This window comes from Pseudoalteromonas sp. S3260 (genome assembly GCF_005886925.1).
Lineage (GTDB): Bacteria > Pseudomonadota > Gammaproteobacteria > Enterobacterales > Alteromonadaceae > Pseudoalteromonas > Pseudoalteromonas tetraodonis.
In genome coordinates this window covers 1-53,982 of record NZ_PNCV01000012.1, presented here as the reverse complement: position 1 = coordinate 53,982, position 53,982 = coordinate 1, and the positions used below count along the sequence as shown (strand labels likewise).

General features: G+C 38.6%; 43 protein-coding genes and 4 pseudogenes. 16 read left to right on the top strand and 31 right to left on the bottom strand.

The window, feature by feature from the left end:
• The first annotated feature begins 38 nt into the window (after positions 1–38).
• Positions 39–386, top strand: coding sequence for a hypothetical protein (locus CWC14_RS02955; protein WP_249928681.1), 348 nt, complete (start codon positions 39–41; stop codon positions 384–386).
• Positions 387–505: 119 nt separating this feature from the next.
• Here the strand turns inward: CWC14_RS02955 and CWC14_RS02950 are convergent, their stop codons facing one another.
• Complete coding sequence (locus tag CWC14_RS02950) at positions 506–856, bottom strand: VOC family protein (RefSeq protein WP_138561190.1); 351 nt, start codon at positions 854–856, stop codon at positions 506–508.
• A 309-nt stretch (positions 857–1,165) separates the two neighbouring features.
• Between CWC14_RS02950 and CWC14_RS02945 the strand changes: the two genes are divergently transcribed.
• Entirely contained in the window at positions 1,166–2,248 is a 1,083-nt protein-coding gene (locus CWC14_RS02945) for a flavin monoamine oxidase family protein (RefSeq protein WP_138561188.1), read from the top strand.
• 39 nt (positions 2,249–2,287) lie between these two features.
• Here CWC14_RS02945 and CWC14_RS02940 read toward each other — a convergent pair whose 3' ends face one another.
• The gene (locus tag CWC14_RS02940; protein WP_138561186.1) at positions 2,288–3,331 is read right to left on the bottom strand and encodes an AI-2E family transporter; all 1,044 of its coding nucleotides are present in this window, start codon (positions 3,329–3,331) and stop codon (positions 2,288–2,290) included.
• Positions 3,332–3,499: 168 nt separating this feature from the next.
• Between CWC14_RS02940 and CWC14_RS02935 the strand changes: the two genes are divergently transcribed.
• Positions 3,500–4,390, top strand: a complete 891-nt coding sequence (locus tag CWC14_RS02935; RefSeq protein ID WP_138561184.1) for a TIGR01777 family oxidoreductase — start codon at positions 3,500–3,502, stop codon at positions 4,388–4,390.
• 405 nt (positions 4,391–4,795) lie between these two features.
• Positions 4,796–5,704 carry a GGDEF domain-containing protein gene (locus tag CWC14_RS02930; protein WP_249928680.1) on the top strand — a complete coding sequence of 303 codons (909 nt, stop codon included), beginning with the start codon at positions 4,796–4,798 and terminating at the stop codon, positions 5,702–5,704.
• Between the two features lie 62 nt (positions 5,705–5,766).
• Here CWC14_RS02930 and CWC14_RS02925 read toward each other — a convergent pair whose 3' ends face one another.
• Positions 5,767–6,435 carry a DUF2987 domain-containing protein gene (locus tag CWC14_RS02925; protein WP_138561182.1) on the bottom strand — a complete coding sequence of 223 codons (669 nt, stop codon included), beginning with the start codon at positions 6,433–6,435 and terminating at the stop codon, positions 5,767–5,769.
• A complete protein-coding gene (locus tag CWC14_RS02920) occupies positions 6,428–7,237 on the bottom strand; it encodes a glucosaminidase domain-containing protein (RefSeq protein ID WP_013465099.1) in 810 nt (269 codons plus the stop codon). Before CWC14_RS02920 ends, CWC14_RS02925 begins: the two co-directional genes overlap by 8 nt.
• 181 nt (positions 7,238–7,418) lie before the next feature.
• Between CWC14_RS02920 and CWC14_RS02915 the strand changes: the two genes are divergently transcribed.
• Positions 7,419–8,711, top strand: coding sequence for an anti-phage deoxyguanosine triphosphatase (locus CWC14_RS02915; RefSeq protein WP_138561180.1), 1,293 nt, complete (start codon positions 7,419–7,421; stop codon positions 8,709–8,711).
• Between the two features lie 87 nt (positions 8,712–8,798).
• Here the strand turns inward: CWC14_RS02915 and CWC14_RS02910 are convergent, their stop codons facing one another.
• Positions 8,799–10,955: a prolyl oligopeptidase family serine peptidase gene (locus CWC14_RS02910; protein ID WP_138561176.1), complete on the bottom strand. Its 2,157-nt coding sequence runs from the start codon at positions 10,953–10,955 to the stop codon at positions 8,799–8,801.
• Between the two features lie 157 nt (positions 10,956–11,112).
• Between CWC14_RS02910 and CWC14_RS02905 the strand changes: the two genes are divergently transcribed.
• Together CWC14_RS02905 and CWC14_RS02900 are read left to right on the top strand one after the other, a co-directional pair.
• The gene (locus tag CWC14_RS02905) at positions 11,113–11,424 is read left to right on the top strand and encodes an Mpo1-like protein (RefSeq protein ID WP_138561173.1); all 312 of its coding nucleotides are present in this window, start codon (positions 11,113–11,115) and stop codon (positions 11,422–11,424) included.
• 177 nt (positions 11,425–11,601) lie between these two features.
• Positions 11,602–14,157 carry a TonB-dependent receptor plug domain-containing protein gene (locus CWC14_RS02900; RefSeq protein WP_138561170.1) on the top strand — a complete coding sequence of 852 codons (2,556 nt, stop codon included), beginning with the start codon at positions 11,602–11,604 and terminating at the stop codon, positions 14,155–14,157.
• 62 nt (positions 14,158–14,219) lie between these two features.
• On the opposite strand, the gene CWC14_RS02895 is transcribed toward CWC14_RS02900, so the two are convergent.
• The 3 genes from CWC14_RS02895 to CWC14_RS02885 all read right to left on the bottom strand — a co-directional run bounded on the left by CWC14_RS02895 (position 14,220) and on the right by CWC14_RS02885 (position 17,539).
• Positions 14,220–15,221 carry a branched-chain amino acid aminotransferase gene (locus CWC14_RS02895; RefSeq protein ID WP_288369064.1) on the bottom strand — a complete coding sequence of 334 codons (1,002 nt, stop codon included), beginning with the start codon at positions 15,219–15,221 and terminating at the stop codon, positions 14,220–14,222.
• A 225-nt stretch (positions 15,222–15,446) separates the two neighbouring features.
• A complete protein-coding gene (locus CWC14_RS02890) occupies positions 15,447–16,499 on the bottom strand; it encodes a fatty acid desaturase family protein (RefSeq protein ID WP_033103332.1) in 1,053 nt (350 codons plus the stop codon).
• Positions 16,496–17,539, bottom strand: coding sequence for a flavin reductase family protein (locus CWC14_RS02885; RefSeq protein ID WP_138561167.1), 1,044 nt, complete (start codon positions 17,537–17,539; stop codon positions 16,496–16,498). Before CWC14_RS02885 ends, CWC14_RS02890 begins: the two co-directional genes overlap by 4 nt.
• Positions 17,540–17,904: 365 nt before the next feature.
• On the opposite strand from CWC14_RS02885, the gene CWC14_RS02880 reads away from it, so the two are divergent.
• From CWC14_RS02880 to CWC14_RS02870, 3 genes are all read left to right on the top strand, one after another.
• Positions 17,905–19,065, top strand: coding sequence for a PQQ-dependent sugar dehydrogenase (locus CWC14_RS02880; RefSeq protein WP_138561164.1), 1,161 nt, complete (start codon positions 17,905–17,907; stop codon positions 19,063–19,065).
• Positions 19,066–19,157: 92 nt separating this feature from the next.
• Positions 19,158–19,337, top strand: coding sequence for a DUF6435 family protein (locus CWC14_RS02875; RefSeq protein ID WP_024603117.1), 180 nt, complete (start codon positions 19,158–19,160; stop codon positions 19,335–19,337).
• Positions 19,338–19,592: 255 nt separating this feature from the next.
• A complete protein-coding gene (locus CWC14_RS02870; RefSeq protein ID WP_024603118.1) occupies positions 19,593–20,138 on the top strand; it encodes a DUF7010 family protein in 546 nt (181 codons plus the stop codon).
• 155 nt (positions 20,139–20,293) lie between these two features.
• On the opposite strand, the gene CWC14_RS02865 is transcribed toward CWC14_RS02870, so the two are convergent.
• Positions 20,294–21,085: an SDR family oxidoreductase gene (locus CWC14_RS02865; RefSeq protein WP_138561161.1), complete on the bottom strand. Its 792-nt coding sequence runs from the start codon at positions 21,083–21,085 to the stop codon at positions 20,294–20,296.
• Positions 21,086–21,110: 25 nt separating this feature from the next.
• The gene (locus tag CWC14_RS02860) at positions 21,111–21,614 is read right to left on the bottom strand and encodes an Mpo1 family 2-hydroxy fatty acid dioxygenase (RefSeq protein ID WP_013465113.1); all 504 of its coding nucleotides are present in this window, start codon (positions 21,612–21,614) and stop codon (positions 21,111–21,113) included.
• 181 nt (positions 21,615–21,795) lie between these two features.
• Here CWC14_RS02860 and CWC14_RS19630 point away from each other — a divergent pair, with 181 nt between their 5' ends.
• The gene (locus tag CWC14_RS19630; RefSeq protein ID WP_249928679.1) at positions 21,796–21,969 is read left to right on the top strand and encodes a hypothetical protein; all 174 of its coding nucleotides are present in this window, start codon (positions 21,796–21,798) and stop codon (positions 21,967–21,969) included.
• 564 nt (positions 21,970–22,533) lie between these two features.
• Here the strand turns inward: CWC14_RS19630 and CWC14_RS02850 are convergent.
• Both CWC14_RS02850 and CWC14_RS02845 read right to left on the bottom strand, forming a co-directional pair.
• Entirely contained in the window at positions 22,534–22,872 is a 339-nt protein-coding gene (locus CWC14_RS02850) for a hypothetical protein (RefSeq protein ID WP_249928678.1), read from the bottom strand.
• A gap of 200 nt (positions 22,873–23,072) precedes the next feature.
• A pseudogene (locus tag CWC14_RS02845) lies at positions 23,073–24,009 on the bottom strand (LysR family transcriptional regulator).
• 124 nt (positions 24,010–24,133) lie between these two features.
• Between CWC14_RS02845 and CWC14_RS02840 the strand changes: the two are divergent.
• Together CWC14_RS02840 and CWC14_RS02835 are read left to right on the top strand one after the other, a co-directional pair.
• A complete protein-coding gene (locus tag CWC14_RS02840; RefSeq protein ID WP_138561158.1) occupies positions 24,134–25,081 on the top strand; it encodes a sodium-dependent bicarbonate transport family permease in 948 nt (315 codons plus the stop codon).
• 317 nt (positions 25,082–25,398) lie between these two features.
• Positions 25,399–26,568, top strand: a complete 1,170-nt coding sequence (locus CWC14_RS02835) for an MFS transporter (protein WP_138561155.1) — start codon at positions 25,399–25,401, stop codon at positions 26,566–26,568.
• A gap of 46 nt (positions 26,569–26,614) precedes the next feature.
• On the opposite strand, the gene helD is transcribed toward CWC14_RS02835, so the two are convergent.
• From helD to CWC14_RS02815, 4 genes and pseudogenes are all read right to left on the bottom strand, one after another.
• The gene (helD, locus tag CWC14_RS02830) at positions 26,615–28,738 is read right to left on the bottom strand and encodes a DNA helicase IV (protein WP_138561152.1); all 2,124 of its coding nucleotides are present in this window, start codon (positions 28,736–28,738) and stop codon (positions 26,615–26,617) included.
• A gap of 207 nt (positions 28,739–28,945) precedes the next feature.
• Positions 28,946–29,636 (bottom strand): annotated as a pseudogene (locus CWC14_RS02825) (pirin family protein).
• Between the two features lie 29 nt (positions 29,637–29,665).
• A complete protein-coding gene (locus tag CWC14_RS02820) occupies positions 29,666–30,616 on the bottom strand; it encodes a glutathione S-transferase family protein (protein ID WP_024601612.1) in 951 nt (316 codons plus the stop codon).
• Between the two features lie 78 nt (positions 30,617–30,694).
• Positions 30,695–31,147 (bottom strand): DoxX family protein, encoded by a 453-nt coding sequence (locus CWC14_RS02815; RefSeq protein ID WP_076922293.1) that lies wholly within the window; start codon positions 31,145–31,147, stop codon positions 30,695–30,697.
• Between the two features lie 124 nt (positions 31,148–31,271).
• Between CWC14_RS02815 and CWC14_RS02810 the strand changes: the two genes are divergently transcribed.
• Positions 31,272–32,171: a LysR substrate-binding domain-containing protein gene (locus tag CWC14_RS02810; RefSeq protein WP_138561149.1), complete on the top strand. Its 900-nt coding sequence runs from the start codon at positions 31,272–31,274 to the stop codon at positions 32,169–32,171.
• A gap of 74 nt (positions 32,172–32,245) precedes the next feature.
• Here CWC14_RS02810 and CWC14_RS02805 read toward each other — a convergent pair whose 3' ends face one another.
• From CWC14_RS02805 to CWC14_RS02795, 3 genes are all read right to left on the bottom strand, one after another.
• Positions 32,246–32,656 carry a hypothetical protein gene (locus CWC14_RS02805; RefSeq protein ID WP_138561146.1) on the bottom strand — a complete coding sequence of 137 codons (411 nt, stop codon included), beginning with the start codon at positions 32,654–32,656 and terminating at the stop codon, positions 32,246–32,248.
• A 207-nt stretch (positions 32,657–32,863) separates the two neighbouring features.
• Positions 32,864–33,709, bottom strand: a complete 846-nt coding sequence (locus tag CWC14_RS02800) for an HDOD domain-containing protein (RefSeq protein WP_138561144.1) — start codon at positions 33,707–33,709, stop codon at positions 32,864–32,866.
• Positions 33,710–33,891: 182 nt separating this feature from the next.
• Positions 33,892–35,190, bottom strand: a complete 1,299-nt coding sequence (locus tag CWC14_RS02795) for a porin (protein WP_138561142.1) — start codon at positions 35,188–35,190, stop codon at positions 33,892–33,894.
• 346 nt (positions 35,191–35,536) lie between these two features.
• Here CWC14_RS02795 and CWC14_RS02790 point away from each other — a divergent pair, with 346 nt between their 5' ends.
• Positions 35,537–35,782, top strand: a complete 246-nt coding sequence (locus CWC14_RS02790; RefSeq protein ID WP_138561140.1) for a hypothetical protein — start codon at positions 35,537–35,539, stop codon at positions 35,780–35,782.
• Between the two features lie 76 nt (positions 35,783–35,858).
• Here CWC14_RS02790 and CWC14_RS20020 read toward each other — a convergent pair.
• Positions 35,859–36,011, bottom strand: a pseudogene (locus tag CWC14_RS20020) (SPFH domain-containing protein); the annotation flags it as partial.
• A gap of 50 nt (positions 36,012–36,061) precedes the next feature.
• On the bottom strand, positions 36,062–36,925 hold the full coding sequence (locus CWC14_RS02785; protein WP_138561138.1) for a hypothetical protein: 864 nt from the start codon (positions 36,923–36,925) through the stop codon (positions 36,062–36,064).
• 261 nt (positions 36,926–37,186) lie between these two features.
• On the opposite strand from CWC14_RS02785, the gene sbcB reads away from it, so the two are divergent.
• Complete coding sequence (gene sbcB, locus CWC14_RS02780) at positions 37,187–38,632, top strand: exodeoxyribonuclease I (RefSeq protein WP_138561136.1); 1,446 nt, start codon at positions 37,187–37,189, stop codon at positions 38,630–38,632.
• Positions 38,633–38,855: 223 nt separating this feature from the next.
• Here sbcB and CWC14_RS02775 read toward each other — a convergent pair.
• The 10 genes and pseudogenes from CWC14_RS02775 to CWC14_RS19625 form a co-directional block, all read right to left on the bottom strand.
• Positions 38,856–39,353: pseudogene (locus CWC14_RS02775) on the bottom strand (NAD(P)-dependent oxidoreductase); the annotation flags it as partial.
• Positions 39,354–39,549: 196 nt separating this feature from the next.
• On the bottom strand, positions 39,550–40,422 hold the full coding sequence (locus tag CWC14_RS02770) for an NAD(P)-dependent oxidoreductase (RefSeq protein WP_138561132.1): 873 nt from the start codon (positions 40,420–40,422) through the stop codon (positions 39,550–39,552).
• A 350-nt stretch (positions 40,423–40,772) separates the two neighbouring features.
• Positions 40,773–41,813, bottom strand: coding sequence for a hypothetical protein (locus tag CWC14_RS02765; protein ID WP_138561130.1), 1,041 nt, complete (start codon positions 41,811–41,813; stop codon positions 40,773–40,775).
• Positions 41,814–41,833: 20 nt separating this feature from the next.
• The gene (locus CWC14_RS02760) at positions 41,834–44,896 is read right to left on the bottom strand and encodes an AAA family ATPase (RefSeq protein ID WP_138561128.1); all 3,063 of its coding nucleotides are present in this window, start codon (positions 44,894–44,896) and stop codon (positions 41,834–41,836) included.
• A 10-nt stretch (positions 44,897–44,906) separates the two neighbouring features.
• A complete protein-coding gene (locus tag CWC14_RS02755; protein ID WP_138561126.1) occupies positions 44,907–46,034 on the bottom strand; it encodes an exonuclease SbcCD subunit D in 1,128 nt (375 codons plus the stop codon).
• A 36-nt stretch (positions 46,035–46,070) separates the two neighbouring features.
• Positions 46,071–47,681 (bottom strand): UvrD-helicase domain-containing protein, encoded by a 1,611-nt coding sequence (locus tag CWC14_RS02750; RefSeq protein WP_138561125.1) that lies wholly within the window; start codon positions 47,679–47,681, stop codon positions 46,071–46,073.
• 2 nt (positions 47,682–47,683) lie between these two features.
• Positions 47,684–49,381, bottom strand: a complete 1,698-nt coding sequence (locus CWC14_RS02745) for an ATP-dependent nuclease (protein WP_138561123.1) — start codon at positions 49,379–49,381, stop codon at positions 47,684–47,686.
• 63 nt (positions 49,382–49,444) lie between these two features.
• Entirely contained in the window at positions 49,445–50,719 is a 1,275-nt protein-coding gene (locus CWC14_RS02740; RefSeq protein WP_212746540.1) for a GIY-YIG nuclease family protein, read from the bottom strand.
• Entirely contained in the window at positions 50,719–52,647 is a 1,929-nt protein-coding gene (locus CWC14_RS02735) for a DEAD/DEAH box helicase (protein WP_138561121.1), read from the bottom strand. The genes CWC14_RS02740 and CWC14_RS02735 overlap by 1 nt, the downstream gene beginning before the upstream one ends.
• Positions 52,640–53,899: a type IIL restriction-modification enzyme MmeI gene (locus CWC14_RS19625; RefSeq protein WP_349654502.1), complete on the bottom strand. Its 1,260-nt coding sequence runs from the start codon at positions 53,897–53,899 to the stop codon at positions 52,640–52,642. The genes CWC14_RS02735 and CWC14_RS19625 overlap by 8 nt, the downstream gene beginning before the upstream one ends.
• Positions 53,900–53,982 lie beyond the last annotated feature (83 nt).

The window sequence follows — 53,982 nt, the reverse complement described above, 5'->3', positions numbered from 1 at the left end:
AACGCTAATAGAGCCTATTTTTATGGGCGCAGCAAAGTATGGCTGCAGCGCAAGAGTGTACATTGCAAAACAATGCCCTACCCGAGCAAATTAAAGATTACACACAATGTTTAGACGCCAAATTAAATAAAGTGCAACAGCAACAAGACAGCTGGATCCAAAAGCGTATCTTTGAACTGGCCGAATTAGAAAGCGAAACTGGTAACACCTACATTTTATCATTGTTTAAGCAAAGTCTTAACGCCAAAGACAAGTACATTCAAAAAAGTTGCCAGTGGCGTTATATGTTAAAACAGCCTAATTCACCAGAAGCTGTAGTAACTTATAAAGAGTGTGAAATAGCAATGATAGAGCAATTCATTCAGCAGCTTAAAATGGGGCTTTAACCAGCTCCTAATTAAACATTATGTGTTGAAGCTTGCTAATTTAGTGGTTAGTTTATTGGTATTTTAGGAAGTGCAGCCTTAAAGTCTGCATTTTTGTATTTATATAGTTTGCAGTGTGACTACTGTGACCATACCGCAAATTCATTTCCATTTGGGTCGCTAAAGTGAAATCGTCTACCACCTGGAAATGAAAATGTAGGCTTAATTATTTTGCCTCCAGCTTGCTCAATTTTATTTTGAGTCGCTTCAAGGTCATTACTGTATAACACAATTAACGGGCTTCCGTTTTTAGTAGCAACAACCAAGTCAGATTTAAAGAAACCACCATCAACCCCTTGTGCGGCAAAGCTACAGTATTCTGGGCCATAATCTACAAATGACCAGCCAAACACGTCACTAAAAAAGGCCTTAGTAGCTGCAATATTTTGTGCAGGAATTTCAATATAGTTAATTTTATTATTTTGAGTCATTTTAGTTTTTTGCCCTTATTCTTGTTTATATTATTTGCGATTTGAACTGGTAATAAATAAAGATAGCAGCAATGCTCAATAATCATAAGCAAACATCAGGTATTTGAAATAAGCGATACATAAACACTGTTGGTTGTCTTTCTTAAACAGCTTATTATCTGGATTTTTATATATCTAAGTTGATTTGCTCTGTAGTTAATATACGACTTTTTAAGCGATCTCGAATTTGTTGATTAAAACGTTTTGACAAAACCACATAAAGACCACAAACTACCTATCAGTAGATTGATTTAGCTAAAGTGATTTAAAATGCATAAACCTGTGGTTATTATTGGTGGTGGCTTAGCGGGCTTATATGCTGCTTACAACCTTAAAAAACGTGATATTCCGTTTTTATTATTAGAGGCCAAAGCCAGTTTAGGTGGCAGAATTGCGTCTCATTATTTACCGACCAACAACACCATTGGCCACGATTTAGGCCCAACATGGATATTTCCGCACCAGCTTAATATTCAACAGTTAGTTACTAATTTAAACATCCCTGTTTTTGAGCAATACACCCAAGGCGATGTGTTGTATCAAGCATCGCATACTGCCCCTGCTCAGCAAATTGCAGGGGCTGGCGAAATGCAGCTATTTAGAATTCAAAACGGTATGAACGAGCTTATTAATGCGCTTTATCAGCAGCTTGACCCAAACACCGTTAAATTAGAACACGCTGTTAGCGAAGTGAAAAAGCTCTCCAACGGCTGGCATATAAGCGCTAATTACCAAGGGAGTACGCAGCACTTTACTTGCGATCAGTTATTGTTGGCGTTACCGCCTAGAATGATCGGCCAGCATTTAACTCCGCATTTATGGGCTGATAATGTTTTAACACAGCGTTTAGCGTCAGTGCCTACGTGGATGGCAGGCCAAGCAAAGTTTGTTGCCACCTTTGAGCACGCTTTTTGGCGAGATAAAAACTTATCGGGGCAATGTTTTAGCCGTGTTGGCCCAATGGTAGAAATTCATGATGCCTCAGCAAGTGATCATGCTCACCCTGCTCTATTTGGCTTTATTGGTGTGTCTTACTTGCAGCGCAGTCAAGTAACTCGCGAGCAATTAACCCAAGCTTGCCTTGATCAGCTTGGCTATTTTTATGGTGAGCAGGCTTATACTGTCACTGATTGCACGATAAAAGATTGGGCTGAGGATGAATTTGTGGCCAACAAGGATGACCAACTAGGTGTATCGCAGCATCCTGAATTTAATTTTTCAGGGCTTGGCGAGCAGCTTAAACAGTTAAAAGTGCATTTTGTGGGCAGTGAGTTTGCAAAGCAGGAGGCTGGCTATTTAGAGGGGGCTATAAACGCCGTAGATAGCGCCTTAGCTAATTTAATAAATATTTAATAATGTTAAAGGCGTGCTTAGCCACGCCTTTGTAAGGTATTAGTCTTCTGATCTGATAACGGTTTCTTCACCTGTGCCAAGCATGGTTGCTAACCAACGCCCTTCGTCACTGGCTTCTAGCGCTATTTTTACAATCATGGTTAACGGCACCGATAACAACATACCCACAGAGCCTAATAGCCAGCCCCAAAATATTAACGATAAAAACACCACTAACGTAGAAAGCCCTAACCCTTTACCCATGTATTTAGGCTCAACAATATTACCCATTACGGTGTTTATAGTTAAATAACCCGCGCCAACAAGCCCTGCCACTAAGGGGCCTTGAGTAATAAGCGCCATTAACAGTGCTGGCACAGCCGCTATGATTGAACCAATGTTAGGAATGTAATTAAGCATAAATGCCAATACACCCCAAAGTACAAAGTAATCAACATCGAGTATCCACAAGTAAAAACCAGCAATTACACCGGTGGCTAAACTTACTAGGGTTTTAATAGCCAAATAAGAGTTGATAGAGTCTAAAAAGCGGTCAATTTGCTTAATTTTACTATCGGGGTCGTCTAGTGCTAAATGTATTTTTTTACCAAGTATGGGCCCTTCAAACAGCATAAAAACAACCGTTAAAATAATTAAAAACATATTGGCCATTACGCTACCTAAGCCGGTTAGCATATTGGTGGCAACATCAACCATTTTACCGGGGTCGAACATAGACAAAATTTGTTCTTTATTAATTAAAATATTGTATTGCGAGGCCATATCAACCAGCCATACAAATTCTTCTTTTAACTGTGCTTTGTATTCAGGTAACTGCTTTGAAAAATCGTTAACCGACTGCCCCACTAAACCGCCTAAGCTAACACCTAAGCCCATAATAATAAGCACTACAAGCACCACCGCTATGCCTTTTGGAATACGGTAGCGAGCAAAAAAATTAATGAGTGGGCTACAAATAATGGCGATGAATGCTGCCAAAATAAACGGAATAACAATAGCACTTGCGGCTTTAATGCCCGCTAATACAATGACCAACGCTGCAAAAATAATTAAGCTTTTATTTACCCCAGTTAAACTTGCCAATACTCTTATCCTATTGCTGTTATTTGGCTTCAGTGTAAGGCAAAACCCAATAGAATGAAATATTTATGGGTGATCATAATAATGATTAGTACGTATAAATTTGCAAATCGTTGAGCTGGGGAGTATAAATTTTAAACATCCCGCTTTATTTATAATTTTGGAGTTGCAATGCATATATTTTTTACAGGCGCCACGGGCTTAATTGGTAGGCACCTTTGCCCTTTCTTGTTGCACCACCACGACATTACGGTACTGAGTAGAAACCCAACCAAAGCTAAAGTGTTGTTAGGCCACAGAGTAAATGCTATTAGCAGCTTAGACGATGTCGATTTTAATACGGTCGATATTGTCATTAATTTAGCCGGCGAACCTATCGTTAATAAACGCTGGAGTGATAAACAAAAAGCAAAAATACGCGATAGCCGAATTATTATTACCCAAGCCATAAGTGATGCAATTAGTCAATGTCATACACCGCCACATACGTTTATTTCAGGCAGTGCAATAGGCTATTATGGTCGCCAAGGTAAAGCCCAAGTTGATGAAAACAACACAGAACCCCACGATGAATTTAGTCACCAACTTTGTAAAGATTGGGAGCTTGCTGCATTAAAAGCTGAGTCTGACGATACTCGTGTTTGCTTACTTCGCACAGGTATTGTACTGGCTAAAAAAGGCGGTGCACTTGGAAAAATGTTGCCTGCATTTAAGCTTTGTTTAGGCGGGCCAATTGGCAATGGCGAGCAAGGTATGTCATGGATCCACATTGATGACATGGTGCAGCTCATTTTATTTTTGATTCGTAATCAAGATATCTCTGGTGCTGTAAATGCCACTGCCCCGCATCCGGTGAGCAATAAACAATTTAGCCAATCATTGGGCAAAGCATTGTCACGCCCTGCTTTTATGCCCATGCCTGCAGCTGTGCTGAATGTTTTAATGGGAGAAATGGCAGATCTACTCACAACCGGCCAATTTGTGGTGCCTAAAAAAGCATTAGAAAATAATTACCGTTTTCACTTTTCTGAAATCGATGCCGCATTAAAAAGTTTAGTTTAACGAGAGGCCTTAAAGGGTTAAGTTTGTAGCGAGGGAGTATAAAGTTAATACTTTTTACTCCCTTGCTATTTTAGTGTTACTACCTAATAATGAGTTAAGCGTTATTTCTTATTCAGCTAAAAGAGCAACTAAAACATGCTTCATTTACCCACATTAATTAGCCTCTGTTTTATTCTTAACTTGTTTATTGCAGTGTTCTTTTTTTCAGTGTATTCATATAAAAAACAACCTAGCTTTTTATTTTTTGCTACTGCCTGCTGCTCGTTTATAACCGCTATTGCCCTGATTGGTTTGAGAGGATAGATTGACTATCCACTTTTAACTTACTTTTTTGCTTACCTATTTATTATTTTAACCCCACTCCTGCTTATTTTAGGGTTAATACCACAAAGTACGGTGCCTGCAGTGAAGCTAACGCCTTTATATTATGCTTGTGCTATATGTTGCACATTGCTACTTACTGTGTATCTCATTGATGCGGGGCAAATTATTACCAGTATCATTACTGCCGTACTATTTAGCTACGCGGCCTATTTAATGATCAAAACCCCCAGTGTTGCTAAAGTACAGCAACGACTACTAATTGCCTGCTTTTCACTACACAGTGTAGTAATGCTGTTGCAAGTTGTACTCCTTGTTTTACCCTACTTTAGCCAAATTAGTCAGGCGAACTTAGCCGCAGGGTTACAACTATTATTGGTCTCGCATTTATTTTTAACCACAGCCAGTGCGTTAATTCTGCCGTTTATTGCTTTTGCCAATGAAGAATCAAAACTAATAAACTTAGCTAATCACGATCCGCTCACACAATTATTAAACAGGCGAGGCTTTTTCCGCCTGTGTAAAAAAATAACCCACACTGCACCACTTAACAGCAGAGTGTCGTTAATTATGCTCGATATCGATCTTTTTAAACAAGTGAACGACCGATATGGTCATGAAACTGGCGACGAAGCAATAAAGTGGATTGCACAACATATTAACGAATTGTTTTTTGAAGCAGGCATTACCGCTCGAATTGGCGGAGAAGAGTTTGCTATTTTCCTTAACCAAAAAAATCTTACTCAAGCAAGGCAGTTAGCCCAAAAGCTATGCAGAAGTATTGATCAATATCCTTTTTATTTTAACGGTAATAGTATTGCACTGTCTGTTAGTGCTGGAGTAAGTAGCGCACTTATACGCGATTTAAATATGCAAGAGCTGCTATTACAAGCTGATAAATGCCTTTACCTTGCTAAAGAAACGGGCCGAAATAAAGTTGTTACTCATGATGAAAAAAGCTTATTAACCAAAGCTCCCACTGCCATCATTTAATTTAGCTATAAAAAAGCGGGGGCAAACATGACCCCGCTTTATAATCAAACCAATTAATTTTATTACTTACTGATCCAAGGCGTTACTTTAACTACCTCGTTTATATCAGCCAATACTTTGGTGTCGTTTTGCCAGCTGTCTGTTACTTCAAAATAACATACTGATTCTTCGCATGTTATGCGCTCATCATCAAATTGTTTAGGCGCGTTAAAAGTAACAACCACCCCTTTTTGCTCAGGCAGTAAATACCACATTAGTTTGCTAACAAAAAAGCCCGACAAGTCTGTTAAAAGCGCTTCAAGCTCATTATTAATGGTTAATAATGATTGCTTTGAAAAGGTTAGCCCTTCTAGCTCGTTGGCCTCTATTTGAAGCTTTAACTGACAATCATGAACCGGATTTTTAGGCTGAACCACAATCACCGCTTTGTCAGTATCGAGCTGCTTATCATACGGTAATAACAGTTGCGCTTTGTCAGTGTAATTAAGCGGGTACTCATTTTTTTCAGTTAAAATAGTCCCGCTTTTGATACTACATACTTCGTTAGTACCAATATCGCTAATATAAAAGTTTACGCGGGCATACTGAAAATCGCCTTTGTTTACTACTTTTAAACGGTCGTAAAAACCGTCATACGACATAACAAACTCTTTAGCATAGGTGTTATTTGCCGCTATTGCTAAAAAGCAGGTCGCTATAGTCGTAACTAATTTTAATACTGGTTTATTCATCAAAGTACGCTCGGTTTTGATTGATCATCGTATTTAGCTCTTCAATATACGCTTCACCACGCTCTGAGTAGGACATCAGCCCAAGGGTTAGCTTAGTCGCCTTAATTGGCTTTTGCTGTGCGCGTAAATCCTCACGTATACTGCGTAATTGTTTATAGGCATTATGCGTATTAATATTTCTAAAATATGACGTTACAGCAGCGCGAACCGATTTAAATGCAGCCACTTCATGCTCAGCTTCATTATTACGTCTTCTTGGCACCATGCCACAGCCTTTTTTGTAGCACCATTGGCCAAAAAAGTTTAAGCCTATTCGGGCAAAGCGTGAGGTACCCCATGCCGACTCATTAGCAGCTTGCATTAGGGCAAGTTCTTTAGGAATAATATCTACACGGCGCAGCGCTTGAGTTAGTGTAAGCGTATCTAAGGTTTCAGGTAAGCGGTATAATTTAAGTATTTTTTTAATATCGCTCGCTTGTTTTTTACTTAACGGCTCGTCGTGCTCTAGCATCATGCGCGCAATTTCAATGTTTGCACGTTGCTGTAAAATCTTTTTGTTTTCGGCTTCTACATGGGGCTTAATGAAGTTAAAAAACGCATGCTTTTTCTCTTTTACATCGGTGTATTCTGAGAATTTTGGCAACTTAACATTGTGCAATGGTTTTTCTTTCTTCTTTTCTTTTTTAATGTCGTCAGCACGTGTTTGTTCATCTGAAACAAACTCATCAGTTTGTATAAATGGATGAGTAAGTGCCCAAATAACAAGGGCGGCTAACAACAACTGAAAAATAGTTTTTAACATGTATTATCTCAATTAAACTCTAAGTTATGTATGGTGTAGTCACATACATACGAACGCTCATTATACCTAAGCCACTTTATAAACGCGAATACCGAACAACTGAATAAAATTCATACGCCTATTGTGAATTATTTATAATATACTAAGCGTTAAAGTCGTAGATATAGAGATAGGTTGTGACATGGATAAACAGTGGCAAAATAGAATAATTGAACAATATAAGCACCGCCCAAACGATAACCGCTCTCCTTGGCAAATAGACCGCTCTCGAATTATTCATGCTGCAGCATTTAGACGCCTTCAAGCAAAAACTCAAATAATGGGTATTGGTTTAAATGACTTTTATCGCACACGTCTTACCCATTCTTTAGAAGTATCGCAAATAGGCACGGGCATATTACGCCACTTAAAAGCCCAGCACCCTCGCTTTGAACATTTCCCATCAACCGGATTACTCGAAACCTTATGTTTAGCGCACGACATCGGCCATCCGCCCTTTGGGCACGGCGGAGAAATTGCACTTAACTATATGATGCGTGATCATGGTGGTTTTGAGGGTAACGCACAAACACTGCGCATTGTGGCAAAGCTAGAGCCCTATAGTAACGGCTACGGCATGAACTTAACTAGACGCACCTTGTTAGGATTTATTAAGTACCCAGCTTTTATTGATAACCTTTGGCATAACATCCCACAAGAAAATAAACAGCGTGCGTTTATAAAAGCCGATGACTGGCGACCAGCCAAAGGTATTTACAATGACGATGCCGCGATATTTAATTGGATTATTGAGCCTCTTAGCGCAAGTGATAAAGCGTTATTATCTAGCCAAGAACACGCAGATGCTTACCGCGCTAAAACCCGTTATAAATCACTCGACAGTGCCATTATGGAACTGGCTGATGACATTGCTTATGCCGTTCACGATCTTGAAGATGCAATTGCTACCGATGTTCTTAGTTTAGACGATTGGCTAACCCATGCATTGCCGCATTTACAAGCTCTTGACTATGACTGGTTAAACACTTTGCTGGAGTCACTCTCCAAGCGGTTATTTTCAAAGTATGAACATGAGCGAAAAGACGCCATAGGCGAACTGGTGAATACCTTTATTATTCATATTCATTTAGATACCCAAAACAATGAATTTGAGTGCCCTATTTTAAAGCACACAGCAAAATTAGATCAGCAATACGAAAATGTGCTACAGATCCTCAAACACTTTGTATTTCAGCGTTTAATACGCGACCCACAAATGCAGCAAATAGAATTTAAAGGGCAAAACCTACTCATAGAATTATTTACTGCGTTTGCCAGCGATCCGCTGCGCTTATTACCCGAAACCACGCAGGCACTGTACCTTGAAGCTGAAAAACACAATCAAGGTATGCGTATTATTTGTGACTATTTAAGCGGTATGAGCGACGAATACGCTTATAAAACCTATCAACGGTTGTTCTCCCCCATACAATAAGTTAGCTAATCTGGACTCAGGTTAGTCAACATAAAAAAGCCGAGTCACTTACGTAACTCGGCTTTTCGTTAGTTTAAAAAAATCACACTACAGTGATTTAATGCCCATGTTGTAAAGCGTGAAACCATACATGTCGGCATAAAGGTCAATAATTTTACTGGTTGGTGTACCTGCACCATGGCCTGCATTGGTTTCAATACGGATAAGCGTTGGATTAGTACCTGCTTGATTCGCTTGAAGTTCAGCTGCAAATTTAAATGAATGCGACGGTACAACGCGGTCATCATGATCGCCTGTAGTGATCATCGTCGCCGGATATTCAACCCCTGCTTTTACGTTATGAATTGGCGAGTAGCCTTTTAAGTAATCAAACATTTCTTTACTTTGGTCGCTAGTTCCGTAATCGTATGCCCAACCAGCGCCAGCTGTAAATGTATGATAACGAAGCATATCCAATACGCCTACCGCAGGTAACGCAACTTGAAACAAGTCAGGTCGCTGGGTCATTACAGCACCCACTAATAACCCACCGTTTGAACCACCACGCAGTGCTAAGCGTTTTTTAGAGGTGTATTTTTTATCTTGTAAGTATTCAGCTGCAGCAATAAAGTCGTCAAATACGTTTTGCTTTTGCAATTGTGTACCTGCTTTATGCCACTCTTTACCGTATTCACCACCACCACGAATATTAGCAACTGCGTATACGCCACCTTGCTCAAGCCAAGCTGCTGTTGTAGAGCTAAAGCGAGGTGTTAAGCTTATATTAAAGCCACCATAGCCATATAAAATAGTTGGGTTGCTGCCATCTAATTTAATATCACTTTTATAAGTGATAATCATCGGTACTTTAGTGCCATCTTTAGAGGTATAAAATACTTGCTCAGAGGTATAGTTATCGCTATTAAAATCTATCCCTGACTTACGGTATACTTTTGACTCACCGCTTTGCACGTCAAAGCTGTAAGTTGTACCTGGCGTTTTGTAGTTAGTAAATGAATAATAAAGCGTAGTTTGCTCTTTTTTACCGCCAAAGCCACTCGCCGTACCGACGCCTGGTAAACTAATTTCGCGGATCAATTCGCCTTGTTTGTTGTACTGTTTCACTTTAGAAATAGCATCAACCATGTAGTTGGCAAAAAACGTATTACCGCCAAGGGTTACATTAAGTACGTTTTCAGTTTCTGGGATAAAATCTTGCCAGTTTTCAGGCTGTGGATTGCTTGCATCAACCGTCACTACTTTTTTATTTGGTGCATTTAAGTTAGTAACCAAAAATAGCTTGCTGCCTTCGTTGTCAATTACGCTGGTATCAGAGTCGGTATTACCCACTACAGTCACAAATTCGCTATCTGGCTTGGTTAAATCTTTAATAAATAACTTATTACCAGAGGTTGATACGCTGGCACTAATAAACAAGAAACGGCCATCTTTGGTCGCTTTAGCGCCTACATAACGGTGTTTTTGCTCAGCGGTATCGCCAAATACTAGCGTATCCTCGCTTTGGGCTTGGCCTAATTTATGATAGTACACTTTATGTTGATCAGTTTTTGCAGAAAGCTCACTGCCTTCTGGTTTGTCGTAGCTTGAATAATAAAAACCATCATTTGCCAACCAACTTACGCCACTAAATTTAACATCAACCAGTGCTTGCTCTACTTGCTCTTTGGTTTCGGTGTCTATAACAATGATTTTACGCCAATCACTGCCACCTTCCGATATTTGGTATGCTAACAATGAGCCGTCTTCTGAAAATGATAAGCCCGACATTGAAGTGGTACCATCTTCACTAAAGGTATTAGGATCTAAGAAAATCTCAGCCTCGCCGCCGTCTTTACTGCGGTATAAAACGTACTGATTTTGCAGGCCATCATTTTTGTAAAAATAGGTGTAATCACCTTCGGTGAACGGCGCGCTGATTTTTTCGTAGTTCATTAACTTTTCAAGGCGCTGCTTTAACGTATCTCTGTACGGTATTTGCTCTAAATATGAAAAAGTTAAGTTATTTTGTGTTTTAACCCATTGAGCCGTTTCATCACTCATATCATCTTCTAACCAACGATACGGATCAGCCACAGTTTCACCAAAGTAAGTGTCAACCACTGTGCCTTTTTTAGTTTCAGGGTAATCTAGAGAGTTAACTGCTTTCATTGCTGTTTTTACTTCATTTTGAGAGGTGTTTTCTGCAGGTTGTGAACAACCCGCAAGTGCGATTACAACCGCACAGGTCAGTGTTTTTTTTAGCATTGTTATTTTATTCCCTTATTGATAATCACTCTAAGTTATTAACTTTTACTGCTTTTGTCTATTAAGATGCGGTAAACGTCATTTATCGCTGTTAACCTGCGCTTAGTTACGCTTAAATACATTAATGAACAACGTTTAAACACCAATAGGCTAAGTAATGACAGAAACTGAATCTTTTATCAGCTTTAAGCGCTTTTACTCTTACTATCTAAAAGAGCATCGTAATAAAACTTGTCGCAGGCTGCATTTTATTGGCAGTAGTTTAGTGTTGCTTTTGACCGGCTATGCGCTTATTAGCTCACAATTTGTATTGTTATGGTTATTACCGGTGATTGGTTATGGCTTTGCGTGGGTTGGGCATTTCTTTTTTGAAAAAAACCGCCCTGCTACATTTAAGCACCCGTTATATAGTTTATGGGGCGATTGGATAATGTTTAAAGATATGCTCACAGGTAAAATTAAATGGTAAATGGCGACTTACGCTACAAGCTACTCAAATACTCCACCCGCTACTGTAAATAAATTGTAGATTGAATGTAATTCAATTGACCTTGGTTGTAAAAATGGTCTACCTTGACAACAGAAGTTTCAATTAGTTCATTAATAATTGAATTACCTGTAGAGCATTGAATGAGGGAAACTAATCATGCAACTAAAACAGCTATTTACAGCAAAAAAAACCATTACACTCAGTGTTGCCACTGCACTACTTGGCTCGTGGTCGGTAAATGCCGCACAGCAAGACACACAAGCAGAAGAAAATATTGAACAAATTAGTGTAATTGGCTCTCGCCGACTCGGCCGCACAGTTGAAGACAGCCCAGTTCCGATTGATATCATTAGCGGCGATGCCCTAAAAAGTTCAGGGCAAACTGAAACCAATGCACTACTGAGCACCTTATTACCAAGCTTTAATTTCCCTCAGCCATCAATCACCGATGGCAGCGACCATGTGCGCCCAGCTCAACTGCGTGGCTTAGCACCTGATCACACCTTAGTGCTCGTAAATGGTAAACGTCGCCATAGTAATGCACTGCTTAATTTAAACGGTTCAACCGGTCGTGGATCATCATCGGTTGATTTAAACGCTATTCCAGCCAATGCCATTGAGCGAATAGAAGTATTACGCGACGGTGCCGCAGCGCAATATGGCTCAGACGCCATTGCCGGTGTGATCAATATTGTCCTTAAAAGTAATAGCAGTGGCGGCAGCCTAGGTGCTGTATATGGAGCAAACATCACCGAAATGCAGGGTGTGCCTCAACTAGAATCCGTTTCTGAAGACGCCAATGGCAACTTAGCCTTTAATGAAGGCAGTGACCGCTCGCTTACCGACGGCCAAACCTTAACCCTGCAAGGTAATATGGGGTTTGAATTGGGCGATAACGGCTTTTTAAGTATTTCTACTGAATATCGCGACCGTAGCTCAACGAATCGCTCTGATTATGACCAGCGCGAAAATTACGCCCGCCTACCTGATGGCTCTCTTGATCCGCGTGAGTTCACATGGGATCGTTACAATCATAACTTTGGCAATGGCACCGTTGAAGACTTCGCGCTGTTTTATAATGCCGGTTATCAATTAACTAACGATGCCGAGCTCTACTCGTTTGGCTCTTACAGCAAGCGTGAAGGCGAAGGCGGAGGTTTTTATCGTCGCGCACAAGACAGCCGTAACGTAACAGAAATTTATCCTGATGGCTTTTTACCGGTGATCACCTCAGATATTGACGATTTTTCGTTAGCACTCGGCGTAAAAGGTTTTGCTAATGAATGGAATTACGACGCTTCTGCTGTATACGGCCAAGATGCCTTTAACTTTGGTGTTATTGATAGCTTAAACACCTCATATGGACCTAGCAGTCAAACCAGTTTTGATGCCGGTACACTTACCTACGATCAGCTGACTATTAATCTTGATTTTAGCCGCGAGATTGATGCTGACTTTTTAGCTAGCGGAATTAACGTCGCAGTGGGTGCTGAGTATCGTCGTGAAGGCTACGAAATTCAGGCAGGCGAAGAAGCCTCATATGCACAGGGCACTTTTGGCCCTGGTGGCGCAGTAACCGACCCAGTTAATGGCCCATTTGGCTCTGCAGGTTCGCAAGTATTCCCAGGTTTCACACCTGAGTCTGCGGGTGATAACAGCCGCCATAATGTTAGCCTTTACGTTGATTTAGAAGCCTTTATTACAGATAACTGGAACGTTGCCGTCGCAGCGCGTTATGAAGACTACTCTGACTTTGGCGATACGCTTAATGGTAAAATTGCCACCCGTTATACGCTAACAGAAGATTTAGCATTACGCGGCTCTGTATCAACCGGCTTTAGAGCGCCCTCTCTGCAACAGCAATATTTTACTTCAGTGGCCACCGTGTTTGTTGATGGTATTCCAACACAAACAGGGACGTTTGCCCCAAGCAGTGATGTAGCCGTTGCATTGGGATCACCGGGCTTAGATGCAGAAGAAGCCACCAACTACGGGGTAGGTTTTACCTGGTCAACCGACTTTAATTTCAGCTTATCTGTGGATTATTACCAAATATTAATTGATGACCGTATTGTGTTATCAAATAACCTGTCGGGTGCAGGTGTAGCAAGCTTACTTGAGGGCACTGGAGCTAACCAAGGGCGGTTTTTCTTAAACGCGATTGATAGCAAAACCCGTGGCGTTGATGTGGTTGCCTCTTACAACCTAATGAGTGATAACTACGGTGATGTAGCGTTTAATTTAGGCTATAACTACGGCAAAAACGAAGTGACTAATATTATTGCCCCACCCGCTGAGCTACAAAGCGTAGGTGTTGAACAAGATAATTTGTTCTCGGGTAATGAACTGCGTCGTTTTGAAGTAAGTACCCCGCGTAATAAATACAACCTAAGCGCTACATGGACACTAAACGAATGGCGTACCACACTTCGCAGCACTCGCTATGGTGAAACACAAGACCCATCAGAAATTCCAGAGCGTAACGAAATGCTCAAGCCAAAGTGGATCACCGACTTAGATGTTGCCTATGCACTTAATAACAACATTACTCTGAGCTTAGGCGCGAATAATGTGTTTGATGTATACCCAGATCCAACGCGTGATTTAGTGAGCGATGTAACCACTTTCTCTCGTTTGTTCTCTTACTCGGGCTTTTCGCCATTTGGTTTTAATGGCCGCTATGTTTACGGCAAAGTTGAAATGAAATTTTAAGCTGCAGCTAAAAACAAAAAGCCACACTATTTAGTGTGGCTTTTTAATGAATTTGAACCCGATTAGATTTTAGTTAACCAACCGTGTGTATCTTCACTTTTACCCCATTGAATATCGTTCAATGCTTGACGTAAACGTGCTGTTGTTGGTCCTGGTTCACCATTACCCACTTTGTATTCTTTATCGTTATGGATAAACGTACCTACTGGTGTTAATACTGCTGCAGTGCCTGAAAGTGCTGCCTCTGTACCTGGTTTTGCTGCACGCTCTAAAAGCTCAGTTACGGTAAAGTTACGCTCGCTTACCGTCATTCCTAAATCTTTCGCAATGGTTAAAATACTATTACGAGTAACACCATGTAAAAAGGTGCTGTCGAGTGCTTTAGTAATGATTTCGTTGCCATCAATTAATATGAAGTTGGCCGCGCCGGTTTCTTGCACATCGCCACCTGGGCAAAATAAAATTTGGTCGGCTTTATATTTAGTGCGCGCTGCTGATATTGGGCCAAGCGCGCTAGCATAGTTACCACCGCTTTTAATCATACCCATATGCGGGGCACAGCGCATGCCGTCTTCTTCTAATAAAACACGTAGCGCGGTAGCACCACCTGAAAAGTAGTCACCCACTGGCGATAATAACGTATAAAGCAATGAACTCATTGAAGGCGCAGCCGCTTTGCCAATGGCAGCTTCCGTACCAATGTGGGTTGGGCGAATATACATAGAACCAGGAGGAAGCGGCGTTTCATCGGCGTATTCACGAACAATATCGATGATCATTGTTTTTAGCATCTCGCCATCAACAGCAGGTAAACTTAATAATTCAGAACTTTGCTGCATACGCGCAATATTTGCATCCATTCTAAAAATATTTACCGAACCATCTTCATGGCGAAAGGCTTTTAAACCTTCAAAACATGTACTTGAATAATGAAGAACGTGTGCACCTGCATGCAACTCAAGCTTATCGCAAGGAACAATTGAGCTTTCGCCCCACTGATTGTCAGAAAACTTAGCTTGAATCATCTGCGGCATAAACACAGTACCAAATGCGGCCATTTTTATTCTCTCTTGTGTGGTCTATTTTTCTCCATTGTATGACAACCCGCTACTATTTAACCATAGCAAAACAGGGTGTTTTTAAATTAATTAGACGAATTTTTTGCATGTACTGATGATTATTTAACCAAAAAAGCACTTACTAACTCTTTAATGCAATAATCAGCTAACAATTTAAGGTTAGCTGATTATTTAATGCATACATCATAATAGCGGCTATTTTATTAACCTCTATTTAAATGAATAACGAAATATACGTTTTAACACTGACGTATATTGGTGAAAAAAACCGCCGGTGTTGTATGCAATGCCCTGCTTTTGTAAAGCAGCTTGCACTTGTGGTGCTATTTCTTGGTAGCGTGACGATGGCATATCAGGAAATAAGTGGTGTTCAATTTGAAAACTCAAGTGCCCCGTTAAAATATGAAACCAACGCGCCCCTTTAATGTTTGACGACCCCAGCGCTTGGCGATAATACCATTGACCTTGACTTTCGTTTTCACAATCTTGCTCGTAAAAGGTATGGGTTTGCTCGGTAAAATGGCCACAAAAAATAATGGTTGATGTCCATAAATTACGAATTAGGTTCGCCAATAAGTTACCGCTTAGCACCCATAAAAACAGAGGCCCCGCTAAAAGTGGAAACAAAACATAGTCTTTAATTAATTGGCGCGCGCCTTTACTAAAAAAGCGTTTTTTTAACGTGCTATGCGCTACAGCGCCTTTACGGTTTGGCTTCTTTTTACCTATAAATACTCGCTCACCCGCCAGCTCATGATACGATACGCCCCACTGAAACAGCACGCTTAAATTTAAATAGGTAATAAACTGCCATGTATTTTTTAATCGCCATTTAAAGTCGTTGCTTAATCTTAATAAGCCATAACCAAAGTCACGATCTTTGCCGATAATATTAGTGTAAGTATGGTGCTCAAAGTTATGAACGCGGTTCCAGCTTTGGCCGTCGCAGGCTATATCCCACTCGTATGTTTTTGAATTAAGCTGTTTGTCGTTCATCCAATCGTATTGACCATGCATTACATTGTGGCCAATTTCCATATTATCGAGGATTTTAGCCAAAGCCAGTAATAACACACCCGCCACCCAAAGTAAGGGCTGAATAAAACCAAGCATTAATAAAATGCGCCCACCTATTTCGCACAGTCGCTGCTTGCGGACAATAGAGCGTATATAATTAGCATCCTTTTGCCCTACTTTGGCAAGCGTCGACATTTTTATACCATCTAAATCTTCGGCTAATTGTTGATAATTTATGGTTGTCATAGCTGTAACTCCAAATCACTGACCGCTTGGCTAACACACAGTTGAATTAACTGCTCGCCGTTATCTGATAACTCACCGGTTTTTAAATTGCGCACCACGCCCGTTTTTTTAATGCACTGGCATTGATGACAAATACCAATCCCACACCCTCGCTGCACAGGTAGTTTTTTTGCCTCAAACTGAGTTAACAACACCTCATTCGCTGCTACGTCGTGGTGATCATTATTAATTTTTACAGTAAATTGACTGTCATCATTTAAGCTTGGCAATGCAAGGCTAAAGGCTTCTTGGTAATAGGTTAAATGATGCTGGTTTGCAAAATGTGCAATTTTTTGCATAAACGCTGCTGGCCCACAGCAGTAAATATCAGGATTGTCACCGATGTTTATATGCGTAGTTAATTGCGGGCTCTTATCACGAGTGAGTAACAAGTAAGAAAAATGCACATAACGCTCTGCTAATGCGGCAAGTTCTTCAACGCATTGGTGCTCATTAGCTTTTGCAAAATACAGTAATTTAATGGTGTGTTGAGTATTTGCTAATTGCTGGCTAAGCATTGCTAGCATAGGTGTAATACCCGAGCCACCAGCAACAAAGGTGCTGGCTTTATGCCAGCTTTTAAATACAAAGTCGCCACTTGGCGCAGAAATATTACACCACGACTGCGCTTTTAATGCGTTTTGCAACTGAGCTGTAAAACGTCCTTGCTCATTGGTTTTAATTAAAGCTCGCAGCAATCCGGTTGCTTTGTATTGCGCGGGGCTGCAAGCAAGCGTAAATACACGGGTAAGCAAACGCCCGTTGAGCTCAAGCGTTAAACTAATATGCTGGCCCGCAATGTGGGCGCGCCACTGTTTATTGGGTTTAAGCGTTACACTTAAAAACTGACCACTCAACGCGTGTACATCAATAATTTGCGCACGAAAAAAGCCGGCTCGCCATGCAGGTTTAACGACCTGTATTAAAGGCTCTATGTAAGCGGCAAAGCTTTGATGGTGTAAAAACCATTTTGAAAATTGGTCTAATACCGAAGTTAGCATGGTTATTAATTCTCTACTTAAATCGACTACCCATCACTTTGTGTTAAGCGAATTCACGCAAACACATGTGCTGGGCTTTAAATATTTGAGCCTACACGTGTAAGCTCAACTTTCAGCGCACAAGTGTACGCTCGAATTTTTAAATTTCAACCCTAATAGAGTAATTATTCAATTTTTTTAAAGCGGTCTTTAATTCCTATACCCGTAAAGTTAGTAAACACCTGAGGGACATAAACAAGCTCATTAAGCTAAAAACCAACATTAAAGCGGTTAAATAGCGTGCAATTTCATTCATCCCAAATACTTAACACTGTGATTAATAGCGTGCTAAGGTAGTTAAAATTTAGTTAATTTTGGAAGCCATTATGAACAAAGTAACAACGCGTAAAAAATTTTCTACACTCGCCACAGCCAGTTGTGCATTGGCATTTTCGGCGCTTACCAGCCTTAGTGCTCATGCAGTTGATTTTAAAGAACTGGATAAATTAGCGCTTAATGTAAAACCGGTCACTGTTGCCCAAGGGATTTCTATTCCCTGGGCTATTGAGGCTCTACCAAACGGTGATTTATTAATAACCGAGCGCAGTGGCACCTTATATTTATTGCGTAAAAATACCACCAGCTTAACTAAAATTTCTGGGCTACCTAAAATTGATGCCAACGGCCAAGGCGGCCTACTTGATTTAGAGCTGCATCCTGATTTTGCTAATAATCAATGGCTGTATATCACTTACTCAAGCAGTGAAGGTGACGGTGCTGGCAGTAACACCGCACTTATGCGCGCAAAATTAAGTAACGATCACAGCCAATTACGCGAGCCACAACAATTATACAAAGGCGAGCATAATTCTAAAAAAGGCCAGCACTACGGCAGCCGTATTGTGTTTGATAGCCAAAACTATGTGTATTTTTCGATTGGCGATCGCGGCTCGCGAGATATTAACCCACAAGATTTAAGCCGCGATGGCGGTAAAATTTATCGTTTACACGACGATGGTAAAATTCCAACCGACAACCCATTTGTAAAACAAAAAGACACAAAATCAGCGATTTGGTCTTACGGGCATCGTAACCCACAAGGCATGTGGTTCGATAATGAAAATAATGTATTTTGGGCACACGAACACGGCCCCCGTGGCGGCGATGAGCTTAATATGATTAAGCCTAAAACTAACTACGGCTGGCCAGTGGTAAGCTATGGTATTAACTACAGTGGCACCTCGTTTACCGATTTAACCGAAAAATCAGGCATGCAAGCGCCCACATTACAATGGACACCCTCTATTGCTCCTTCAGACATGCTGCTCGTAAAAGGTGACAAGTATCCTGAGCTTAAAGGAAAATTTTTACTCGCTTCAATGAAATACGCGTTTATTAGCGTACTTGAAATAGCAGATGGCAAGGTCGTTAAACAAAGTAAATTACTGGAAGGCATTGGTCGTATTCGCAGTCTAGCACAAAGTGATGATGGCACTATTTACTTAGGATTGGACGGCCAAGGCATTATGCGCCTTGACCCACAATAATCTTTTAATAAGCTAATTACAGTAACAGCAAACTTTTTGCGCCTTCACTGCGTATTGTTACTGTAACTAGCTAATAAACAACGAGGGTGTTGATGTTTTCATTTTTAAAGCCAGATCCAATCAAAAAATTACGTAAAGAATACGACGCAAAATTAGAACAAGGCATGCAAGCGCAAAGAAAAGGCGATATAAAAAGCTACGCTATGTTAACCGACGAGGCTGAAAAAATTTGGAATGAAATAGAAGCACTCGAAGCCAAAAAAGCCCAGTAAACATTTAACCAAATGAGTTTAAACTTATCCCCCGCATTAACAGCGCGGGGTTTGTATTTCCCCCATCACATTATTACAGCCCTATTGTTACGACACTCAAAAGTCATTTATTTCTCGCATAATCATTTGTTTACATTAAAGTTAATTAGTGTAATTATTAACCAATAATTACACTAATTAACTTTAATGTAATTATTAACCAATAATTACTTTCCTCTGTTTGAGGGATATCCACTTTTAGGTCACAGGGTATTTATGGAATTTAAGCAAGCACAAAAAGACATGGATCTCGCCTATTTTGGTGGCGCAACAGGTGTTGTTATTTCTGGGTTAGTTTGGTGTTTTGCTGGTTTAATTGCAGTACTGTATTCAACTAAAGCGAGTATGCTTACCCTGTTTATTGGTGGTATGTTTATACACCCGCTGGCTATGTTGCTATCAAAAGTACTTAAGCGCCCTGGACAACATGACTCCACAAACCCATTAGGCAAACTTGCTTTAGAAAGTACCGTTATTTTATTTGTTGGTTTTTTCCTCGCCTTCTATGTTTCTAAGCTGCATCTGCAATGGTTTTATCCAATAATGCTGTTGGCAATGGGTGTGCGTTATTTAATTTTTAATACTTTATATGGTGCAAAAGTTTATTGGCTTTTAGGTGCTGTGCTTATGCTAGCGGGAGTAGTTTGTATATTATTAAATGCTAACTTCGTCATTGGTGCTTTTGTTGGCGGCATAACAGAAGTTATATTTTCTATTGTGATCTTCAATAAATCAAAAGAGTCAGCAGTAAAAGCCTCGTAGCGAATTGTTATCTAAAAGGAAAGTTACAGATAAAGATACTCTTAGCTTAACACTATGCATCATTAACTTTAACGTCTCCATTATTTAAAAAATAGAAGTACACTGTCAGCACAAATTTAACTTAAATTTTTGCTAACAGTCCACTAATTCTCTGGCTATTTATATTCTATCTTAGCGGTTAATCGATTAAATAAACTAGGGAAAAACCGTTTTATAAACGGTGCCCAACCGCTTAACCCTTGGCCTATTACCACTTCGTCTTTTTTATTATAGATTGCGGTGAGCATTTTCGATGCGGCTACATTTACATTCATACCATTTTCTATTGAAGGCTCAGGTTTGTTTTGTGCCTCTCCTTGCCCGTTCAATGAATTATGGGCAATCGCTGTTTTAATTGAGCCAGGGCAAATAGTTAAGCAATGTATATTGTGCTGCGCGACTTCGGCGCGTAAGCAATCCATAAAGCCTACTACAGCGTATTTACTGCCTGAATAACCCGTTCTAAACTTAGAGCCCACTTTGCCTGCCACGCTACTAATAGCCACTACAGAACCACTTTTTCGCGCCACCATTGAAGGTAGCACTGCTTTAGTGAGTGCAATTAAACCAAAGTAATTTACTTCCATGAGTTGGCGGTACACTTTAAAGTCATTTTCTAAAAATAAACTACGCTGTGATACGCCACCATTATTTATTAAAATATCAATTGGGCCTAAGCTATCTATTTTCGCTGATACATCCTGCAGTACAGTTTCGGGCTTTGATAAATCAAGGGGAATAACACGATGCCCCTCGCCTTTTAACTTGTCTTTTACTTGGTTGAGTTTATCGATATTTCGCGCTGATAAAATAACCTTCGCACCTTGCTCTGCAAATTGTTTTGCAAGCTCTTCACCAATACCTGATGATGCACCGGTGATCCACACTGTTTTATTATTATAATCCATGGTTTACCTTATAGTCTTTGACTGATTATGCTTTAGTTGGGCCCGCTATTTCATTAACTTGCTGTTCTAAATTTTTGTAAAAGCCCATTAAAAATAACAGCTCTGCGGTGACATACAAAGGGCCAATAATTAAGCCTACTAAATCATCAACAAAAGCGGGCTTTTTGCCTTCAAAATAATGACCAATAAACTGTAACACCCAGCCAAATACAAACACACCCACACCAATCGTCAGCCAAGATGTAAAGGGCATTGCGGCGATAGGCTGCGCTGCCACTAACAATAAAGTAAAAATGATGCCCATGATTAAACCTAGCGAAAAGCTAAGCATAAAATAGTAAACCACACTGGCAAGGACAAAAAGCTGCGCCCCATCGACATTAAAACTCCCTAGAGGAATTTCAACACGCGCTAGTAAGCACAATGCCGCAAATACAATCAGTGGAATACCAAAAAAGTGAGTTAATACGTTACGCTTTGAACGATGATACAAGCCATACTGGCCAAGTTGTTGTTGTAGAGTTTTCATCGGTTGATCCCGTTGTTATTTTTATAAGCAAAGTTCACCTTATAAAAAAGTGCGCACAATAACAACAAATACCGATGGTTATAAATTAAAAGGCTAACTAATGGCTCTCTAATTGGGTATTGATGTAAACTATTTGAAATAAATGTTTAACTGTTGGCCTTTGTAATATAAGGAAATCATCATGTTATTAAAAGCCCTAGCCATAGGCTTATTACTTGCTTTAGGCGAGATAATTAATGGCAACATTCGGGTGCGAGTTCTGCATCGATTATATGGGCAACGACGCGCTAAAACACTTAGTTTACTCTCAGGCATCGCCATTATTTTTGCTATAACTTGGTTAGCCCTGCCATAGGTTACCCCTACAAATTACCTAGATTGTTTTAAATTAGGCTTAATGTGGCTAATAATAATGCTTAGTTTAGATATTTTTGTGGGTAGGTATTTATTTAAATATAAGTGGCAGAGAATTTTTGATGACTTTAATCTCTTTAAAGACAACTTGCTTAGTGTAGGCATGTTGATACTTTTTATATACCCAAGCTTGGTTTTTTGGTTGCAGATGAAAGTTATGGTTTAGATCACTGCTCTAAAAGCGCAGCGTCTCTTCGCTCTCTTTGTGTATTAATCACTTAAAAATAATTTAAACTGATAGAAATGAATGAGGAATAAATGAGTAGAAAAAATTTATTTATTTCAGCCGCTTACTTTAAAAGCACAGCGTCCCTTCGCCCTCTTTGTAAATTGATCATAAAAAACAGTATGAACTGAGAGAATTGAATGAGAAGAAAACGAGAAGCCATAAAAAGTATGCTTTAGATCACTGCTCTAAAAGCGCAGCGTCTCTTTGCCCTCTTTGTGCATAATTCTTAAAATCTATTTAAAATCAGAAGTAAATGAGCTTGCAACGTGTCGTTATCTAAGCTAACGCGGTTACAAGCTTGCCTTTTTCATGCGTAGGTTGCATGGCCATTCGATCAGTGCCTTTTTCGTATTCTTGCTCCAGCATTTTTTGTAACTCTGCAAGCTGCTCTTTAATGGTGTCTATATCAGCACCTTGCTCTTGAAGCTTTTCTGCCAATGCTTCGATTGCTGCTTTTAACTCAGCAATTTTTTCTTTATCAACCCCTAATCGTTGATAAATAAGCGCCTCTTGCGCATTTTCTAAAAAGCTTTTGTCTTGTGGCTTAGTGCTTGCGATTTGCGTTTGTTCGCTATCGTTGGTTTTAGCTGTTGCCGCAGGGCCAGAAGTTGCCACTACTTATTCAGCTTTTGCCGGTTTATTTATTGTACTAACATAAGTACTATATTGATTTTTAAAGGTTATTGATGTCATCAGCTCAAATCCATTTTTGCGTTAAAATATCTATCTTTAACTATTTTAACTTAGATACTTGTATGTGAATAACTACAGCAACTTTAATACCAACTTATATTTTTTCGCTTCGCTTTAACTCTTTATTTTAAATTAAGCCCATTTAGCTCATTACGCACCCATTGCTTATCGAGATATTGCTCTAAATTCAGCTGGGCAAATTTTAAAAAGCTGCGCGCAGCATGAGAAATATGCCTGTCTGTGCGCACTACAAAATACCAATGGCTGGCTAAGCAGGTGTCGGTTACATTGAGCACTTTAAAACTGTTATCGCCTTTTGGTAATACATGATGGGAAAGCACAGCAATCCCCATTCCCGAGGAAACAGCAACTCGTATGGCTTCGTTACTGGCCATTTTCACTATCACTAAGGACTAAACCACGGCTTTGTAATTCGCTTTCAAAAAGCATACGCGTAGCAGAGCCTGGCTCTCTTAATAAAAATCGATATGGCATTAAATCAGCTAATGTTAATGCTTTTACATCGGCAAGCGGATGATCAAGCGGCACAATAAAAACTAAGGGGTTATGTAAAAAACGTGCAGCTTGGGCATGTTCAAGTGATGGTGGGTGGCTAAACACATAAATATCGTCTTCCCCACGTTCAAAACGCGCTAACACTGCAGAGCGGTTGCCAATGGTAGCTCTACATGGGGGGTGGGCATTACTGTATGGCCCAAGTAACTTAGGTAAAATATATTGTGCAGTGTTTACCATGGCAATGTTACAGCGCCCGCGCTCCCCGCCTTTAAGCTAGGCTAAATAGTCTTGGTAATCATCAAAGTGGCCAAACACTTGCTCACAAGTTCTAAATAATTGTAAGCCAGCCTCGGTAACCTGTAATTTTTGCTGTTGCATAGCAATTAAAGGCTCATTAACGGTTTTTTGTAAGCGCTTAATTTGCAAAGAAACGGTAGGCTGGGTTAAATGCAATTGCCGAGCTGTTTCGCTAATGGAGCCGGTTTTAACTACACTCATAAAGACTTCGAGTAGCCTAAATGATAGTTGCCTTATGTTCATTACTCACCTCATAGATTTTTATCTATAAGATACTATCATTCATTTTATTATTTACTATACAAAGATAGGTTTACAATAGCGCCGCTTAACAAATTGAGTAACTAATAACAAAAAGGAGAACAGTGTGCCTGATATCGTAGTCATGTTTTTTATTTTAGGATTAGTGGCGGGGATTTTACGTTCTGATTTAGCGATACCTAAAGCCACTTATGACACACTAAGTCTATTGTTAATGCTCACCATAGGGTTAAAAGGTGGCATGGTGCTGCATGGAAACTTAAGCTGGCAGCTTCTTCCTGAAATGGCCTCGGTTATGTTACTCGGTGGCCTTATTCCCCTCACTCTTTACCCTATTTTAAAATATGTCGTTAGACTCAGTGTGGCCAATAGCGCCAGTATTGCCGCGCATTATGGCTCGGTAAGCGCAGGTACCTTTGCAGTTGCATTGGCTTATGCAGAATCGGCTAAATTAGAGGTAGGTGCTGAGGTTACACTGTATTTAGTGATGCTCGAATTACCTGCTATTATTGTCGGTTTAATGCTGTATCGTAAACTCGATAAACGACATAGCCAAAGTAATACACTGTCACTCAAAGCGCTTTGGCACGAAACACTTACTAACAAAAGCGTGATTTTGTTAGTTGGCGGTGTGATCATCGGAATGATGTATGGCACACAGCAAGGCAGTCAAGTAACCAGTCTTTTAACCAGTAGTTTTAAAGTAGTACTGGCTTTGTTTTTACTTGAAATGGGTTTAGTGGCTGCGCAAACTCTGCGCCCATTTCCTTGGCAGCATTGGAGACTCGCTGCATTTGCTATTATCACTCCGCTATTTTTAGGTACTATCGGCGTGGCTGTAGGCACACTATTAAAATTAGAATTAGGCTCGGTGGTGATACTCGGTAGTTTAGTGGCTAGTGCGTCTTATATTGCAGCCCCTGCGGCAATTAAAGCAGCCGTTCCCAAGGCTGATATTGGCCTAGCTATGCTCAGCTCTTTAGGGGTAACGTTTCCGTTTAATGTGATTGTTGGTATTGGTTTGTACCATAAGCTTGCGCTTACCATGCACTAAAATAAACACCAATAAAAGCCCAACATGGGCTTTTATTTTTTAACTATACCCCGCCATTACTACGTTATCACCCTCTTTAAAAAATCAACAAATATAAAACAAAAACGCTAACTTATTTCTACAATCAGATTGCAATTAAGCGATTAGTTTACGTAAAAAAACATTTTAAAAATTATTTTGATTGAGCAATTAAAAAACACTTTACTTGGTATAAAAAGCAGCATAAATTCGCAGCCAAATTAACCTGCTTCAAATAATCGCGCCACTATCACACCTAAATCAGCAATTATTTAAACCCTTTTTATCGGAATAATCTAATGGTGGAACTTGCCGCTAATAGTAAATCAAATAATCCTTTAGCCCCTGTTATTGGTTTATCTTTTTTTGCTATTGCTTCGGGCTTTTTAATGAGCCTGATCCCGTTATCACTGAGTGCTTTTAAGTTAAGTATTGATCTTGCGCCTTGGCTTGCCAGCGTCTTTTATTTTGGTTTACTTATTGGCGCGCTGTGTATTGAGCGTGTGGTAGTAAAAATTGGCCACCGTATGGCATTTATCGCATTTTTAATGTTGCTGATCATCAGTGTTATTGCACAGATTATATCCCCTACAGCCACAATGTGGTTAATTGCTCGCTTTGTTGCTGGTATTGCTGTTGCGGGAGTATTTGTAGTGGTTGAGTCGTGGTTGTTAATGGCGAATACACCTAAGGCGCGAGCCAAACGCTTAGGTTTATATATGACCTCTTTATATGGTGGCAGCGCTGTGGGGCAATTAGCAATCACACCGCTTGGCACTGAAGGTGCCGTACCGTATTTATTTGTCGTGGCCCTTTTGGCGTTGGCTATTTTAGCTCCATTATTAATTACCACAGGCCAACCTAATGCTCAGCAATTACAAAAGCTGCCACTTAAAGAGTTAAAAACTCTCAGCCGCCCTGCTATTTTAGGCTGTTTAGTATCAGGATTATTACTAGGCCCTATTTACGGGTTATTACCTGTTTATATAGCCGCGCAAACTGATCAAGCCCAATATACCGGCTTACTTATGGCGGTGATTATTTTAGGTGGCATGCTGGTGCAACCTTTAGTGAGTTATTTATCAACCCGTATTATAAAAAGCTTACTTATGGCTATTTTTTGTTTTGTTGGTGCTGCCAGCGTAATGGGAATATTAAACGCACATAGCTTTGGCGGATTAGTTGTAAGTTACTTTGTATTAGGTGCGTGTAGTTTTGCACTTTATCCGATTGCAATTACTTTGGCGTGCGACTCGTTACCTATGGCAAAAATAGTGTCAGCAACTGAAATAATGCTGCTCAGCTACAGTGTCGGCTCTGTATTAGGCCCGTTGTTGGCAACGCATTTTTCTGAAACAAGCCATGGTGTGCTTATTTATTTAGGTGGTTGTTTAATTACCACCTGTATTTATATGCTCTTAAAAAGTATGAAAAAAATACCCACAGGTAACACCCCTGTTGCAGGTTAATTAACGCAATAAACCGCTTAAGCTTATTCGTTTGCCACTAAGCGGTTTATACCTGCGCTACCACTTTACTGGCTATGTTTTTTAACTCTTTTAGCTCAATTTGATGCTCGTTTATGAGCTCGTCAACAAAACAGCTGCGGTTGTTGTCATCACTTATGATAAACACCTTGTGTTTAGCACGAGTGAGCGCCACATAAAATAAGCGTCGCTCTTCGCTATGGGCATACAAATCTTTAGCGGGTAAGAGAGCTTCTAACATTGCAGGCGATGGCTTAGTGCTCGGAAATCCAAATTGCCCGCCATGCATACCTAATATAACTACATAATCGGCTTCTTTACCCTTTGAACCATGAAAGGTATCACACTCAATTTGTAATGAAGAAAAGGTTTGCTGCAAGGCGTTAATATCGGCTTTAGTAGGTAACTGAAAGCGATAGCGTGCCAGTAAATACACAACAGCGGGCTTATTTTTGTTGATAGTGTCGAGTAAATGGGCAAGTGCACCATTATTTAGCTCAGCTATTTTTGTATTTTTGCTTGAGACAACATTCGCTGTTTTTAATACGCTAATAGCGGGCTTTGTCACTTGTGATAACGAGTTAATTTGCTTAGCTAACTGGGCAGGGTTTTTCATGATAAAACATGAAGCAACCTCACTAATTTTATTATTAAAACGAAACGTAACATCCAGTATAGTTTGTGTGGTAAAACCAAAATGTGCGGCAAATTCTGTGGTCAGGCGCATATCAGCACCACTAAAACGGTAAATAGCTTGCCAGTCATCGCCTACTACAAACAATGAGCTTCTAGGCTTACTATCGCGCAGCGCTTTAACCAACGCCGCACGCGTAGGCGATATATCTTGAAATTCATCAACCATGATATAACGCCAAGGTGATATAAACTTTCTTGTATTAACATAATCGAGGGCTTTGAGGATCATATCGTCAAAGTCTATTTCACCTTGAGTATCTAAATAATGGTTATAGTTGGCTAGTAATGGCTTTAATAATTTCCAAGCCTGCTGTATCTGCTTTGAATCGTTCTCAAGCGTTATATTTGCTGTTTTATACACGCTAATTAATTGACTAAATAAAGTCGCTAATTTGGTTAAATAACCGCCAGCTTTTATCTCTTGTAGAAGCGCTATATGATTAGGCTTTGCAGTGCTTAATTCAAACCCACTTTTAACGTCATTAAGATTGTTATTTATATAGTTCACCAGTGCTTTAGCATACTGTGGCTTAGCATTAGCAAGCGATTCAAAACACCCTTCAACCCATTTTATTTTAGCTTTTTCGTTTTCAGCAAGTTTAGATATTTTAGGTGGCTTGCCCTCAACCTCAGTAATAATAGTTAAACCTAAGCTGTGAAAAGTAGCTGTTTTTATAGCCTGCATATTCAGCTTAGTTTTAATGCGTTCGTCCATTTCACTGGCGGCTTGCTTGCCATAGGCCAATAATAAAATATCGCTGTAATTAGCTTGATTACTTTTAACTAAATAGCCAGCTCGCGTCACCATTACACTGGTTTTACCGGTGCCGGCTCCGGCTAATACGAGGTTATTATCGTCATCAATAATGCATGCCCGCCTTTGCTTTTCAGTAAGTGGGTTTGCTTCAACGTTATCGAAAAAACCAGCATAACGCTGCAACTGTGTCTGTGTGTATTTATGCTGTAAAAAGCGAGTTAATGAATCGCTCCACTGACTATATTGTTCGAGCAGTTTTATTTGCGTACTAACAAGTGCCAATGCCTCACTCTTTTTTATCCAAGGTAACCAGCGGTTGTATTGCTGTTTAACGCGCTGTTTTATATCTGCCACATAGGATTGACGCAAAAATTGATGATGTGCAAATTGGTTAATGCCCTCTAGCAGCTCATTTAATGGTTCAATATTATTATTGACCCATAGCTGATCCGTTTTGGCTTTAAGTATGCGGTGACTGCCATAGGCCCTCATCCACACTCGATACTGCCCAGACTGTGTTGCAAAACGCAGTGTTTGCCCAAGCACCCCATATTCATAACAAATAGGCGAGGTTAAATCGCACCAACTCAGTGTATCTGTGTGCTTTTTGTTGTTGATGACTAAACCTTGTTGATCAATATCAACAGTGCGGTGTGGGGTAAACAGGCGGCCAAATACGCTGGGGGAAATAGAATTCATTAACAGCAGAATTCCTTTATAAAAATAAACCAATTAGCGCTATTTTAAGGGAATAATGTTTATAAGTGTAATAAAAATAAAGATAAATAATGGCGCGGTGCCTGCTACACCATTATTTAGCCGATGCTGGGTTTTTAATAATCTAAAAACAATTTAATTAACGCTTTTTTGTAACCTAACCCGCTTATTGGCGACTGCTACTGAGCCCTAACCTAATGTATCAATAATAATTATTTCACACTCTGTTGTTGCAGTTAGCGTGATAAAATCAGCATGAGTGACCTCAGCACCATCCCCTTTGTTCATGGTAATTACACTGCTTTTGTCATCTACAGTAAATACACCATCAGATGCAAGTACATAAGCTTGATGATCAATACGCTGAGTGATGGTGGTACCTTTTGCAATCTTTCCACCATAAATGCGTGCTTGTTGACTGATAAATAAGGTGTTACCCGCATCTTCTGCATAACCCGACACTAAAAGCGTAAGCTCGTTAGCTACGTCGGTCGGAAATTTTTTACTTTCCCAACGCGGCGGCACATCTTGTTTATTACTTTGAATCCAAATTTGATAAAAAGTAAGTGGCTCATTGGTACGATTATACTCAGCCTGCACTCATTACCTGCACTTCACCTTGCTCGGTTATGCCTTTATTACCCATACTATCTTGATGAGTAATGGCACCACTGCGTATGAAACTAATAATTTCCATATTTTTGTGTGGATGCGCTCCAAAACCCATTTCAGGTGCAACCCAATCATCATTAACAACGCGTAATGTACCAAAGCCCATACGTGCCGGATTATAGTAATGTGCAAAACTAAAATGATGTTTAGATTTAAGCCAACCGTGATCGGCACTGCCTAAACTATTCTTTGGATAATGATTGATCATGGTCTTTCCTCAAAAAGAATAAACATTAATTAATATGGACGTTCACGGTCGTGTGGAGCATCAAAATGATGCTTTGCACCCAGCGGTACTATTTGTGTTGGATTAATCGTTAAGTGGCTTACATAGTAATGCACCTTTGTGTACTCTAAATCGACGGTTTCTTTAACACCCGGTACTTGGTACAGCTCGTTAACGTAATTGCTAATATGGTGAAACTCGCTTAATTTTTGACGGTTACACTTAAAATGCCCGTGATACACCGCATCAAAGCGAATGAGGGTTGTAAATAAACGCCAATCAGCTTCTGTAATAACATCACCAACGAGATAGCGCTGCTTAGCTAAACGCGCTTCTAGCCAGTCTAAACTATCAAATAGTGCGGTGTAAGCCTCGTTGTAAGCTTCTTGTGTAGTAGCAAAACCGGCTTTATATACGCCGTTATTGATGGTGTTATAGACACGGTTATTCACGGCTTCGATTTCTTCACGAAGTGGCTCTGGATAATAATCATCAGTATTGCCAGTGAGCTCATTAAACGCACTATTAAGCATACGAATGATCTCTATTGATTCATTATTTACAATAGTTTGCGTTTTTTTATCCCATAAAATCGGCACAGTAACCCGCCCTTCATAACTAGGATCGGCTTTTAAATACAATTGATAGGCGTAATCTAAGTTATAAAGTGGATCGCCCTGCTCGCCAAATTCCCAGCCGTTTTCCATCATGGGAGCTTCAACTATACTCATAGAAATAATGTCTTCGAGCTGCTTTAATTTACGAAAAATAATCGTTCTGTGCGCCCATGGGCACGCCAGCGATACATATAAATGATAACGCCCCGCCTCAGGGGTAAATTTGCTTTGTGGCGCTGATGAAATAGTATCCCTAAAACGGCTGTCTTGGCGTACAAATTTACCGTCGCTTTTTTCGGTGTCGTACCATTTATCGACCCATTCACCGTTAACAAGTAATCCCATGTCCGTCTCCTCAGTATGTAAAATGTGCCAACCTTACGCAGATTGGCAGCTTAAAGTTCAATCAGTTATGTGATCAGCTTATTGGTTTAATTTGTGATAAATTTTTCCATCAAGGGATAGCTTTCCAGCCCCTTGAATAAATAAGGCCAAGGTAATTGCCAACAACGATAAACCAAACTCGTAACCGTTGTTGCTCATAAATAAGCCGTTATCTATATGTACGGTAAAAATAGCAACTACCATAGTGATAGCCAGTACAAAACTCGCAGGACGCACCAGCAAACCAACGATGAGTAGTAATCCACCAAAAAATTCAGCGCCACCCGCCATTAATGCCATTAAATAGCCCGGTGCTAAGCCAATCGACTCCATCCATTGCCCTGTGCCTTCCAAGCCATAGCCACCAAACCACGCAAACAGTTTTTGTGCCCCATGAGCACTAAACACTAATCCTGCAATAAGTCTTAATGGGAGTGTTGCAAAAGACTGTTCAGTTTTTGTGATGGCAGCTGTGATATTTTTAATCGTCATAATGTTTACCTGTATTGTTTCTGATGATTATGCAGCTATTGTATAAGTTGAATTAAAATTAAATAACTCCTATTATTTGCTTTATATGTTCAAATATTTTGAATAGTTAATATTTGGTATGATGATGAATACACCCCCTATTAGCATAGAAGCTTTACTGGTATTAGACGCCATTGAGCATCGTGGCAGTTATGCAGCCGCTGCAGAGCAACTTAATAAAGTGCCATCAGCCCTGTCGTATATTGTTAATAAACTTGAAGAGCAATTAAATGTAACTTTGTTTCAGCGCCAAGGTCGGCGAGCAGTTTTAACCCCCGCAGGTAAATATTTACTGAGCGAGGGGCGTAAAGTGCTCAATGCTATAAATAATTTATCGGAGCAAACACAAACCATAGCTAATGGCTGGGAGCCTAGAATACGGATTGCTTGTGACTCAATTATTGACGTAACTAATGTTTTTGCTGCTTTGCAACAATTTTTAATTGAACATAAAAGCATTGAAATTGATGTAAAAGAAGAGGTAATGAGCGGTACATGGGAGGCGTTAATAGAAGACAATGTTGACTTAGTGATTGGTGCACCCGCCCCCGTGCCTGCTCAAAAAGGGATCAGGGCAGTGAAAATAACGGATATTCAAAATGTACTTGTGGTTCACCCAACCCACCCTTTAGCAAAAGAGCGAAAACCCATCAAGCCTAGTGATCTTGGTCAATACACCACAGTGATAGTTCATGACTCTGCAAAACAAAGTATTCCGTGGTCAGCTAATTTAATCGAAGGTAGTCAACGTTTTTATGTAAGCTCCGTAAAACAAAAAATTACCGCTATTTTATCGGGAATCGGGATTGGTTATTTACCAGTAAACCTTATTGCTGAACATATTAAAGCTAAAAAACTTCATGTTGTGGAGCTCATTGAACCACGTCCTATTCAAGACTTATACCTTGCATGGAAAATAACCAACAAAGGTAAAGGATTAAAAAAATTGACTCAACTTTTAATCGACAATAATTTACAGACATGAAATAAGCCAACTACATAAATGCAAAAGCCCATGCTAACTAAATTAGCATGGGCTTTTTTAATCACTAATAGATGTTATAAAGCAAGATCTTGCTTAGCACGTGTTAAGTTGTGCGACACTAACTCGTTACCTGATATTTGCTGTGCTTCGTAAAAGTCAGATAACGCTGCGGTTTCGTTTTTAGCCATTAAACGGCCAACACCGCGGTTACTTAAAGCAAATGAAGTCAGCTCACGTACTTTAAAACGTGGGCCTGTACTTTGCTGTAATAATGTAATTGCTTTTGAACAAATTTCTTCAGCTTGGCTGTAGTTTTTTGATTTTACATTTAATGCGCAACTGTTAAATGCAACTTCGAATTTTTGTGGGGCTGTTGCAGCCTCTTCAATAACCATTAACTTGTAGTCACTTTGATCAGCCATTACAGCAGCTGAGCAAGTTAATAAAGAGCCAAGAGCGATGGTTTTGATAAGTGAGCGTTTCATGATTAGTTTCCTATTTGGTTAGTCGTGCTTGTTGCCGACAACTAAACTTTAGAGTGTTTACTTAATCTCGACAAACGATTAAAAACAAACCAATAAGTGAAAAAAACTAACCTATAGACTTTAGTCTAATTAAACTGAGCATATTCGTTTTAATAAAAGCGACAAATAACCGCTCGTTTAACTAGGCTGCAAACCCGGCATGATTATTTACTGATTTAAGTAATCAATAACTTCTTCTTGTAAATCAATATATTCATCTTCAGACATATTTAACTTTTTAAATATAAACGGTTCAAGGCGCTCCCAATCTTTAATTTTTTCATCACGTAAAATACTATTTACTATGCTTTCAGAGAGCTTTAACACACAAAAACAGAGCTGTTGATTAGGATCGGATGTGTCCTTAAGTAAACTTAAATCATGATGGCGTAGAATAAGCTGGCAAATATCTCTTGGTAAATGCCAACTCGATGCTAAGTAATAGCCGATAATGGCATGATTAGCGCCATAAACACGATCTTCAATATCAACTAAACTTTCTTTACTGCTTCTATTTGAACCATGCAGCACATTGACGTAGTCGTCATATTTAATCGCCATCGGAACTATGCCGCAATCATGAAATAAACCGAGAGTGTATAAATATTCAACTGGAATTTTATTTTTTACTCGCTGTCCAACAATCATGTTTACATTAGCAATTTCAGACGCGTTATCCCAAAAACGCTCTAAACTAATACAACATGTTTTTTGTAAAAACATTTGCTTTAATTTAAGCGCAGGAATAAGTGCTTCTATACCATTCCAACCTAAAAACATGATGGCTTGTTTTATGTCAGCAATGCTTCGCACTAAGCCGTAAGCGGGTGAATTAACAATTTTTAAAATAGCAGACGATATGGCCACATCTTTAGCAACTATATCTGCAGCAGCCATTAAAGACGGCTCATTTTGATGTGCTAATCTATCAAGATCATCTAAAATTTGCGGTTTTGGGGGAATAATAAAGTTTTTGTTTACATCAGATAATACCTGCTCATTAACGACAAACATCGATGTCTAGCCTCCAGCTAAGCTATATGGATTATTTATTTAATTCCATTTGAACTTTTATACTAGAAGTTGATTAGAGATTTATCAATTTGTAGGTGCTGAAATTGGTAGGGTAAAAATAATTTTTAAAACCAAAGCAGCACACGCCCAGTATATAGACGTGTGCTTTGAATACTAGCTTATTAGAAGTAATAGCCAATATTAATGTTGAAGCGACGCTCAGTTTCGCTGCTATCGCCCGCTAATGAGCCACCAACAAACGGCATGTTTTTACCATGAACTAAGTCAAAGTATGTAAATAAACCACCTGCAGCGACCGAGAAACCGGTTACGTTCATCCAGGTATCTTTGCTGTTGTCTGATTTGTCGTAAATAGCGCTGTAGTCATTATAAAACTGTAAGTTTGTTACTGCGCCCCATTGCACCGGCACACTGTATGCTACGTTTGCACTCGACATAGTTGCTTCCGCTGCCATGCTATCGTAAAACGAGTAAGCGCCTACAGCAATACGGTTTACGTTATCAATATCGTAGTTGTATTCGCCATGTTGTAATTGCAAGTTCCAAGGGCCCATATTACTGTTTAAGTGAAGCGCCCATGCGTTATAATCACCTGCGCGGTCAACACCATCATGCAAGCCACCAGCAAGCGCTGACACACCAATTTCAGTTTTACCACCCTCATGCTCTATGTGGTAGCCGTAACGACCTGAGAACGTATTATATTCACCAATTGGATTGGTCGGCTCAGCGTAAACACCATCACCAGCATCTCTAAAGCCAACAATGTCGTATGAATAGCGGTCGCTGCGGTTATCTACATAACCATCAACACCACCTAATTCATCATTTTTGAAAAAACCTAAATCAAGCTGCCAGTTATCGGCAATTTTACGCTTAAATAACACCCCTAAATCGTGGTCGTCTTCAAGGCCAACGTAATAGTTAGTGCTGAAAAAGTAGTTATGTGAATTGTAAGGCCAGTTACCAAAAGGAACCTGAGTAATACCGGCTTGAACTTGCCAATCATCAGCAAAATCGTAAGCTGCATAAGCGTATTTAACAGCGGTCATATAATCAAAAAAGCGAATTTCAGCGTTTAATTTTACATCACCAACGTCGCCTGAGAAATTTAAGCGAAAAATATCAAAGTCAAAATCGCCGCCGCGATTTTTATTGTCGTCATCATACGAGGTGTGGCTATAGTTGGTTCGAACAGCACCGCCAATTTTAATTCCCTGAGGCTTGTGTTCATGTTTAGCTACTTTAACTTCAGCTATATCTTCTTTCTGTTCAATGGTGCGCTCGATTGTCTTTTCACTTTTTTGCTCTGCTTTTGCAAGTTGCTTTTGCAGCATTTCCACTTGTTTTTGTAAGCTGCTTAATTGCTGCTTTACTTTATCAAGATCTGTATCTGCATGTGCCGGATGTGAAAAAACAACCATAGCCACTGCTAGTGCTAAAGGTTTCATAGGTGTCATAATTTGTCCTTGCTTGCCTTGTTGATATTATTAACTCGAACTTGGTCAGCGTGAGCTAAGTACCTGCTTGATTTTACATGTTGTTTTACAATGATAACGTATTTTTACAACTCTTCAATTACACTTTATGATTTTGCGCAACACACCAGCAACACACGCTGCTTTTTAGCGGGATAAGCATAACAATTAATCATCATTTTAATAAATGAAAGCAGCAGCTTGCAAAATTAAAGCTTAAAAAAATAGTAGGATGATCATGTACCTATTTTTAATGTGTTATTATTTAAAAACCATATTTAAAACAGCCAGTTTGTTGCTACATATATAAATTAAGGACTCTCCAAAAATGAAAAATAACGATACCTTTAACACAATTGCTACGTTAATTTTTAAGCATCTTTATAATAATTTCCCAAGCCCAACCCATTTAGATCCTGAGCAAGTAATTAGCGATGCATCAGATAAACAAAGTGAAGAAATTAAAGGCACAATTGCGTTTCTTATTCATGAGGAATATATTTTTTCAACGCCCAGCGCCACTTTTTTGCTAACCGAAAAAGGCTTTAGCCACGCTTTGTGTCCTAAGTTTTAAACTCACCACTTACAAAGCAATACCACAAAAAAAGCCCTAGCCATTAAAGCTAGGGCTTTATAATGATTTTTAACGTTTATTTTTTCTCTTTTTCTAAACGCTTTTTAAAACTCAATGCCGCATCGGCCGCCAGTAAGCACATAAATTCAGAACCATTATTTTGCTCACCCAGCCCTGCACCTATAACAATTTTAGGAACTAAGCGACTGTTACCTAAGCTCGTAAATACAACATTAACCTTTTTTGTAACGTGTTAATAATCAAAACATATTTTTATCTCTACATTTTTCTTATCACTATTTTCGCCTCTTCATTTATTTCACTGCTAGGCATTCTTATAATTGCTTTAGCCAATTCCATATCAAAATTTAATGCTAACTCTTCGAAAAGCTCATTTTTAGTAATTTCATCATATTGGTAGATATTATTTATTAACCTTGATAACGCATTATTTATTATCTTAAATTCATTACTTAAACAAAAATGATAGCCTAAAAGTATATTTAAACACTCTTCCTTATCTTTCATTTTTAAACAACGTTCAAAATCAGGTTTAATTTCCTCATTTATAGACACAACATAACGATGCAGTGCTGTACTTACATAAAAGTCTTTATTAAAAATCAATGAAGCCATTTCAGCAGCTGTAACCTCGCCACTTCCTGAATTAAAATTATCACAAACATTATTAGTCAGTAATTTTGATAAACTAATCCTATCAGCAGCACTAACTTTTCCATGTAATAAGTTAATTAAATCATTAGCAACGTTTGAGGACGTCCTTAAATCTATTTTTTTATTTATCTTATCGTTTAAATTGTTAATTCTGCGAGAAAAAATTTCTAGAGAGTTTTTCTTTTTTTCTTCATTTAATTGTAGATTTAGCAAGTTTCTCGTTAATTTCATTTCACTTTTTGTTGTTACCCAGGTCATCCAAAGTAAAACTATACTTACTAAAGCAAGAATAGGTGAAATTAAACCATTCATTATTGTTGCAGTATTATTCCATGCGCTTTGTGTATTTGAACGAATGGGAAATGCCTCCCTATACTCATTCAACAACAACAAGCAACATACAGACAAAGCAAACAGAATCAAATACGGGGTTATTTTTCTTACAGTTTCTAATCCTTTGCTCAACACTATCTAACCTCCGTAACACATATCTAACCTCCGTAACACATATCTAAAAAAATGTAATAATACACTAAATAATTTTATTAATAATAAGATTTAAACCATAAGTAATTTTTATAATATGTGAAATCTCAAGGTTGAGTTTTGATAACATTTTTAATCTAAATCTACAAACCTCTACTCCCCTATGCCATAATCTAAATAATTCATAAATTTAGTAACTTGGCGGTGTGTCAACCGCTTCAAGCTAACTTACAGGGTGTTTAAATGGCTTATCCAGAACAAAACCAACCTACAATCTACTGGCACGACTACGAAACCTGGGGAGCAAGCCCACAAAAAGATAAGCCGAGTCAATTTGCTGGTGTACGGACCGATCTTGATTTAAATATTATTGGCGAGCCGCTTATTGAGTACTGTAAGCCACAAGCGGATTATTTACCGCATCCTGAGGCGTGTTTAATTACCGGTATTACCCCACAAGTGGCGATGCAAAAAGGCTTAGTTGAGGCTGAATTTATTGCTAAAATTCATGCAGAATTTAGCGTACCCAATACCTGTGTGGCTGGTTATAACAGTATTCGCTTTGATGACGAAGTAAGCCGATATAGCTTTTATCGTAACTTTTACGACCCGTACGAACGTGAATATAAAAACAATAACAGCCGTTGGGATATTATAGATCTAGTACGTGCCTGCTATGCACTGCGCCCTGAAGGCATTGAGTGGCCATTAAAAGAAGATGGCAGCCCTAGCTTTAAGCTTGAGCATTTAACCGTCGCTAATGGTATTGAACATGCCGCTGCGCACGATGCACTTAGTGATGTAACGGCTACTATTGCACTGGCTAAATTAATAAAAGAAAAGCAGCCTAAGCTGTATCACTTCTTTTTTAGTTTGCGTGGTAAAAAAGCACTCGCTGAAATGGTTGATGTATTTAATATGACCCCATTAGTGCATACCTCGTCACGTATTCCAGCAACCCAAGGCTGTACTACCTGGGTGGCACCTATGAGCTTTCATCCAGTGAATAAAAACGCAGTTATTTGTTTTGATTTAACCCAAAACCCACAAGTATTACTTGATTTAAATGTAGAAGAGCTACGCAAGCGTTTATACACCAAACGTATAGATTTAGCAGAGGGTGATTTACCCGTAGGTTTAAAGCTGGTGCATTTAAACAAGTGCCCTATTTTAGCACCAGCTAAAACACTACTGCCTGAAAACGCTGCTCGCTTGGGTATTGACCGAGAGCAATGCTTGACTAATTTAGCCATTTTAAAAGCCAATACCGAGCTTCGCGATAAAGTCACTGAGGTATTTAATGAGCAAGGCGATTACAGCGCCACCACGAACGTGGATTACTTATTATATGATGGGTTTACTAGCCATGCTGATAAAGCTAAATTTGCGATTATTCGTGATGCAAAGCCTGAAGACTTGGCAAGTTTAAAGCTTGAATTTGAAGATCCTAAATTTAATACTTTGCTATTTAGGTACCGCGCCCGAAATTGGCCGCAAACGCTCAACCAGCAAGAGCTTGATCAATGGCGTCAATATTGCCAAAGCAAGTTAATGCATGGCGAGGATCAGCCATCAATCAGCGCACAAGATTTTATGATCACCCTTGAAAACTTAGCGCATGAACATGATGACAGTGAAAAAAATCTTACAATTTTAAAAGCCTTATATAACTACGCGCAAAGCATGTAATTTACTGTAGTTTATATAATTCATAAAAACGCGACCCTTTAGCAAAAAAGTGTCGCGTTTTTTGTATATAGTTAGGTAAGCGAAAGTAAGTCCCACAAAGAGAAGCGAATGAGGCATAAATGAGAAACACATAAAACCTATCGTTATTTTTATGTGTATCACTTTCTCTAAAAGCGCAGCGCCTCTTAGCCTCTTTGTGAACAGTTTACTTTTACCAATTACATTACTTTTTATGCAGTGCTTCAATACGCGCTAGTAAACTTGAGGTATCGTATCTGCCGCCGCCAAGAGCCTGTACATCGGCGTAGTATTGATCGACCGTTGCAGTCATTGGCAGCGTTGCACCATTATTTTTAGCTTCATCAAGGGCAATGCCTAAATCTTTGCGCATCCAATCTACAGCAAAACCAAACTCGTACTCGCCTGCCCACATTGTTTTGTAGCGGTTTTCCATTTGCCACGAACCCGCAGCCCCTTTTGAAATGGTTTCAATTACTTTTTCACCATCAAGCCCTGCTTGTTTGGCAAAATGTAAGCCCTCGGCTAAGCCTTGCACTACGCCGGCTATACAAATTTGATTAACCATTTTACATAACTGCCCTGCGCCCACATCGCCTAATAACTGGCTAAAACGGCTATATGCCGCCATTACGGGTTGCACTTTAGTGAAAACAGCTTCGTTACCGCCTGCCATGACTGTAAGCACGCCGTTTTCAGCACCTTTTGTTGAATGCAACATTCGGTGCCAAAAGTTGTCAATATGTTTTGACACTATAACACTGATATAATTTGCATAAATTTTGAGCTAAGAATGATTAAAAGCATCAAATAACTTATTGCTATAAATATACCCGATCACACTAATGTAGAAGCAATAGTGCTCGTAAATAATAAAAGACCTTAAGTCCTTACAAGGATTAAACTAACCTTTTCAATAAACTTGAAGTATCCCAACGATTTCCACCCATCTTTTGTATATCAGCATAAAATTGATCGACTAGAGATGTTAAAGGTAAAGTAGAACCGTTTTTCTTTGCCTCATTTAGAGCTATATCCAGATCTTTACGCATCCAATCAACTGCAAAGCCATGTTCATATTGATCATTGAGCATCGTTTTATGCCTATTTTCCATTTGCCACGAGCCAGCCGCACCTTTAGATATAACTTCAACCACAGCCTCACAATCCATTCCAGCATTCAATCCAAATTGCAATGCTTCTGAAAGTCCTTGGACTACGCCAGCTATACATATTTGGTTCATCATTTTCGCTAACTGGCCCGACCCAGCTTCACCTAACAGTTTTGAATACCTGCTATATGCTTGCATAACATCTTTAGCTTTTTCGAAGTCAGCTTTCTTACCACCACACATTATGGTTAAAGCGCCATTGATCGCTCCAGCTTCACCACCAGACACTGGGGCATCAATAAACCCGATTTTATTTTCACCACACTTTAAATTTAACTCTCTAGCAATATCCGCTGAAGCCGTTGTGTGATCGACTAGAAGAGTGCCTTGCTTCATGGAATTCAATACACCATTATCTAATAGAGTTACTTCGCGAAGATCATTATCATTACCAACACAAACAAAAACTATCTCAACATCTTTTGCAGCCTCTTTTGGAGTCGAAGCGACTTGTCCTTGATACTCCTCTACCCATTTTTCTGCTTTCGAAGAAGTTCTATTATAAACAGTAACATTTAGATTTTCATTTTTTGAAAGGTGACCTGCCATTGGATAACCCATAACGCCAAGACCTATGAAAGCTACATTTATTTTATTCATCGTTCACTCTGTATAATTAAATTAAGTTTAAAGTACGTTGTTACAAGGCTAGCGTATATTAATTTTAGGCACTAGCAGGATCAAACGGTAATCATCATCTAGAACTGCCATTTTTGCACCACATTAAACACAAAATAATTCCTGTTTTTTACGCATTCTTGATTCATCATCTCAAAATGCAACAACCCGTACATAATTCGAGTTCAACCAGCCAGTCACTGCAACTTCATTTAGTAATAAGCCTGCATTTAAGCCTAGCCAATGATAATCTTTACCTAACCAGTTTCTATAAATAATATTGATAAATGGTTCTAGCTGTTATGGCCAGCTAATTTTTCACTCAGCTCAAGTTATTTGTTTACTGGATATAATATTCTTTTGCTTCTAACCTTTTCTTCTCTGATAACGTTATTAGCAACTAAAACGCTGGTAATAATTGAACCGTATGAACGCCCATTTAGTTTGAGCAAGCTGTATAATTTAGCCCTGTCAATACCCGGTACTTCGTGAACCTTTTGAATAACCTGTTTTAAATCATCTAGACGTTTATCTAAATATTCATATGCTCCAGGTCTTTTCATCGTCGAACGGTAATGGTTAACCATTTCTATGTATTCAGGTATTGACCAATTGTCAAAATGATTCTTTATTGCTAAATATTCCCACTCGAGGTCTCCATAATTAGGGTCCAGGCAATCAAAAAAATGTTCAGAATAAAATTCGCAAAGCCTATAGAAGCGTTCTTTCAGTAATGGTAGGCTATCTATAGCTTTTTCACGGTTAGCTAATAAATAATCATCCCATTCATTATACTTATCATCATTGTACACGGCGGCTATTTTTTCTTTTAGTAACTTTATATTTTTGAAAAGTTCAGTATTTACAGCACTTTTAAGACGCTTTATTTTTCCTGGTTCAGAAAAAGCATCAGAATCTAAGTGGAAAATACCTGCGTCACGATATAAGTTAGCTAGCGTATGGTCAAAAGGGCCATTATCACTGCCCAAGCCTTCTACATCAATCTGAATGGTTTGATTGGGTTTACCGTAAAAAACATCTAGTAGCTGACTCAGAAATAGTGCAATTATTTCTTCGATATCTTCAATTGCAAAACTCAGGTCAAAGATACAATACTCACCTCTTTCACACACCCCTAAGATAAACTCTTTTGGTACTGAGATTTCAGCTTCACTCAAAAGCTGAATGATATCTTGATCAAGTGAGTACGAAAACCATATATGTCCTTCCTTTTGATTTGCACCGGGTGAAACCTGTATGGATGCTTCTAGACTTTCACCCTCTTTTCCTTCCTTGTGTATTTCAAATATATTGTTTTGTAGGTCATGTTTTACTAAGCTTTGTTTTATTTTATTATAATGGATATGTTCCATACTTTATCTTCCTTAATTTATTAAGCTGCAATAACAGAAATTTTACTGCCAGACCTGCCTGATGTGACATCAACTCTATGTCCCATTTGGCTTTTTAACTCAGTAACATGAGAAATAATACCAATCATGCGACCTGTTGACTGAAGGTCAATTAGAGTACGAATGGCCAAGTCGAGTGATTCAGGGTCTAGACTACCGAAACCTTCATCTATGAATAACGTATCAAGCTTTATTCCGCCAGAATATGACTGAACGACATCAGATAAACCTAGAGCTAATGATAAAGCCGCCATAAATGATTCACCACCAGAAAGTGTAGCTACTGGACGAGATTTGCCTGTATAGGCATCATCAACTTCCAATTCTAAGCCTGATGCTTTATTTCCTTTAGCACGCTCTTCATTTCTAATTAGTTGATATCGGCCTTTGCTCATAATAGAAAGTCGTTGAGAAGCTTGAATTAAAACATCATCTAATAAAACACTAAGAACAAAGCGTTGAAGGCTAACTTTATCTCCCGTTAACCCATTAGAAACTTCATATAACGTACCAACGGTTTTGTACTGCTTGTCCAGCTCTTCATTTTTCTTATGTGCTTCAATGAGCTTTTTCTGAACAGATATAAGCTGATTATTGCGTTCTTCTAATTGACGCCATTTTTCATCTTTAGCTTTGAAATCGACTTCAGCTTGCGATAACGCACCTTCAACATTATCTAGATTAGGCTTGCTTTTGTCTTTCAATTCATTAGTAAGTAACGACTTAGCTCCTGTTAAGGTATCAAATTTCGTTTTATACTGGTCAATATCATCATTTAGTTGAGCTTGATTTTCATCGGTAAGTAAAGAGTTTTCAAAGTGATTCAGGTCTTCAAAAACACTTTCGCTTAATGCTTTTTTCCACGCTAGTTGAGCAGCATCGTCCTGCTTTTCAATATCGGCTAATTGGCTGGCTATAGATTTATCGGTAGCCTCTGCTTTATCAAAGGCCGATTTTTGATCTTCTTTATTTTTCCTAGCTGAGGTAAGCCCGTCATTTAAAGACGTTATCTGCTGGGTTAATGACTTAATTTCTGTCTGAAGCATTTCAATATCACGGAAATCTTCTGGTGTTTGGTTCTCTAGCTGAACAACATAAGAGTTCGCAATAATTAGCAGTTTATCGTCTGAAGATGCTTTTGATTCTAGCGCTTTAATCGTCTGTTCTATTTCCGATAATTTATCTTTATCTGAAATGATGCTATCGCTGATCTCTTTTATATTATCTTTTATAGAAAGTAAGCTTTTAACCTTAGCTTCTTGCACTTCATGCGCTGACTTCACTTCTACTAGTGATTTGTTCGCAGACTCGCCGAGTTCATCTTTTAACGTAGTAATTAATCCTTGTTTTACTTTTTCATTAGCAAGCGCTTCGTCATATGCTGATTTTGCCGCTTCTCTAGCTTTATTTGATTTAGTTACAAGTTCTCTAGCTTTATCGACATCCTCTTTTGTAACAATAGAACTCATATCATCCGTACTTGCTAATTTAGGGTGTTCCTCACTACCACATACGGGGCAAGGTTCTCCAACGGATAATTCGCTTGCCAGAATGGCCGCTTGGTTAGCATGCCACGAAAATTCAGTTTTTTTAGCCGCTTTAGTTTTAGCGTCTAACTCTAATTCTGACTTATCTAAAACTATTTTTTCTTCTGTGGTTAATCGATTAAACTCGGATAACTCTTCGCTTAAGATCTCTAAGTTATTTCTTTTGCTAAGTACTTGGCTCAATTTATCTAATTGAATTTGTTCGTTAGCTAAAGGTTGAATTTCGACAGACAGCTTCTCCAGTTTTTGCTCTTTACCAGAGATCTCACTTTTTATTACTTCTATATCTTTTTGTTTAGCTTCAAGTGCTGTCTTACTTGCAGTTGCAGTTACTTTAGCTGATGAAAGTTTAGAAACAGCTTGCTGTAAATCGCTCGCAAGTTTTAAATATTGCTCAAAATCTGTTTGTTTTTTCTGTAAAGCATCAACAGCTTTGTGTGCTTCTTCTGCTTTCTCAAAAGAATGTATGGCGGCTTTTAGCTTTGCGCCGAACTCCAATAGGTCCTTATTGCTTTGTTCAAACTTACCCTTGATTTCAGTTAATGCTTTACTTGAGTTGACAACAGAATCAAATATTGGCTTTATTTTTTGGGCATTAGAGGCAAGTTGTAATTGTAGCTTTTTACTTTCGATTTGCTCACTAGATAACTTGTGCTGTTCTAACTCTTTGCTTTTGTTATCTAAGTCTTCAAACTTTTTCAGTAGTTGTTTGGCTTCTTCAACAGCTTTTTCGAAATCGGAAACGGCTTTGTTAGCAGTTGTTTTTTCTTTAAGTGCTAGTGCCAAGTCGGGTTTGATTAACTCGATAGTGGAGCTTACTTCTTCTTCAGTATTTACTTCTGCACCTTCGAGAATACCTTTAATTTTATTTCTGTGCTCTTCAACCGCTTTTCTTATTTCTGCTGCTTGAAGCTTTAAAGCATCTTCAATCTTTTTGTAAATAGAGGTTTGAAATAGCTGACTAAATATTTTTTCTCTGTCTTTTGAGTCAGCTAATAACAGCTCTCTAAACTTACCTTGAGGCAGTACCATAACTTGCCTGAACTGCTCAACATCTAGACCAATTAGCCCCTTAATTTCAGTATCTGCATCCTTAACACTAGAAGGCACCATCAAACGATTACTGTCTGTACCATCAAGCTCCCACAATGTTGCTTTTGAATTCTGAGATGTAGTGCCTTCGCCAACACTTTTTGCTCTTTCTTGCATTGGAACGCGTTTTATACGATAGCTTTTATCAGCTAAGCTAAAATCTAATGTGACTTCGGTTAATAATTTAATATCAGCAAAATCACAACGCATTTGTGAAGCTGAACGTTCAGCTCCAGTTGTTTGCCCATAAAGCGCAAAACAAATTGCATCTAAGATCGAGCTTTTACCTGCACCAGTTGGGCCATTAATCAAAAATAAAGGATTCGTTCCTAATTCATCAAATTTTATGTGCTCAGTTCCAGCAAATGGACCAAAGGCTTGAACAGTTAATTTAAGTGGTTTCATTTTTATTCCTTTATTTTGTTAGTCCATCAATTAATTCAGAAACCAATTGCTTTTGTTCCTCAGACATTTCTTGACCCGCAATTTGAGAATAGAAATCTTTAAACATATCTAACTCCCCTTGCTTCAATGAATCTTGCTTTAACCCGCTTGAGTTAGTTTCGAGCATACCTGGTTTTTCTAAATGCAATACATTGGGGTATACGGCTCTCAATTTACCCATGGGATCCAAAATGGCATGTTTATCAGTCAGTCTTATCAGTAAGTAATCATCGCTGTTAGGATCTACTTTTCCTTGTTCTATAACCGTATCTAACTCATCCTCAATGATTCTCATATCTCTTAAAGGTTTCAACGGTAAATGGGCTTGCGAAACAAGCCCAGTTTTATCTACTTCAACAAGGGTGACGCCTTTTTTCTGGTTTTGTTCTGAAAAGCTATACTTCATAATTGAACCAGAATATCGAATATGCTCCATCCCTTTGTACTGAGGGCTATGAAGATGGCCTAAAGCAACATAATCAAATTCAACACAGGGTTGATAACTAACCCTATCTGCACCGCCTATTTGTAAAGGTCTTTCAGAGTCTGATTCAGCCGCACCATCAATGAAACAGTGGCTAATCAATACATTAACCTGCTGGTCAGACATTACATTTTTTATTTCATTAACTAAGTAGGAATGTGCATCATCAAAGCTTTTAACTTCAACGTCAAAAGTATCTCTAACCATTAATGGCTCACAGTAGGGGATACCATAAAAAGCAACTTCAACTCCCTTTACTTCAATAACAGAAGGCTCCAGTACATCATTTAAATTGCCAATAATATGCAAGCCGGACTCTTTCATTTGCTTAGCGCCAAACCTAACTCTTTCTGCGCTATCATGATTACCCGGTATCAAAATAATGGGAATGTTTAAATCCATACAAATTGACTTCAAAACATCATCTAGCAACTCAACAGCGTTAGCTGGAGGTAATGATCGGTCATAAATATCACCAGCAATCACTAAAGCATCAACATCTTCACTTTTTATATATTCAATCAACTGATTAAGTACGTGCTTTTGATCTTCAAGTAATGAAACGTTGTGGAATTGACGGCCAATATGCCAGTCAGAGGTATGTATAAATTTCATAAATTCCCTTTTTCTATTTTCGTCTGTGTTGCAAGGTTAACGATACAAACCTTCTAACTGAGGCAAGCCTAAAAAGTAAGATGGACTTGAGCTCTTATGCTCGCCTTTTGCATTTCTTCGCAGTGTCGTTTGAATTAAAATACAACATTGCTCTGCTCTAGTAATTCCAACATAGTGAAGGTTAGTATCCTCAGCTAAACTTGGGTAAGTGATATCGTCCCATGTAGCACCTTTCTGTTGATATGGGAAAGACCACTCTTCCAAATCAATATGGAAAACAATTTTGAATTCTAATCCTTTGGATTTATGGAGTGTCATTAGCTGGACTTCATTTTCATCTACAGATTTAAACAACTTTACCAGTGAGTCATTGCACCATATAAGCCTTACAGCCTCGTTTTCTGCTTCGCATTCAACATATCCAATCAATTCCATTAGATAACTACAACGTTCGATGAAAGATTCTAGAGACTGCTCTGTTCTAATAGCTTTTAATTTTTTTCGTAAGCTCGCAATAATTGTCGATGGAAATTGGAAAAAGTACTTATCTATGATGTCTTGGGCTGTAGAAATGGATCCATGTTTATATGAAAACAGATCTGAATATACATCAGCACACCCCGTGCCTAAGTCATTCAAAGGTGTGTCGGTATACAGCCGATAATTATGATCTAGTCCTAATGTAAATTCTTTTAATGAGATTTCTTTTTTAGCTAAAATAGCTACATCAGATGCTTTATCAATAGAACCGTCTTTCAGCCAATCTTTTATCCAAGGCGAAACGTGTGCTGCGGCATTTTTTAGGTTCCCAGTAATAACTCTGCGATACACCCGGTTATCATCTTTATGCTCTATTAACTTGTATTCAGGGTCCAGAACACGACATGCATAATTCACAATTGACGGATGGCATCTATGATTAAAGTCGAGTTCAAAGTGCTTAAAATTCAAATTATCCTCGGTTAAGGCTACTAAGAATTCAGGCTGACTTCCTCTAAAACGAAATATTGACTGATCAACGTCTCCAACTGCTGTTGCAATCAGACCAAGCTCTTTAAGTTTAATAAACAGCTCATGTTGCGGCATTGAAGAATCCTGATATTCATCGATAAATACATGAGAATAAAGGGCTTTTATATATCGTTGTGCCGAAATTGAATTATTGATTATCGCTAATGATAATGCAGAAAAACTATTCATCCACAGTATGTCAGCGTCATATAGAGTTTTAAAACCAGTATCGGCATTAAGGTCTGCTAATGTTGGAGATTTGTATTCACTTGAAAAATAAAGTTTTTGATGTGAATCTAGCTTCTTTACTATAGTACAACTTGAAGGGTCTCCTCCCCATATTCTTCCTAAGAAAGGCAGTATCAATTCTTTCAAGCAAAAACTATCAATTGTGCCAAAAAAGCTACGTTTTGTGTTGTGAGCATTTTCATTACAACGCCTCTTTAGCTCTTCACTCGCTTTTTTAGTAAAAGTAATCGCAATTACACCTTTATGTGAAGGTAGTTCTGGCGTAATGCCTCGTATTTTTTCCTTCATAACAGTAGTTTTTCCGCTACCAGGGCAAGCTGTGACAACCATACTTTTTTCGTAATCGATTGCGGCTCGTTGTTGATATGTAGGTTTGAAATTACTCATGGTTATGAGTTTCTTAACGCTAATAGTGTATGTAAAGGCTTTGCTAGTTCACCTTGATTCAATTTCGGAAGATCAGCTACAACAGATTTAAGTAATTCTCTCATTCTTAAAGCTTTCTTTCCTTGGAGATAATCAATTGCCGATTTAGCAGTTGACTTCCCTAGTGCTGTTTTTATTTCTTCTTCTAATTCACTAACAAGATCGGTTTCTAGATCCACTTTGGATAAAAATATTCCTTTATCATTAAGCAATTCAGAAGCAGCTTGCCACTCACCATTAGCGACTGTTTCTTGTGCAAAGAACTCCGTATCACTATTATCGAGTTTTTCTTCCCCTACTATACTGAAACAACGGTTTATCCCTGCATATTGCCACTCATCTTTCCTAGGTACTTTTGATACATCATTATCAGTTCTCATAGTCCATGGGATCTGAAGTGCATCTAATATAGATATGAATGCTTTAAATGAAATACCATCAACGGAAAGAATCGACAGATTTTCATAATCAATATCAATACCTAATGCTTTAGACAATGATTGATAAAAGAGCATTTCAGATGGACCTTCTACTAAGAATATGCCGTCAGAAAAAAATGCTTCTGCTGGTAAAATACTCATTCTATAACTCATATCTTCCCAGCCTGCCTCAATACAATCTGAGCAACCTTCAGATGCAGCAACTGTTGCTGAGCCTTGAGGCAGTAACCTGATGATGGAGTCAGGTGAAAAATTAACGGTTATTTGTGGGGAATGAGAAGATATTATCGTTTGACCCGGTAGCTCATCAATTAAATACGACGCTAACTTTCTTTGCTGATGAGGATGTAAATGCGCTTCCGGCTCTTCAATAACATAGAATATTACTTCGTTTTCTAAATCATGCTCTTGTGCACTTTTAGCTTTCCATAGGGCAAGCAATATTTGATTATTTCTCCCATCTCCACCTAACATCACATTAGATCCGTTTGTATTAGCCCCAAGTTGTAGCTTTTCAATGAAGTCATTGACTTGAATAGCCCCTGTATCCAGTTGTACTTCATAGTCAGCATAGTGGTGAGCTAATTTTTTAAGTTCGTCATTCACTTCATTAGTTGCTTTATCAACATAAACTAACTGAGATACTTTTTCATTAAGCTCTTCTAGATCCCCACTTATCTCAATCAAGAGTTCATCGTCTTCCTCTTTCTCATCATTAGAAAGTGATTCTTGAGCAAGTCTAAGTAGCTGTCTTTTTTCTTTGCGGATAAATTTATCTAAATCTCGTTGTGACTGTATATACTTCAAGTGCATATGTTTAAGATAAAAACGACTAGAAACTTCCTGTAAGTCATCTAACGATGGTCCAATAAATAGTTGGTAATCTAAACTGCTTTTTTGAGCGACATATCTCAAAAAAGTTTCATTCTCTTCACTTACATTACCTTTAAGTACGGAGATGACCGCGTCTTCTTGGATATCAGAAAATTTAACAGTAATGATAATTTCATCATCAATTCCATCTTGGTTAATGTGAAAGTCTAATTCATTCGGCTCAATATCGGCTTCAGATAAACTTTTATCTAACAATATTCGTAAGCCATGAAGAAGGTTACTTTTTCCTACATCATTTGAACCGATGACTAATGTATTATCATTAAAATTAATTGACGCATCAGAAAAGTTTCTAAATCCCTTTAAATGCACATTACAAATTTTCAATTTATTTCCCTAGAGTGCTTGCTGGTTAATGCTAGTTTAATCATAGAGTTTAACTGGTACGTACTACCGCAATTCTATCTTCTGTGTCGTTGAGTTATATCGATAATTAACAATCTGTCCATTCACAATAAGCTCTATAGCAGTATTTATTTGCTCGATTGGTACACTAAACCACTCTCTCGGTTTGCACATATTGCCTTGTAAATCGGCTATTTCCACATCAATGCAAACATCTTTAAATACGGTATGGATTAAGTTTTCAAATTTTTGTGTATTCATGTTGTAGCATTCGTATTCAGCAACAACATTTACGGGGGCCATTAAGTACGTTGGTTCATTTGCTGCATTCGCAATACGTTTTGCAACGGGAGTTGTCGCATAACCAATTTTGTATAGGTTAGAAATTGAATTGATACGAGGATCTTCGCTTTGGCTTGATAAAATATAAATAAAACCTGCGGACTCATCATCTTCACCAACATTTTTAATATCAGCGAAGTGTTCGCCTTTTGATGAAACCATTTTGCCATCAGCATATAGTGACTTAGCAATAGAGCGATAAAGCATGTTCGATTCTGTACCATTTTCAAATATACAGCGTGTTCTTCCATCCTTTCTGAAACGCTTTCCGTCTACCGTTTTTGCTTCACTAGTGATATCTATATGTTCGAGGTACATCAATACTCCACTTAACACATAAAACTCACCTTCTTGAAGTTTTTCACCTTTATCATCAAACTCAATAATCTTGCGCTGACCACTATTTAGCTCTTGCTGAACAATAGGGAAAAGATCTTTATATTTATCAAAATCTTTACACGGTTTACGCCTTGCCACAAAGTCACTATCAGCACGCTTATCTGTTTTCACATGTTTTATATTAAAAATGCTATCGTCAGTATCACCCAGTAAACCAAAGTCATCATCAGCGAATATGTCTTCCACTGAGTTAATTTCTTTTACCACAGGCTTTGGTTCAGGTTTCGGTTCTACTTTAAACCCTGCCGTTGGCTCAGCTACTTCATGCGTTAATGGCAATAAGTTAAATTCATCAAAATCAACCAACGCATGGCACTGGGTGTCATTACCTCTAATAGAATCTAACCGTTTAAATAACATTAGCTCACTAATGTTTGCCATATTATTTTCAGGCAACCGACCATTAGCTTTATAGAAGTCATTTATCTCCTGAAACTTAGCAACCAAGTGCTCGTCTGCCGTTGGCGCTTTAGACTTTACTTTAACCGCTGTAAGCCCTAATTCGTCATCATCGTTAATAAAGCTTAACCAGTCATCCATTTCCATCGACTTTAATTTTTGCCATTCTTCATTTTTCATTACGCTTGCATCCTTTTGCGCTTTTCTTGTTTAATGTAAATTAAGCACTCAGCCAAACGCTTTTCAGTAAAGTCAGACGCATTTAAGTCAGGTTCACGGCCATTTTCATGAACAAACAGCTTAACTTTAGGCCATAGCAATTTAGCTTCATCAAAGTCCATTTGAATGCGGGTGGTTTGAATCGATTCTTGAATAAGTTTAAGTACGTCAGTAGTTACTGATTTTGACAGTATCTCAAAGGCTTTTTGGAATGGATTAATTTCATCAATTAAATCAATACTCAATTCATCAATATTGATAAATTTATCAGCTAAGCGAACAAACTTTTTACCGCCTTGTTCACTCACCTCTGCTGTACTTACTGCTGAATCAACGACTACTTGTTGACGAACTTCTTCAAGTTCAGCTTCAGTTAAATCAGGATATTTACGTTGGATTATTTTAGGGATCAATATTTTATTAACGACTTCTGGATCAACTTTACCCGCTGATGCAGCAATCACTTTATCATCTTGCAAAATAGCGGCTTTTAAATCAGCTAAATCTGATTCAATAATGTCTTTAGTTCGCTTGGTACTTGGCTCTTTAAAGCCTCCAATTTTCATTGTGCCAGGTGGTGCTGGCTCAAAATCATCGTCTTTTTTAGCTTTAAACTTAAAGTTTGGTGCTAATACCTGCTCCATTAACAATGAACAAGTAATTGCTTTAAGCATGTTATTCACGGCAATCGTTACTTGGTCATTTTCAGCATCAGGTTGGGCTATGAGATTAGTAAACTGCGCATGGTTTTTGTTTGAGCTATCACGGGTACAGCGACCAATTATTTGAATGATTTCAGTTAACGAGCTTCTATAACCCACGGTTAATGCATGCTCACAGTATTCCCAGTCAAAGCCTTCTTTCGCCATACCTAATGCAATGATCACATCCATATCATCTACATTTTTTATATTTCGTAGGTAGTTTTGAATTACGTCACGGTTATTTTCTTCAACTAAATCGGCTACCTTTATTACTGTACCGTCAGGACGAGTAACAGGAATAACACCTGTAGCAGGATCACGTTTACCAGCTTCACCTAATACTTCTAAAATGGCATCTACTTCATCATATTTTTCTTTAGTTGATTCACCAGAATTAACATTAGGAATATGAATGATGGTTTTCTTGCCGTAATTTTCTTCTGAGTTAAGTACTTCATGAATAACGTCGGTATATCTACCTTGATAAAAGTGATAACCAATTCCTAGTGATTTAAGGTAGTTATAACCATTAAGTTGCTCGTAATAGTTAAATGATACTTTATCAAATTGTGCTTCAAGCTCAGGTGTTAATACAGGAACACTGTCACCACGGAAGTATGAGCCAGTCATGGCAACAATATGAGCATTACTGTTTTCCATAATCGAGCGTAAAACATCACCTAATACATTCTCACCATCAGCAGACACATGATGAAACTCATCAATAGCAATTAAGCAATCGTTAAATGCTGTATCTTCAATTTCTTGAAAGGCAAAACGTAACGTAGCGTGAGTACAAATTAGCACTTTATCGCTACCTGCCATAAAGCGTTTAAAGGCTTTAGTTTTGCTGGTTTCACCACCGGGCGTACAAAGGTTGTTGTCGTTATCAACTTCCCAATCACAAAAGAAGCCATATTTGCTTAGCTCTGTAGTATCGAATGAGCCACCGATAGAGCGCTCAGGTACTGCGACAATCGCTTTTTTAATGCCTTGGTTATGCAATTTATCTAATGCTAAAAACATTAATGCACGAGACTTACCTGAGGCAGGAGGAGCTTTTAATAAAAGGTATTGGCTATTTCTGCCCTCATATGCACGCGACTGCATGGCTCGCATGCCCATGTCATTTGTATTTGAACTAGCACCACTTTGGGCATATTTGAATTCCATTAGATTACGCATTTTGACCTCCTGTCATTTGAATATATCTTGAAAAAAGCTCTTCAAGCCTATCATCATCATTTATAAACGATTCGTTTTTGTACAGTGAATCAACAAACTTATCGTTATCTTTATGAGCTACAAGTAAATCTGGCGGCATTTTTTTCGGATCGTATAACTCCGCAAGAGTTTTATTAGGGTAACGCTCACGTGCAGCCATAATATTTAACGTATGAGACAGAAACTCTTCTTTTTCATCTTCATTTACTTTTGGAAATGGAAAGGTGTTATAACAAATTACAGAAGAATAACTTATATCCTTTCTCAATCTTCCAGCTATAGCTTTAACCCAAACCATATGCATGTTTGAAGATAATATCGAAAACATATGAGGATCAACGTCATATAACACCATAGCTTTATTCGTAACAATTGTACCCTTATCAATAAAACCAATTGGCATATAGTTTCTTCTTTCAGAAGATACAGTAGGAACCACAATACTATTCAATTTTGTCTCATTTAGATCTCTGAATTGATGAGGGCGTAAAGCCAATTTATTTGCCAGTTTGTCTACACTTTTTAATCTAGCTGCTTTAACTAGTTCAACCCTATCTTTAATTTCTTGACAACCCATTGCTTCTTCATAATCTTCATCCGTTATCCAAAGGCACCACCTTTGTATGCCCTTTATTAATTCATTAGAGCCAATCACTTTTCTTAAAAACTTTGTTGTTTGTGGGTAACATTGCAACAAGTTTTCTTTTTCAGGTGCATCAAGCATTAGTGGCTGGGCATGCCCTGTATAGTTTCCAGACAACATAGCAGGGACATTCATAAGAGGTTTTTTTTCAGATTTTACGTAAACATCAATTCCATCAATTAAGTATGCATTGATATTCTTACATCTTTTCTTTAAACCATCTGTAAATAGGTATTTCGGTTGCTCTAAATTTGCACGCAACCCTATTATCGAACAGGTAACCCCGGCCTTGTCTTTGGCATTATTTGCCCAATGAAATGATTTGTGCGCAAAATAAACTTCAACATTAAGAGCTTTAATATGTGGCCAGAGAGCCTTTACCTGTGAACCTTCACAAATCGAACTTGTTGAAACCAGAGCCGCTTTTGTACTGTTATTAATGTATTTAGCACTCTTAATAAACCAGCAACCAACATAATCAATATCTTTAAAATTACTTATTCCTAAAAAAGCTTCCTCCATGTCAAGCTTTTGCTCTTTAGATTGAACTCTAGAGCACGGCAAGATCATTATAAATTGAACTTATAGAGCAAGTAGTGATCAGATCAAGGCATAATAATTATTTGGTCGCATAAATATGAGCACTAAATTTC

Bases quoted from the DNA above. Each gene is read 5' to 3' on its own strand.
- CWC14_RS02755 (WP_138561126.1), bottom strand. From the start codon at position 46,034: ATGAAATTTATACATACCTCTGACTGGCATATTGGCCGTCAATTCCAC.
- CWC14_RS02875 (WP_024603117.1), top strand. From the start codon at position 19,158: ATGTTTTCATTTTTAAAGCCAGATCCAATCAAAAAATTACGTAAAGAA.
- CWC14_RS02910 (WP_138561176.1), bottom strand. From the start codon at position 10,955: ATGCTAAAAAAAACACTGACCTGTGCGGTTGTAATCGCACTTGCGGGT.
- CWC14_RS02880 (WP_138561164.1), top strand. From the start codon at position 17,905: ATGAACAAAGTAACAACGCGTAAAAAATTTTCTACACTCGCCACAGCC.
- CWC14_RS02795 (WP_138561142.1), bottom strand. From the start codon at position 35,190: ATGACACCTATGAAACCTTTAGCACTAGCAGTGGCTATGGTTGTTTTT.
- CWC14_RS02750 (WP_138561125.1), bottom strand. From the start codon at position 47,681: ATGAGTAATTTCAAACCTACATATCAACAACGAGCCGCAATCGATTAC.
- CWC14_RS02735 (WP_138561121.1), bottom strand. From the start codon at position 52,647: ATGCGTAATCTAATGGAATTCAAATATGCCCAAAGTGGTGCTAGTTCA.
- CWC14_RS02955 (WP_249928681.1), top strand. From the start codon at position 39: ATGGCTGCAGCGCAAGAGTGTACATTGCAAAACAATGCCCTACCCGAG.
- CWC14_RS02870 (WP_024603118.1), top strand. From the start codon at position 19,593: ATGGAATTTAAGCAAGCACAAAAAGACATGGATCTCGCCTATTTTGGT.
- CWC14_RS02915 (WP_138561180.1), top strand. From the start codon at position 7,419: ATGGATAAACAGTGGCAAAATAGAATAATTGAACAATATAAGCACCGC.
- CWC14_RS02945 (WP_138561188.1), top strand. From the start codon at position 1,166: ATGCATAAACCTGTGGTTATTATTGGTGGTGGCTTAGCGGGCTTATAT.
- CWC14_RS02920 (WP_013465099.1), bottom strand. From the start codon at position 7,237: ATGTTAAAAACTATTTTTCAGTTGTTGTTAGCCGCCCTTGTTATTTGG.
- CWC14_RS02925 (WP_138561182.1), bottom strand. From the start codon at position 6,435: ATGAATAAACCAGTATTAAAATTAGTTACGACTATAGCGACCTGCTTT.
- CWC14_RS02890 (WP_033103332.1), bottom strand. From the start codon at position 16,499: ATGACAACCATAAATTATCAACAATTAGCCGAAGATTTAGATGGTATA.
- CWC14_RS02805 (WP_138561146.1), bottom strand. From the start codon at position 32,656: ATGAAACGCTCACTTATCAAAACCATCGCTCTTGGCTCTTTATTAACT.
- CWC14_RS02905 (WP_138561173.1), top strand. From the start codon at position 11,113: ATGACAGAAACTGAATCTTTTATCAGCTTTAAGCGCTTTTACTCTTAC.
- CWC14_RS02860 (WP_013465113.1), bottom strand. From the start codon at position 21,614: ATGAAAACTCTACAACAACAACTTGGCCAGTATGGCTTGTATCATCGT.
- CWC14_RS02835 (WP_138561155.1), top strand. From the start codon at position 25,399: ATGGTGGAACTTGCCGCTAATAGTAAATCAAATAATCCTTTAGCCCCT.
- CWC14_RS19630 (WP_249928679.1), top strand. From the start codon at position 21,796: ATGTTATTAAAAGCCCTAGCCATAGGCTTATTACTTGCTTTAGGCGAG.
- CWC14_RS02770 (WP_138561132.1), bottom strand. From the start codon at position 40,422: ATGAATAAAATAAATGTAGCTTTCATAGGTCTTGGCGTTATGGGTTAT.
- CWC14_RS02760 (WP_138561128.1), bottom strand. From the start codon at position 44,896: ATGAAACCACTTAAATTAACTGTTCAAGCCTTTGGTCCATTTGCTGGA.
- CWC14_RS02815 (WP_076922293.1), bottom strand. From the start codon at position 31,147: ATGACGATTAAAAATATCACAGCTGCCATCACAAAAACTGAACAGTCT.
- CWC14_RS02935 (WP_138561184.1), top strand. From the start codon at position 3,500: ATGCATATATTTTTTACAGGCGCCACGGGCTTAATTGGTAGGCACCTT.
- CWC14_RS19625 (WP_349654502.1), bottom strand. From the start codon at position 53,899: ATGATCTTGCCGTGCTCTAGAGTTCAATCTAAAGAGCAAAAGCTTGAC.
- CWC14_RS02800 (WP_138561144.1), bottom strand. From the start codon at position 33,709: ATGTTTGTCGTTAATGAGCAGGTATTATCTGATGTAAACAAAAACTTT.
- CWC14_RS02740 (WP_212746540.1), bottom strand. From the start codon at position 50,719: ATGAAAAATGAAGAATGGCAAAAATTAAAGTCGATGGAAATGGATGAC.
- CWC14_RS02900 (WP_138561170.1), top strand. From the start codon at position 11,602: ATGCAACTAAAACAGCTATTTACAGCAAAAAAAACCATTACACTCAGT.
- CWC14_RS02885 (WP_138561167.1), bottom strand. From the start codon at position 17,539: ATGCTAACTTCGGTATTAGACCAATTTTCAAAATGGTTTTTACACCAT.
- sbcB (WP_138561136.1), top strand. From the start codon at position 37,187: ATGGCTTATCCAGAACAAAACCAACCTACAATCTACTGGCACGACTAC.
- helD (WP_138561152.1), bottom strand. From the start codon at position 28,738: ATGAATTCTATTTCCCCCAGCGTATTTGGCCGCCTGTTTACCCCACAC.
- CWC14_RS02950 (WP_138561190.1), bottom strand. From the start codon at position 856: ATGACTCAAAATAATAAAATTAACTATATTGAAATTCCTGCACAAAAT.
- CWC14_RS02790 (WP_138561140.1), top strand. From the start codon at position 35,537: ATGAAAAATAACGATACCTTTAACACAATTGCTACGTTAATTTTTAAG.
- CWC14_RS02810 (WP_138561149.1), top strand. From the start codon at position 31,272: ATGAATACACCCCCTATTAGCATAGAAGCTTTACTGGTATTAGACGCC.
- CWC14_RS02865 (WP_138561161.1), bottom strand. From the start codon at position 21,085: ATGGATTATAATAATAAAACAGTGTGGATCACCGGTGCATCATCAGGT.
- CWC14_RS02820 (WP_024601612.1), bottom strand. From the start codon at position 30,616: ATGGGATTACTTGTTAACGGTGAATGGGTCGATAAATGGTACGACACC.
- CWC14_RS02765 (WP_138561130.1), bottom strand. From the start codon at position 41,813: ATGGAACATATCCATTATAATAAAATAAAACAAAGCTTAGTAAAACAT.